This is a genomic window from Candidatus Chlorohelix sp., from assembly GCF_037138995.1.
Lineage (GTDB): Bacteria > Chloroflexota > Chloroflexia > Chloroheliales > Chloroheliaceae > Chlorohelix.
This window is the reverse complement of record NZ_JBAXHI010000034.1, coordinates 1-40,751: the sequence shown is the minus strand read 5'-3', so window position 1 is coordinate 40,751 and position 40,751 is coordinate 1. Positions and strand designations below refer to the sequence as shown.

Sequence of the window (40,751 nt, the reverse complement as noted above, 5' to 3'; positions counted from 1 at the left end):
ACAGGAGTCGCAGTGTTATCACCGCAAGCCGCTACCAGCACTGCAATGAAAATGCCTACCACTAAAAGATGCAATTTCCTCTTAAGTATCATTAATTCTCCTCCTGAGATAGGGTAACCAATTATGATATTTGGTTAAGGTCACGCTAATCCGAAAGGTTAATAGCCGAATCCTGTTTTACAACGGTATATCCGTGTCAAAAACCAGTTATCTTTAGGGCTTTCGCTTCAGATACATTTTTACTGTTCCAAGCGAAAGCTCTAATTTAAATGGGAAATCTTAGCCTATTTGCTCAAGCAATATTGTTTGGCAAATAAACCAAAATCAGGATTGATTTTTCCAAACTGAAAACAGAAAGCTTATAAGCCATTTGCACTAAAAGGAAGCTAGTCCTGTTGCTTTGCAAAAATACTAGGCATTACAAAATTGAATCTTAATGAGTATGAACGTGAGTGTGGTCAATCTTTGTAACTTCCTCAGCAGATGGGACATTTTTAAGTGCATAGGGAGAGATTATAAATGCGATGTAGGCTCACCGCAATCTCAATACAACTTGCCATTATAATAGCAAAAAGCTATCCAGTTTGCAAGCAGAAATGTGTTCCTTGTTCAAAAACAAGGATGAAACAATAAAACGGAGGGGGTAGTAGGAAGCCGTCGCTAATTTTTATTATTTTTAGAATAAATGCTCCGATTAAATACTTAACTTAAAGCGCTATTAATTTGAGTTGATTTATTAGTGACAAAAAAGTATTTCTTTAATATAATTATGGCATGATTAAAAAGAGTAAAGGGTCGGGCAACATTAGAGGAAACAAATTACCGACTCTCGAAATAACTTTGCCGCTGCCTCCGAGCATTAATGTTCAGTATGCAACGGTTGAAGGAAAACGTACTCTGACAGAAACTGCCAGAAAATGGAAACGGCAGGTCGAACGGCGAGTCGAACAATTGGAAGATGAAGAAGTTATCACCGATGAGATGCTTGCAGCCTTTGCTCAAACCTATTTATCGGTATTTATGCAATTCTTCTTTCCTTCCCCTCACCGTCGTGACTTGGATGGCGGTTTGAAAATTGCCCTTGATGCCCTATGTGAGGCTCTACATCTTAACGATAACCGGGTAGTTGAAATACACCTTCAAAAGCGGATTGATCCACTCGACCCGCGCGTTGAAATTTTCCTTGAAGGGGTAAACGACTGGGTCTTCGATGAACAATATGTGTTGTTGGAAGATAATCCCGCGCAGGTTAAGAAAATTGGGAACTGACTAAAAGCACAAGCCATCACAAAATGGTCAACTAAAGGAGAATAGCCCCGATGTCCGGCACAGTACCAACCAGCAGGTCTTATACAGCGCCCGCGAATGAGTCTATTATCATTTTTGATTTCGGCTCTCAATTTACCCGACTTATTGCGCGTCGAATACGTGAAGCACATGTCTATTGTGAAATTCTGCCTGCCGATGCACCAAAAGAGCAAATCGAAGCCCTTAACCCACGTGGGTTCATTCTAAGCGGAGGACCTGCCAGCGTTTATGAAGAGGGTTCGCCACAACTCGCCAGCTATATTCTGGATTATGGTGTACCTGTGCTAGGTATCTGCTATGGTATGGGCTTACTAGCGCGAGCGCTCGGAGGCAATGTGCAACCCGCCGAACTTCGCGAATATGGACAGGCTGATGTGCAAATCGAGCAGCGCAACCTAATATTTGCAGGCTTACCAAGTCCTCTTAGCGTTTGGATGAGTCACGGAGATCATATTGAGGCAGCCCCACCTAATTTTGAGGTTATTGCCCATACTGAAAACACCCATGTTGCGGCAATGTTTGGCAAGCTTCCCGCTACTGGCGCATTTGCAATCGGGCTGCAATTTCATCCTGAAGTGAACCACACCGCACATGGCGCAGAAATTATCCAGCATTTCCTGTTTCAGATTTGCAACTGTTCAGGAAACTGGACTCCCGACTCATTCATCCAAACTGCTATTACTCGTATTCAGGAAACTGTCGGACCTGAAGGGAAAGCAATTTGTGCGCTTAGCGGGGGAGTTGATTCGGCGGTTGCCGCCACGCTCATATCCAAAGCGTTGGGAGATCGTCTTACCTGTATTTTCGTAAACAACGGCTTATTAAGGCAGGGCGAACCGGAGAGCGTACTCAGCACTTTTGGTAATAAAATGGGCTTGAAACTGGATTATGTGGATGCTTCCGCTCGTTTTCTTGAGAAGTTGGCAGGAATAGAAGACCCCGAAGAAAAGCGTAAAATCATCGGCAACGAATTTATTCGCATCTTTGAAGAAGAAGCTCGTAAAATCGGACCGGTTGATTGGCTGGTGCAAGGCACGCTTTATCCCGATGTAATCGAAAGCGCCACGCCGGAAACCAAAAATGCCAGCCGCATAAAAACCCACCATAATGTAGGTGGATTACCGCCGGATATGCAATTCAAACTGATTGAACCGCTGCGGTATCTTTTCAAGGATGAGGTGCGCCAAGTCGGGCTGGAATTGGGATTATCGCCAGAGATAGTTTGGCGGCAACCCTTCCCCGGACCCGGTTTAGCAGTTCGGGTAATAGGCGCAGTAGATGAAAATCGCCTAATTATTTTAAGAGCGGCGGATGCAATTGTACGCGAAGAAATTATGAATGCAGGGCTAGATGGTGAAGGCGCAGTCTGGCAATATTTTGCGGTTCTCACCCCCTTGCAAAGCGTTGGCGTTATGGGGGATGGGCGAACCTATAACAATGTATTGGCTGTACGCGCTGTCAGTAGTAGCGATGGTATGACAGCGGACTGGGCGCGTTTGCCTCACGAGTTACTGGCGCGTATCAGTAACCGCATAGTCAATGAAGTAAAGGGCGTAAATAGAGTAGTGTACGACATTACGAGTAAACCGCCTGCCACCATCGAATGGGAGTAAAGGGGGTTAGCATGAACAGACCTATCATATTAGTGGTGGATGACGACCCAGATATTCTAAAGCTGGTACGGAACGCTCTGGAGGCTGAAAATCTTGATGTTAGTACCGCTATTACGGGACAGCAAGCCCTGAATAAAATAACCAAAGAATTGCCTAGTCTTGCAATTGTCGATCTCAATTTGCCGGATATGCACGGCTTTGAAGTTTGCCGTAGGTTGCAACAATATGCCATAATCCCAGTAATAATGCTTACCGGGGTTGCTGCTGAAGACACTATTGTAGAAGGCATTAACTCTTACGCCGAAGATTATATTACCAAGCCCTTCAACGCCCGTGAACTTGCAGCAAGAGTACGCCGTGTTTTGCGACGCTTTGGAGATGTACCCATCAATTCTTCAGCCGAAGTAGTGGTTGACCAAGAACTCAAAATCAATTTTGGGCAGCACTGGGCAGAAATACGAGGTAGCAAACAAGAACTTACCCCCACCGAATCCAAGTTGTTACACCTGCTCATACGGAATACCGGGCAGGTTTTAACTACTGACTCACTACTGTCAAGAGTATGGAGTTCGGATGAAGAAGTTTATGTTGAAGGGTTGCGCGTACATATCCGCCGTCTGCGGGAGAAAATAGAACCAGACCCCGGTAAGCCTAGCTATATACTTACCGAACGAGGGGTTGGATATCGCTTCAAAACTTTTAATAACAATCAGGAAAATGAAACAGATATAAAAGAAGAAAGCAGCGGCACAGATAAAAACGAGATTTCAGAGAGCGCAAATGACATATTAACGCTTCCCTAACCAAAATCCCAATACCCCATAAATCCTACTACATTCGCAGTTATGTTCAAAGCGCTTAAATTACCTTCACAATAAGAAAGATAAAAAGTATGAGCATCTCTGATGCTTACAACCACAAACTATCAAAGAACTATCAGAGGCGCGTTCAGAAAATTCTACAACGACTAATCGCTCCTCGACTAATTCAAAAAAAGGAGCAGATAGTTTGCTTGAGTCTGAGGTGATTTTGCTGAGAGAGCAACTTGCCGAATATGAGGCAGCGCTACGTTCATTGCACTTTCAGAATGAGCAATTGAGAGAGCGCCTAAGCAATAGCCACGTAAGTGAAAAAGAACGGGCTGAATTCATTTCAAATGTAGCACATGAACTTCGTAGCCCTCTCACCTCTATCAAAGGCTATGTGGATTTATTATTAGAGGGTGAAGCCGGAGACTTGAACGAATTACAAAATGAATTTTTATGCGTGGTAGGCGCTAATAGCGAAAAACTCGCCCGTATAATAAGCGACCTGCTAGATATTTCGCGCCTAGAATCGGGGCGATTAAGCTTTAACCCCGGTCCACGCAACTTCCGCGAGATTGCAGAACAGGCAATTGAAGCTACTAAAGCCCTATTTGAAGCAAAATCTATCAGTTTTGTGGTTGAATTACCGGCTTATTCCACCCGCCACGGGGTTCTGGAAATTAACGCTGACCCGGACAGATTGATGCAAGCCCTCAAGGTTTTGCTTAATAACGCGGCACGCTATACCCCAAACGAAGGTGTTGTAAGGTTTAGCGTTAGAGCTGATGAAGCCAACATGCAGGCTATAATCAACGTTACCAATCAAAGCCCCTCTATCAGCCAACACGAAATCCCGATTCTTTTCTCAAAATTCTGGCATTCCGAAAATCCGGCTTGGAGAGAAAACGGTAGTCCCGGACTGGGTTTGGCTCTGGTAAAATCAATCGCCGAAATGCACGATGGCAATGTTAGTGTCGTACCAAACCCTAATGGAACCAATACCTTCACTATAACATTGCCGCTCCTAATTACACCTCAGCCACACAAAGTTATAGAACTTGCGGAAAATAGTGAGGTGCAGCACGCTGTGCTGGTAATAACCCAAAACCCTATGTTTGCTAAATTTGCAGAAAATGTGCTGGCTGATGGTGGATTTCAGGTAGTTATAACAGAAGATTACTCGGTAATTTCATCTCCACTGCCTACTTGGATTCCTGATTTAATCCTTGCAGATGAAAATATCATGATTTCTGAGTATAAAAATCCGATTATTGGAAGTGTGCCGCTATTGCAGGTGGCACTTTCGGAATTGGAAATGATGGTATTGGCAGAAGGAGCGTTAGCTGTACTGCCCTATCCTACCGCAGATAACAGCGCCATCGAATATATTTTACAAATTATCGGCAGTGAAGTACCAGAAATTTTAGCGCAATCTTATCGAGCTACCGAAACTATTTTGTTAGTTAGCCAAGTTAGTACAAACCTCCGAAATCTTGACAAGTTATTACGAGATGCCGGATTTACTAAAGTATATCGTGCAACTATGGAATATGATGCGCTGGCGTTAGCGCGTAGATACCGCCCCTCATTCATGTTGATGGATTTAACTAATGAAAAGAAAGTAAGTGGGGCTTTATTTGAAGCGCTACACGAAGACCCCTTACTTAGGAAAACTCTCTCATTGATATTTGCGCCACCCGAATATATAATGCAAGCTACAGTTCCGGATTATCAACCCGGTATAGCTAATGTTGAAAAGTTTGACTCTAAGACTTATACCAATCATGTGCCTAAGCCTTTTTTACGTCGTCGCTTTTTAAGTCTTGCCAATAGATTAGTTGGTAAAAGTTGACAAACCTTTCCATTTTTCTTATGCGTCATTGGAGTATTCAATGAAGATTCTTATCGCAGAAGACGAAAAAGATATAAGACGCTTAATCAGTTTTACGTTGGAACGCGCCGGTTTTGAAATTGTGGAAGCCATAGATGGCAAGCAAGCACTTGAAATGGCAAAGCTACACAATCCTAACCTGATTCTTTTAGACGTTATGATGCCCTATCTAGACGGTTATGAAGTTTGCCGTTATTTGCGCTCCGAACCAGCCACTACCAATATTCCTGTGCTTTTCCTCTCTGCCAAAGGGCAACACCACGAAATCGGGGAGGGCTTAAGCGCGGGTGCGACTGATTATATTGTAAAACCTTTCACGCCCCGCGAGTTAGTAGCTAAAGTAAAAGAACTTACCGGGACTGGTTAGCTCTGAAAAAAGAAGTGCAGAAAAATTTTATCTTTCTCTTTCTGGATGGGGTGGGTCTTGGAAAAGATTCACCTGAAAATCCGTTTGCCCATACAGAAGCAACGCCCTTTTTAAATGATTTGTTAGGCAGCAAACCCTTAAGCGGTCATGAAGTTTATTCTCCCAATTTGTTGTTCAAATCAATTGATGCTCAATTGGGCATACCCGGCTTACCACAAAGCGCAACCGGACAGGCAGCTTTATACACCGGGCAGAATGCGCCAGCTTATCTTGGACGACATATGACCGGATTCGCCAATGGTTCATTACGGATTTTGATTGAAGAAAGCGGGATTTTTAAACAGGCGAAAGCAATTGGCGCAAAACCCACGCACGCCAACCTATACTCTCCGGGCTATTTTCGGGCAGTTGAACAACGCCGAATCCGTTATTCGGTAGGCACTTTGGTAGGACTTACTGCCGGAGTACCTTTCCGCATGCCTGAAGACTACGAAAGAGGCGAAGCAGTTTTCTGGGATATTACCGGAGAGCGAATGCCAAATCGAGAAGTATATTTAACCCCGATTGCAGCTACCGAAGCAGGGAAACGATTGGCTAATATCGGAAGCGCTCACAACATCACTCTTTTTGAATGTTATTTGCCAGATTTTGCCGGTCACAGCCAGAATATGGAGGTAGCGCTCTCCGTGTTGCAATTGATTGACCGATTTCTAAATAGTGTTATTCAAAATCTTTCCGATGATACTACATTAGTAATAACAAGTGATCACGGTAATGTTGAGGACTTAGCTACTAAAGGGCATACCTATAACCCTGTGCCGCTATTGGTAGTGGGACATGATGCAGGAAATTTCCGTGCCATAACTGATATTACTGGATTAACTCCTAAAATTATCGAATTATTGGGTGCAATGAACAAGTTTAAATCTCCAAATTAAGAGTTTCACCGCTTTTGAAAATCTGCCCCTCATCTTTGCCCCCCCGGAAAAGAGTGACATTCTGCTTGCCCATTACAGACCACTCCCAGCCATTATCCTTGCGACTACGTACTAAAGCGGTGTCTTCATCTATGCCAAATTGCAACACTCCGGGAGGAGCGCTGGAAATAATAGCTTTGAAAAGCTCAGGGCTTACAAAACTATGCATGTGGTCGAAATGAGGATATGTAACTATCGAGGGTTCTACGCTCAATGCAGTCATCCATGCCGGTGTTTGTCCTTTAAAAGCAGAGCGCATATTGAGAGTGAAACCTCCAAATGCCATTGCGCCCGCGCTACAACCTGCTAGCGCTGCCCCTTGCCGATGCCGGTTTAATATAATTTCCCAAGCAGGTGTATCTATCAGGGTTTCCACTAAATACATTGGGTTGCCGCCGGAAAAATAATAGAAATCGGCATCACGGAGTTTATGCAAAACTTCCGGTCGGGTGGTATCTTCGCGTTTGATAATCATAGCAGGCTCAACTTTAGCCCCAATCTTGACAAAATGTTCCACACCCAACTGAGACCAGCGTGCAGGCATTCCGGGTTCAAGACCACTGGCAGTAGGGATTAACACAACCTTTGCATTTTGGGGATTAGGCAGAGTATTAAGCAAAAATCGGTCAATTTCTTCCATTGCAGGTAAATATTCCCCAGACCCAACCAGCGCCACCGCACCTGAAGTCATACCAGTTCCATCTTTCTCTCTAGTTTTTAATCGGCTACATAAACGAATAGAATTACATAGTTCAAATCTTATATGCTATTATTGCAGGAATTATCATATATTCGCAACATGAAAAATTTTCCCGGTTTATTCTTGCCCAATGCTTTAACCTTAATGTAAATAAATAAATTGTAACAACTTTTCCAACGGCTGTAACTTAACTATAACTCTTGCATGCTAAAATCCAACTACGCTATAAGCAAATTCTATTTCAGGTCAAGGCATTAATTATTTGAACGCTCTATCTATGCAATATAATAACCACTATACAATTAAAACAACTATACACGAAACTGCTGAAGTTTCAGATGAGGCATTTATCGGTTTAGGAACCCAAATCTGGCACCAATGCCAGATAAATTCAGGGGTTGCCATTGGCAATAATTGCGTTATCGGTAAAGGCGTTTTTATCGATCATAAGGTGCGGATTGGCGATAATGTCAAAATTCAGAATCGCACTTCTATTTTTCTTGACGTTATTATCGAGAACAATGTAAATATCGAACCTCATGTTTGCTTCAGTAACAGCAAAAAAATTTTGCTGAATAAATATAATGGCAAAATACCACCAACTCTAGTAAAAGCGGGAGCAACCATCGGGGAAGGTACAGTTATTTTGCCCGGAGTGGTAATCGGGGCATATTCAATAGTTGGACAAGGCTCGATAGTAACTCAAGATATACCTGATTATTCCTATGTTCAGGGCAATCCAGCAGTAATAGCAGGCTATATTTGCGAATGCAACCAAAGACTGGTTCTTAAAGAAGAAACTGCTTGGTATTGCTCAGGTTGTGATAAGATATATAACTTCCAATAGCTCTTTATAAACAGCTAAGCTTTAATCATGCCCCAACGTTTAGCCAATTTCAATGCTCTTTTCTCGCCCACAATCGAAATAAAAAAAACAGGCAAGCAGGCTATCCACCAAAATATATATGCCACCAACGCTACGGTAGCGTGGAAGACCAACCAACTTTTGCGCTCTTGTATCCGTGAATACCAGCGCCTTGCTCCAAGTACCGTCAAGCCCATCGAAGCAGTTGGCACAATTCCAGTTATAGCAAAGAACCAAAACAGAGGACGAGGGGTATTCTTTACATCATAGGTTAAGCCACCCGCTTTGACCAGTTTTGGAGTTATAGCCCCAAAGTAAGCGGATATAGTTAAATCCATACCGAAAGCAATAGCAGATAGAGTAAAACGCCGCTTGTCGCTTAAACGTTTATGAGCAGTATTACGCCCGGCGCGTTTGCAATCAAGCAACACGTAGGTATAAATCGCCAACGCAAGCAAACTTAACAACGACATCAAGCGCATACTCCAATGAAATCCTTTTTCTTCTGCAATTTCCGATTCAGATTCATTATGTAAATCAACAGATGTAGAAACTTCCCATGGCTGTGCTGCCATCAGCAACCTCTTTTCTAGGACAGTGTTTTTATTGGTTGTAAAAAAGTATCTTTTCGTGTTTACTCACCAGAAAAAAATATTCAGTGGGCGAACAAGTGCTAGAATAACACATGAGTGTCAATATTATGGTAGCTTAGAACTCACTTTTTGCCCAATTAATTACAGTTCTAAAAGATAGGGGAAAGCATTGTCCGGCAAATATCCTGAAATTCAAGTGTTCGACAAAGTTCAAGTTATACTCGCAAGCGGCTCACCGCGTAGGCGTGAGCTTCTGAGCAGGTTGCTTCCAGCCGATAATTTCCACATTATAGTCTCTGAAGTAGATGAAGCCTTACACCAAGACGAAGAATATCTGAACTACGTAAGACGTTTGGCATTGTCAAAAGCAATTGCTGGCGGAAAACTCTGGCTTGAAAAAAATGAAAATGATGGCAAAGATATATTGGTTATAGGCGCAGACACTATCGTGGTATTAGACGATGTGGTTTTTGGCAAGCCACGCGATGAAGTACAAGCCGGAAATTTTCTGGAACGCTTAAGTGGACGAACCCATCTGGTAATTACCGGATTTGCCATAATCACTATAAGCCAACAGCATATGATAGTACGGCAAGAGGTAAGCTATACCGTGAGCGAAGTGGAATTTCGTAATATAAGCGCAGCAGAGATAAAGTGGTATGTAGCAACCGGGGAACCGGCAGATAAAGCGGGCGCATACGCCATACAAGGCTATGGAGGGGCGTTAATAGCAGCAGTACGCGGTGATTACTATAATGTAGTAGGATTGCCTTTAGGACCTCTTATAGAGCAACTCAGAAAGTTTTGAAATTAATCAAGAACTTTCGCTTAGAACAGTAGAAAAAAATATGTACCAAAACAAGGGGCTTAAGCCCCTTGCCTGAAAACCCTACTGAAACGGAAATCAATTTGGCACAAACCAAAAGACCTGCTCTACTGCGCGAGTTCCCAGAAACTGGCGCATAATTTGTCCGGTTGGGCTTGCCACCACCACCAAACCATCCGAACCACGCCGTGAGGTGGAAATAAATGAGCCATCCGCCGACCATGCCGGGCAACTCCCACCCGTCACCGTACCAAGCGTTGAGCCGTCCAACTTGATAATCATAGTATCGTTACTATCCCAATAAGCCAATTGCTGCCCGGTTGGCGATAGTGTGGCGCAATTCATTTTATCGCTGATAGCCGAACCGATTACGCCCGGAGCCGTCAGGACACCTGCTAATTCTCGTTCTTCTCCCGGTATGCTTTGCCAGATTAGCAGCAAAGCGTTATTTGCGCCCGGCAACCACAAGGTTCTCTCCAGAGCAAAACCGCGCGGCTGCCCGTATAGCATGCGGGGAATACCACCAGCAACGCTTGCTACGCCTACATAGGAAAACCTATCTGCGAAAGTCAGGCTGCGCCCATCGCTTGACCAGTTAATATACTGCACCGCACTACCACCAGTAGGATAAGCTGCGCCATCGTTTGCAGGGTAAGGCGGTAGCTGATTACTGTAGAACAATATGGTTTCGCGGCGGTCAGCAACACTCATAATAGCCAGAGCGTTATCATAAGGCACCAACACGCTAGGAGGGTTGTAATAGGGATTAGCGGTTGGTGGAGTGCGGGTTTCAGAGGTAGCTGAACGTTGAGGCTTGATAATTGGGAAAGGGGTGACGCTTACCGAAGGTATAACCTTGACCGAAGTGGCAATTACTCCCGGCGTTCCGGCTGTTAAGCCGGATTTGGCAGTAGCGCTATTTGGCAAGGTTGTAGCAGAATTTTGAGATGGGACATATTCAACCACCTCAAGGCGGCGAGCGTGAGTAGCATAGGCTAACTGCCGTCCATCCGGCGACCAAGCAAAACCAAAACCACTGGCAAGACGCTGCGGAGGAATCTGCTGGCTACTGCCATTGAGACGGGCGGAATTTACGCCGGACAGTTGGGTATCAATCAGATAAATTTCACCATTAGTAGCAAGTGATTGAGGCAAATTGCCGTTGGATTGGCGAGTTATCATATCAAAGGCAAGGTAACGCCCATCTGGCGACCATGCCGCAGTATTCAAGGTTTGAGATAGCGGGTCGGGGCGGTATAGCGATAGTTTTCGACCCATCAAGTCGAACAGTACCAAGCCATCGCGCAAATCCATCACCGCCACCGTATCACGCAAAGGCGACCAATAAACCTTATCGGCGGTAATAGCGCCGCTTTGGGTTAGCTGCCTTCGATTACCGCCTCGTTCATCTGAAACCCAAAGGTCGCCAGCTTGCAAATAGCCTACTTGCGTGTTAGCCAGCAACACTGGTTGGATTTGCCCAAATCCCTGACTATTTTCAGAAGAACCATTTGCCCGATTTTCAGCGGGTGTAGGATTCGCGGGCTTTGTCGCGCTTGAAGTGGTGGCTATTGTTAAGTCGGGTTGAACGGTAATCAGCGAGGGCTTAGTGGGGGGGATTATCGGTGAAACATTTGGCATCTGACGTTCTATTGGAGTAACCGGAGGTGGGGTTGGTATCTCGGAGCCGCAAGCTCCCAACGCAAAACCGGCTACAGTCGCCCATAGCACCGTCCAGATGGCAAGTTTGACTCTTTTCGGTGGTTTCACTATGATTAATCCTTAGTGAGGTTGTATAATTATGGTTTCTAGTTATGTCTATCTGACATTATACAATACTCTGTCTAGAGGTAGCAGGTTAGACCATTAAAACCTGCTAATAATCGGGAGAAACACTTGTTACTCTACCAAATAATAATCACAGCGCCTATAGTATATATGCTATTGGCGCTGCTGGTAAACAGCTTTACATTCCGTGCGTTAGGTTCTTACGGCTACAACAGGCGTTTTTCGGCGGCGGATACTTCTCTGGTTTCGGTGCTAGTTCCAGCGCGAAACGAAGCCGGGAATATTGCCCGTTGTGTACGCTCTTTGCTGAATCAAGATTATCCTAATCTTGAAATTATTGTGCTGGATGACAGCAGCGATGATGCTACCGTTGCAATCCTAGAGAGCCTTGCCCGTGAGGATTTTTCCCACCGCTTGCGCCTTGTTAGCGGACAGGAATTGCCGGAGGGGTGGCTTGGCAAAAATTGGGCGTGTTATCAGCTTTACCACTACGCCGAAGGGGATTACCTACTTTTCACCGATGCAGATACCGTTCATGGGGTGCGCTCAGTTTCCAGCGCAATTTCTGCGCTTGAAAAAAACGAGGCGGATTTCCTAAGCGTTTTCCCAAAACAGGAAACCGATTCATTTGCCGAGCGTCTGGCAATCCCATTGATGATGATGTACCTGATTGGGCTATTACCTATCTGGATGGTGAGCCGTAGCCCCCGCCCTTCAATCAGCGCAGCCAACGGTCAATATATGTTCTTTACTCGGAATGTTTATGAGCAAATCGGCGGGCATGCAGCGGTAAAAAATATCGTGCTGGAAGATGTAATTTTAGCCCAGCGAATAAAGCAAGCGGGATACAAGATTATACTACCGGATGGCACCGATTCCGTCTCTTGCCGGATGTATCGCAACATTTTTGAAGTGTGGCAGGGTTTCAGTAAAAATCTTTTCGCCTTCTTTAATTATAAAGTTTTATGGCTAGGGCTTTTTTTGATATTCAATCTTTTGGGATATGTAGGTTCATATTTCTGGCTGCTGGCAGGATGGATTACCGGGCAACCGGCATCGCCAGAGTGGTTATGGCTACCGCTGGCGCAAATAATAATATCTTGGATTATCCGATTTGGTGTGGCATTACGGTTTGGTTTCAGAGTATTTGATATTATTCTGCATCCTATCTCAATAATTTATATGGTTATTATCGGAATCAATTCGGTGCGCTGGAAGAAACGTGGAATTCAGTGGAAAGGCAGGGTTTATTCCCCTGAAATACATTAAAGGAGAGGTTTGATGTCTGAATCCAACGAAACCATAGAGTCTATCAAAACGGTTGAAACTCACATAGCTGAAGTGACGGTTTACACCTCCCAAGCTCTGGTAACACGACGTGGTAAAGTAAGCCTGAGCGGTAGCGAAAAAGAACTGGTGGTAAACGACCTACCCAGCACTATTCAAACCGAATCGTTCCGAGCAGGTGGAGTCGGTACGGTAGCAGTGCGCTTGCTAGGAGTACGCAGCGAATATGCCTATACCACCGAACCTGTCGGTGAAAAGCTTGCAGAATTAACCCGCCGCCTCGAAGAACTGGAAACCCTCAAGCAAGAGACCAAAAGCAAATTAGATACACTGAAAATGCAACGAAGCTTTGTTGAAAACCTTAGCCAGCACACAGTCGAAGAATTTTCCAAAGGATTAGCGCGTAATCGGGTTGGCTTGGAGGAAGTACGCAATTTGCTCGATTTCATAGGAGAGCAACGCATCGGCTATGAAGCTACCCTGCAAAAAGAAGAATTGGCTATTCGGGAACTAGATAAACAAATCGAAGTAGTACGGGCAGAAATAAAGAGGATAAGTATTCCGCGTGCGCGTGAAAGCTACAAGTTAGCGGTTTCAATAGAAGCAACTGGTGCTGGCGAATTTGAACTGGAAGTTTCTTATATGATTAGCCGCGCCGGATGGACACCGCTATACGATTTGCGAGTCAGGAATGCCGGAGACAAGGTAAATCTGAGCTACCTTGCCGAAGTACAACAGAGCAGCGGCGAAGAATGGCAAGGGGTACGCCTCACTCTATCCACTGCTAAGCCTGCGCTGGGAACACTCCCGCCTCGCCTCAACCCATGGTATCTCGATAGCTACCGCCCAAGCCCACCGCGCACTTTTCATGCAATGTCCCCCCAAGCGATGGTAATGGCTGCGCCTGCGCCAAGCCAATTTTCTGACGAGACGACAGGCGCATTTGCAGAGTTGGCAGAATCTTTGCCCGAATATAAGGCGGCAAGCGTATCCGCAGAAGTTTCCAGCGAAGGAGGCGTAGTGACCTTCCGACTCGAACGGGATAGCAACATCCCCTCAGATGGAGCGCCACACAAAACTACCATTTTCAACGAGGATTTCCCCGCTCGTGTCGAGTATATTACTATTCCCAAACTCGTAAGTTTCGCTTATATACAGGCAACCGTCACCAATCGGGCAGGGGGCGTTACGCTGCTACCCGGTAAAGCCAACATCTTTCGCGAAAATACTTTCGTTGGCACAACCATGCTGGAAAATATCGCGCCCGGTCAGGAATTCAAGCTCAATCTAGGAATTGACGAGGGCTTGAAAATTGAGCGCGAGTTGGTAGAGCGAGAGGTGGATAAGAAGTTCATCGGGGGGCAGCGGCGTACCACTTTTGGATACCGTATCACTGTAACCAGTTTGCGCGAGCAGGAAACGACTTTGCGCCTAACCGAGCAAATTCCGGTCAGCCGTAACGAGCAAATCAAGGTGCGCCTGATTAAAGCCACTCCACAAATCCAGCCCGGCGAAATGGGCGTGCTAGAGTGGGTTTTGGCACTTCAACCTCAAGCCAAACGCGAAGTGAGTTATCAGTTTACGGTGGAGCATCCAACAGATTTGAATGTTACAGGCTTGAGCGTTTAAAAACACGTCGGAAGCCATTACTAAGATAAAGTTAAAAAGTCTTTCATAATAAGCGTATAGTTAAACATTTCACAAGTTCTGTAAGCCAGTGATACCATTACGTAAGGTATCATAGAGCTTCCTTTTTTAACTTCTTTTTCTAGATGCTTAGCCTTCCCGGTCTGCTCTTCCACCGCTCCGTTAGCCGAATAACTGGCGGTCAGTTGGACAGTCAGGGGTATGGAATAGTCACTTAATATAAATCCTATTTGAATTTGTTTGAGCATCCAGTATCCATTCGAGGTGCGGTTCAACAATATCTATCCCCGAAAATGCTTCAATCGAGTAAAAGCCCGCTTCAGTAGTTTCATCACTCAAACCTAATTGTCCTCCGACAATCTCAGTTTCAAAGCATAAACCTACAAGTTGCCAACGACTATCTTCAGCATAAACCGTAACCCGGTGTGGAGTGGAATAAATGCCTACCAACCGTCTAATTTTCACTTGTAATCCGGTTTCCTCCCAAACCTCACGAATACAGGTTTCTTCTAGATTTTCACCCGGATTCATCGCACCGCTAGGCAAACACCATCGCCCATTATCACTTCTGCGGGTTAACAGAACTTTGCCCACATCATCATAAATGATAGCGGCACAACCGATTCGAATACGAGCGGTACGCCCAACTCGTTCACCATATTCAAAATAAGGTATGCTCATTTCACACTCGCTTAACACTAAAAATAGATTATTTTTAATCTCAAAGTGGCGCTAATTATATTTCGCCTTGCTTCCAAAGATGCTATACTTTGTAACATTCTACCAGAAAACAATTTCATTAATCGCTAATAACCCAAGCTTGCATCAAGGAGAATATTATGGCAAAGCAACTTAAGCATGCTAAAGTCGCGCCTATCGCTCCAAAAAAGAAACGTAGCCTAGGAAGAAAGATTCTGCGTTTCTCGCTATTTGGTTTATTCTTGATAGTTGTACTAAGCATATTAGTAATTGCCATTTTATTTTATTGGCTTTTAATTCGACCACAACCAGAAACTAGCGCTACTCTAAAAATTCCCGGCTTAACCGCTGAAGTAAAAATAGTGCGTGATAAGTCGGGCGTACCCCATATTTATGCCAACAACCTGAGCGATCTTTTTATAGCGCAGGGTTATGTCACAGCCCAAGACCGCCTATGGCAACTTGAATTTAACCGCAGAGTCGGCAGTGGACGACTTTCCGAAGTTTTGGGCAGCGCCGCCCTTGAAAACGATAAATTTCTTCGTACTATCGGCTTAAAACGTGCTGCCGAACAAGAACTGTCGTTACTTGCCCCCGAAGCTCGAACAATCATGGAAAGCTACTCACAGGGTATCAATGCCTTTATTGACACCCATAAAGACAACCTCCCGATTGAGTTTACCCTGTTGGGCTTTACCCCCGAACCTTGGACTTCGCTCGATTCTATTACTTGGGGTAAGGTGATGGCTTATGACTTGGGCGGGAATTACACTAATGAAATACTCAGAGCGGCTTTGGTGGAAAAGCTAGGCGAAAAAGACGCTGCTCTGTTATTGCCTTTGAACGGCGCGGAAGGCACTCCTTTGATTGTCCCTAACGGGGTAAGCTATGTTGATATGGAAAAGAGTCTTGCGCTAGTTGATTTAAATAGCGCAGCTTCTGTTATCAGCAATGGTGATATGTCTGGGCAGGGTAGCAACAACTGGGTGGTAGGCGGTTCTAAAACCAGTACCGGCAAGCCAATGTTAGCAAACGACCCGCATCTGGGCATCCGCAACCCTTCAATCTGGTACGAAATTTCGTTGCATGGGGCAGGCTTTAACGTGGCAGGCGTCACCTTCCCCGGCGTTCCGGGCGTTGTAATTGGGCATAATGACCGGGTGGCATGGGGTGTTACCAATATTGGCGGCGATACTCAAGACCTTTTTATGGAGAAAATTAACCCTGCCAATGTCAACCAATACGAGTTTCAGGGCAAATTTGAGGATATGAGTCTTATCAAGGAAGAAATAAAGGTAAAAGGCAAAGCCACCGAGACTATCACAGTACGCCAGACCCGACATGGCCCAATTATGAACGATGTGGTGGATTCGATTAAAAATAGCCAATACCCGATGGCATTGCAATGGGTCGCCTTGCAAAAAAGCCCACTGGTAGATGCAATTTTCAAATACAACAGAGCCACTAACTGGAACGAGTTCCGGGATGGGTTAAAAGACTTCAATATTGCCGGGCAAAACTTTGTGTTTGCCGATGTGGATGGCAACATCGGTTATCAGCTTACCGGGTTGTGGCCCACCCGCGCCAAAGGTAATGGTCTCTTGCCTGTGCCGGGCTGGAGCGGCGAATATGAGTGGACAGGCTTTGTGCCGTTTGAGCAATTGCCTTCGGTTTACAACCCGCCCAGCGGCTTTATTGTAACGGCTAACCAGCGTCCCGCCAATATGAAGCCGGGCTTGAGTATCGGCGAAGAATTTGACCCCGGTTGGCGAGCGCAACGCATTACCGAACTATTACAGGCTAAAGAGAAACTCTCTTTGCAGGATTTAGGTGCTATCCAGTTTGATACTGTAACTTTACCCGGTAAAGAGTTCGCTAAGGTGGCGGGTAGCTTGCAAAGCAACGACTCGAAGCTGACAGAGCCGCTAAAGCGGTTGCGGGAGTGGGATGGAAATCTTACCGCCGATTCTGCTCCCGGTGCGCTGTACAAAGTTGCCTATCAGTATATGCTTGAAAACATGTTCAAAAACAAGCTGGGTGAATCTTACGAGCGTTATATCAGCGCTCAGGCTTTCCATGTTCCTCTCGTAATCGCATTGCTTAAAGACCCGCAGAATGCGTGGTGGGGTAATGGCGGACGTGATGCGATGCTTCTAAAATCGTTAGGGCAGGCAGTTGATTATCTTAACGGCAAGCTTGGCAACAACATCAATGATTGGAAATGGGGCAAGCTGCATACTTTGAGCTTTACCGAAACGCCTATCGGGGATGCCGCGCCTTTCCCGATTAATGCCATCCTGAATCTGCGTACCCTAGAGCGTGGAGGTGATGGCAACACCGTAAATGCTGCCAGCTATCGCTATGTTGAGCCTTACAAGCAATCTAGCGGCGCATCTTTCCGAGAGTTGATAAACCTAGCAGCTTTTGACGACTCGCTAATTACCAACACTATCGGGCAATCAGGACAACCTTTTAACAGCCACTACGGGGATAATATTGACGATTGGCAAGGCGGTAAATACCATCCTTTCCTGTTTAGTTCTTCCGCAGTGGACAAAAATAAAGAGGCAGTGTTGACCCTGCAACCGCGTTAGGAATTTCAACAAAGCGAATCAGAAAGGGCTGCCGCATCGGTAGCCTTTTTTTTCCTGCAAGGCTTGGTTCTTTCTGATATAATTTTGAGCTTGAAGCAATAAAAAAGATATAAATGAGGAGAATCCTGTGGCTAAAATCTATAGCTGTGGAGCGTTGAGAGCCGAAAACGCCGGAGAGCAAGTAACGGTGCGAGGCTGGTTGAATCGGCGGCGCGACCATGGCGGGCTTATCTTTATTGATTTACGAGACCGCAGCGGTTTGGTGCAGCTTAATTTTGACCCGCATATATCGGGTGAAGCGCATACCTTAGCCGGAGAAAGCCGCAATGAGTTTGTACTTGCAGCAACAGGAACGGTAGCGTTGCGACCCTCCGGCACTGAAAATTTGAATATTCCTACCGGGCAAATTGAAATATCTGTAACTCATCTTGAAATATTAAACCCTGCCAAACCGCTACCTTTTGAAATCAACGACCGTATCGAAGTTTCAGAACAGTTGCGCCTTAAATATCGCTACCTTGATTTGCGCCGCCCGCGTATGCAACGCAATATGATTTTGCGGCACAAAGTGGTCAAATATATGCGGGATTTTCTGGATGCACGCGGCTTTATTGAAATTGAAACCCCGATTCTGATTAAAAGCACCCCCGAAGGAGCGCGTGATTATTTAGTGCCAAGCCGGGTTCATCCTGGCAAATTCTATGCGCTACCCCAATCTCCGCAGCAACTAAAGCAATTGCTGATGGTGAGCGGTATGGAAAAGTATTTCCAGATTGCCCGCTGCTTCCGAGATGAAGATTTACGCGCCGATCGACAGCCGGAATTTACTCAACTTGACCTTGAAATGAGCTTTATTGAGCGCGAAGACCTTTTGCAACTTATAGAGCAATTATTTATCGAAATCGTGGAAAATGTAACGCCCGAAAAGAAGCTTAAATTCAAACCATTCGTGCGTATGAGCTACGATGAAGCAATGGATAAGTACGGCAGCGATAAGCCTGATATACGCTTCGGGCTTGAGTTCGTCAATATTAGCGAGTTGGTTAAGGATAGCGAATTTAAGGTCTTTAGCGGGGCTATAGCAGCAGGTGGACAGGTTAAGGGTATTTGTCTGCCCGGATGCAGCAGCTATTCCCGGCGTGAATTAGACGGTTTGGTAGATTATGTCAAGCAGTTTGGGGCAAAGGGACTGGCTTACTTGCAGTTAGAGCAGAATGGTGACGTGCTTTCGAGTAAATCGCCCAGCGCAAAGTTCTTTTCTTCTGAATTATTGAATACAATAGCCTCTCTTTTCCAAGCTAAAGCGGGTGACCTCTTGGTATTCGTTGCCGACCAACCGGAGGTGGTAGCAAATGCGCTAGGTCGTTTACGCGCTGAAATGGGCAAACGCCTAAACCTGACTGACCCCGATGAATTAGCTTTCGCATGGGTGCTGGAATTTCCGTTGTTGGAATGGAGACCGGAAGAAAACCGCTGGGATGCTGTGCATCATCCCTTTACTGCGCCAATTCCAGAAGACTTGCATTTACTAGATACCGACCCCGGCAAAGCCCGCGCCAACGCTTACGATATAGTTTGCAACGGCTACGAGACTGGAGGAGGCTCCATCAGAATACACCGCCGGGATGTGCAAAGCAAACTCTTTAAATTGCTCAACTACAACGATGAGCAGCAGCAAGAACGGTTTGGTCACTTGCTAAACGCTTTCGAGTATGGCGCACCCCCGCATGGCGGTATTGCCCCCGGCATTGACCGCTTAGTTATGTTGTTGGCGGGTGAAGATAATATTCGGGATGTAATGGCATTCCCCAAGACTCAAAGCGCCACTGACGAAATGACCGATGCGCCGAGCGAAGTTGACCAGAAACAACTTGATGACCTGCATCTAAAGTTGGTTCCGATAGAGCAGCCTCAGAAATAAATGATTAAGCCCTTCCTGAATATGGAGGGGCCTTTTTTTATTACTCAAAAACGTACTCATAAATAGGAAGCTAATAATCCACCGGGCGCAAATAATAATCGTTTATTGAAGTGCTGCTGAGCATCGCGGTGGTGGGCAGATGGCGTTTCCAGTGAGTACCATCCAGTTTGCCCTTCACCAAATCAACCTCGTTTGCGGGAAAGCCTGATTCTATAATGCGCTCTCGGTTGTAGCCGCGCAACAGCAAAGCTAGAATCTTATCGGCTTTGTGGTAGCTAATTCCGAAATCGCCCTCATCCGTTTGACCTTGTATCAGGTCAGCGCTGGCGGGTTTATCCACGATAACCGAAGGCACACCCATAAAACGGGCAAGCTCCCATACCTGCGTTTTGTAGAGGTCGCCAATCGGGTTGATAGGCGGCGAATCATCGGCATGCCACGTATAATAGCCGAACAACCGCTCGCTTTTGTTACCTGTACCTACCGGAAGGGCGCGATACCTTTCTGATTGGTCGAAGATGATAATCATACGCTGACGCGCCATTACGTTACCACGCCTACGCCCGCTGGCATCCGGTTCAAACGCGCCTAGATACCCGTCCACTGCCCCGGTTATCTCAATAGTGCGGGTTTCAATGTCGAGCGCATCAATCACCAGTTGGGCGTGTTCAAGGCTTTCGGGGTTGCTGGTACGGTAGGGCATACGAATTGCCACCACGTTTTTAGGTCCCAACGCCGCCGCGCAAAGGTAAGCCACCAACGCGCTATCCACCCCCCCTGAAAGCCCAATAATTGCCTTTTTGAAGTTGCGCCTACGAATAATCTCATCGCGGAGAAACGCTACCAGCCAATCGCGTATCAGTGCAGGGTTTACCTGAAGCAACCGCGAAGCTATTTCGTCTCCGATAGAAACGGGATGTTTGATAAGGCGAAATCTTTTGGTTTCTGGGCTAAATTTCTGGCTCATGGGTTATGTTCCTCTTAGTGACGCTCAATGGCGTTTAGTTCTGCAATCAAATCAGGCAAGCTGTTGAGTAAATCAGCCAGCAAGGGATTTTCCGCCCGCGCTACTACCATATCTCGTACATCTAGTTCTACCGATAGCAGGCATTCTTCGGCAACGGGTCCGTTCAAAATCACTTCACCAAAGGGGTTGGTTACGATAGAACCCCCGATAAAACCCTTGCCCCCTTCAAAACCCACTAGATTCGTCAAAACGGTATAAAGATTATGCTCCTCAGAAATATTTTTTACCAGTTCACGCCAACGTGTCAGGTTGCCGGGTTCATGCGTTTCAAAGTGACGCGCCGGGCTGGCATTGCCGACAAAAATTACCTGTGCGCCTTGTAAAGCCAGAATTGTGCTGGTGATGCTATGCCATACATCCTCACAAATCAAGATACCAAACTTGCCAAAGCGGGTATCAAAAGCTGCCACACGCCTGCCCCTGCTCACAAAACGCTCCTCGTCAAATACGCCATAGGTGGGCAAAAAAAACTTGCGGTGGTTGTGGATGATACCGGGCTTCCAAATGCCTTTTGATTGCCGTTCTGCGCCAAGCGTTAGATAAAGGGCGGAGTTAAAAAAAACGCCGTTTAATTCCTCATAATAGCCCAACGTAATATCTAGCAAGGGCGCATCCAACCCGCACCGCTTGATATATTCGCGTTGTAGGTCTTCAAATACCTGTTGCTGCTTTCGGGCAGATTCGCGCACGCCACCTTCCAGAAAATAGCCGTTCAAGGCAGTTTCAGGCATGGAAATTATATCCACTTCCAGATTATCAGCTTCAATTTGCGCGAAGATGTCGCCAATCCGGCTCAAGTTGTGATTATAATCTCCCTTTTTGGGATGGAACTGTGCTAACAGTGCTTTGAGCTTATCGGACATGGCGTAACCTTTCAAGATTCTAGTTAATGTCAAATATACATTAACTAGCATTATATGAGAAGAATCTGGTAATTTCAAGTCATTTGCGATGCTGTAATAGCGAGTGTAATGTAAAACTATTACACTTTTATTAGGTCAGTTTTATTCTTGGGTAGCAGTGGCGCAATCAATTTTATTATCATACTGTTTTCGGCTCAAATATAATGTTATAGGTTGGTGAATCTATACATTGTCACGCGGTAATATTCCATTGCTTCAACCAAATAGTCAGAGCTAACAGATTCCAGATAGAAATAAATGGCTCGTTTTCTTCATAATGGGATTTTTCCCCTCTTAGAAAAGGATATGCAAAAGACTCTACAGCCCGTCCATCAAACAGACCTAACCCGTTAAACGAAGACCGATTCAACTGAGACAAAGCATATTCATTGAGAATCCCCTCTAACCAAGCTTTACCGGGCGCAGCAAAAGGACGTTTGGGACGGTTTAGGACAAAATCGGGCAAAATATCTTTATAAGCTTCTCTTAAAAGAGCCTTTTGTTCTGTGCCTTTGAACTTACGGCTAACCCTTATAGTCAAAGCCATATCTACTATAGAATTATCCTGAAAAGGCACGCGCCCCTCTACTGAGGAAAGCATAGTCATGCGATCAATGCGTTGGTTAAAATGCTCTCGTACCCATAGTAATAAATCGGCAAAGGCAAACTGGTCGGCAGTGGAGGCTTCTTTTACAGGTTTAAGGGTTAAATCTAAAAACTCCTGTACGACACTATCTCGTTTTGAGGCTCCGGGAATGAGTTTTGCCAGACTGCTGGGCTTAAAATGGCTGTAATTTTGAAGGTATTTAATATAGTTGGGTTGCCGATACTTAAGATATAAATCTGTAACCTTTTTATGGAAAATGCTTGGAGGAAGCACAGAGCTTGCCAAGCGTAAGGGTTGGCGCAGAAAGGGTATTCGCTCGTATTTTTCTAAGGTGGTAGCTCCTAGATACCAAGGATAGCCTCCAAAAAGCTCATCGCTACCATCCCCGCTCAACAATACTTTAACTCCTTCTTCTTTTGCCAGTTTCGACATTGCATAAATTGACAGATAGGAAGGTTCCCAAACAGGCTCATCCAACGCAAATAGCAATTTTTCTAACAGTGGAATTAAAGTGGAATCATCTTTGATTAATACCTCGTGGTGTTGGGTTTTTAGTTTCAGCGCTACTTTTCTGGCGTAGAAGGAATCCCAGTTGTACATTTCCTCCATACGAGATTTACCGGTATCAAATCCTACAGAAAAGGTATGCAATGAATTCAGCTGCTTCCTTGAAGCAATGGCAGCAATTATGGTGGAATCCAATCCTCCGCTTAGCATAATACCCACCGGAACATCACTCATTAATTGAGCCTCTACTGCTCCATCAAGAGTTACCCGAATCTGTTCCGAAAGTTGCCGGTCATCTCGCAAATCTGGATTGGGAATAGAAAGAGTCGGCGACCAAAAAGAAATATCTTTCAGGGTACCCTCTTGAAGCGCCAAATAATGCCCCGGTAGGAGCTTTTTCACACCAGCAATTAGGCAGTAAGGAGAAGGCACATAACCGAGAGTTAGGTATAAATCGAGGGCTTCTTGATTAAGTTTGCGGATTATGTCTGGATGAGTCATCAGAGACTTTAATTCAGAAGAGAATATTAGCCTTTTTCCGTTCCAAAAATAATACAGCGGCTTTATACCCATACGGTCTCGCGCCAGCACCACCCTAGCATTGCGCCGGTCGTATATTGCCACAGCAAACATGCCATTCAAGTTCTTAAAGCAATCTAAGCCAAATTCCTCATAGGCATATAACAGAGTTTCAGTATCAGTGCGAGAGTGATACTGATAGGCTCGCTTTTCCAAATCAACTTTTAGCTCATTATGGTTATAAATTTCACCGTTATAGACCAGTACAATATCTCCGGTTCTGTTTTTCATCGGCATATGCCCTGCCAAACTAAGGTCAAGAATACTAAGACGCAGGGAACCCAATCCTATGGAAAGTTTGGAGGCATTTTCCAGAAAGATGCCGGCATCGTCCGGACCACGATGTGAAATCAACTGGCACATTTTTAATAGTATATCTTGATTAACCGATTTTTCCAGATCAATGATTCCGGCAATACCACACATATTTTAACCTTGATTATAAATTTTATAGGTTTTTGACTCTGCATATAATGTGTCAACATTTGAATAAAGCAAGGTTTTTTATGCTCCTATAAAAATTTCGTGATAACGTATGGAAGTCTAAGGATTGGAAAAAGGAAGGCTGAATACTCTGTGATAAAGTTAGGTTGGTGAACAAAACGAAACCGAAATGAGTATTCAGGATGAATAGTGTAACATTGTTAAGAGGAAAAATAAATGTGTAGATAATTGAGGGTGTGCCTATCTTGGAAGAGGTGAATTTTAATTTTGCCAAACATCTGAGGCTGCTTAACAATAGCAAAAATCTATTATAGCATGCTACCTCTGCATTACTAGGCACTCCCTAAATTCGTATCAGGGCTTTTTAGCATTTAACAATTTGAACTTGCACTTATCCCCGAAATTTTACTCTTTGCCTAGGGGTTGAATTCACCTATTGTCAAAAATATTATTCTCTGAAAAGCCCTGTATAAGCCGGTCATTCACTTGCGCTAATCCACTAAAAAGGTTATGCTAGTTTTTGCGTAACTGGGAATTTAGTGTAACTCTTAAGGCTTATGGATATTTTTGGCATCAATTTTCCAGAACTTTTTGTCATATTGATAGTTGCTACCATCATTTTCGGACCCGATAAACTGCCCGTAATTCTACGTACTATTGGCCAGTGGGTTGCACAATTACGAAAATTGTCCGAAGATGTACGCACCGAAGTATCCCGCGAATTGGATATTTCAGATTTCAAGGAAATTAAAAAAGACCTTAAAGAGGCGATGGATAACACCGCCAAAGAGTTAAGCGCGGCTACCAACACTCTTAAGGAAACCGCCCTAGAAGCCCGTGAGCAATATACCTCCTCGGTAGAAACTATTGCCACTGTCGCTAAATCCGCCACTTCTAACACTCCCCTAATAGAAGCGCAAGCCGCCGAACCGGGAAATTCTGAGCTAATCAAGCAAGTGGTGGAAGAAAGCCCTAGCCAGCCTGAACCTGTAATCGAGGTAAATTACAACTACCCTGAACCTGTGGTCATTAGTAGCGCCCCTATCGGGGTTTACGAGTTTGACGAAGCTAATTATAGCTGGCAAGACGCTCTTATGAATAACACGCCCGCCAAACCGCTTTGGCGTGGTCCTGAACATCTGAAACCGGAAACTGAAACCGCCCGTTCCGCAATCCATCAGGAAGCCTGAAATATATGCTGATGAACATTGTACAAACCGTTCGCAAATTGCGTTTACCGGGTCGAAAAGATAAATCAAAAAAGCCCAAAGTCCAAGCCGGGCAAATGACCTTTCTGGAGCATCTCGCCGAACTGCGGTCACGCCTGATTTGGGTCACTCTATCTGTAATGCTCGGAACGGGCGCAACCCTTTCCTTTTCGCACGACATAGTAGGTCTATTCATTGAGCTTGGCAAAGAAGCCAACCCCAAAATCAACTTTATCAATACCGAACTGGTGCATGGCTTCAGCGTTTATTTCTATGTTTCAATCTACGCCGGAATTTTGCTTTCCAGCCCGATAATTGTCTATCACCTGATAGCTTTCCTTGCCCCTGCCCTTGAACCCGAAACCGAACCCGGACAAATAGGTTACGAAAACGAAGTAAAGATGCTGAGAGGCATCAAAAGAGCTTTGATTGTTTCAATCCCGATGGTAGCGATTTTCTTCGTATCCGGCGTAGTTTTCTGCTACTATTTTGTTCTTCCACCTGCCATCAAATTTTTAACCACCTTCGGGGCAGACCAATTCACCCCTACCCTAACCGCTATGAGCTATATCACTACTGTAACTAAGGTGATGTTCTGGACGGGCGTGGTATTTGAAATCCCGATTGTGATGTACGCGCTGGCAAAAGCCCAAATCGTGAAGTGGAAATCATTCGTGAAATGGTGGAAATTTGCTATCGTCTTTTCGCTGGTTATCTCAGCCTTCATTAATCCTAGCCCCGACCCGGTTATGCAACTAATGATAGCAGGTCCTATTATGGGTCTATACCTGCTGGGAATTCTATTCGCCCGCTTCGCCTAAAGGAGTAATAGAGCGTGAATGACCTCATAGATGGGGCGCGAGCAGTGAGAGAGCATGCCTACGCTCCATATTCCGGCTTCAAAGTTGGAGCCGCCTTGCGTACCCGTAGCGGCAAAATCTTTTACGGGGTTAATGTGGAAAATATCTCGTATGGGCTGACCATTTGCGCCGAACGCAGCGCGGCGGTAGCTGCCGTCCTTGCAGGGGAATTAGAATGGGATAGCATCGCGGTGGTTGCCGATACCAAATTGCCTACAACCCCCTGTGGCGCATGCCGTCAGTTTCTAGCAGAATTTAACCATAACCTGAGCGTAATAGTTGCCAATTTGGATAAAGTTCATTACACTATCAGCCTGACGGAATTGCTCCCTCATGCCTTCAACACTGAAACAATAGACAGTTAAAAGCGTATAAATTTATGAATAATAAAATATTACTGGTAGCGGTAGGCTCCAGCAACCCTATCAAAATACGCGCAGTAGAAGAAACACTGGCACGCGCCATCGAAGACAAGCTCTTACCGGGAATTGATAATTTTATGGTGCGGAGCGTAGAAGTAGAAAGCGGCGTATCCGCGCAGCCTGTAGGGGACGAAGAAACTATGCAAGGCGCAATGACTCGTGCAGCCTCCGCGCTAGAAGCATGGCAAGACGCGCATTGGGGTATCGGGCTTGAGGGCGGCATTGTCCATCATAAGGTCGCCGGACTCGATAACGTGCTGACCAACGCATGGTGCGCCATACGTACCCGCGAAGGTGGCTTATCCTACGGAGGCGGGCTATTATTGCCGCTACCGCCCGCAATTATAAAAGACCTCGAAGCAGGTTTAGAATTGGGCGATGCCACCGACCGCCTTTTTAGCGTCAAAGATAGCAAACGCGCCGGTGGAGTGGTGGGCTACCTTAGCAAGGGGTTGGAAACACGCCAACAGTCTTATGAAAGTATCTTTACCTACGCGATGGTCAAGTTTTTAAATCCGGAATTATACGAATTACAGGGGTGAATCATGTCAGTCGTTTTTGGAATTGGGTTGGTGTTCTTATATTTTATCTGGGTTATGATGTTTGTCGCAATGATAATGTCTTGGATTGACCCAACCCGGCGTTTTGCCATTACACGCTTTGCCTACGATATAGTTGACCCGCTGGTAACGCCCATTCGCAAGATTATTCCGCCTATTGGAATGCTGGATATTTCTTTTATAATCGCCTTTATTCTGCTACGCATAGTCATCAACTTTGTGGCAAAAGCCGGAAACATAGTCAATTTGCCCTTCTAAAAATAAAAAAACAAGGGGCTTTATGTAGATTAACAATTAAAACCGTAAAACGAGGATTGGGATAAATCCACCAGATTTCACCATCCAACGCGGGCGCTTCGCGATGCGCCCCTACAAATCGGTTCTCATGAGATTTGGTTCGTAGGGGTGGTTCGCGAACCGCCCTTCGGAAATTTCACATATTTACGGATTAATTTCTTAAAGTTCATAAGCCCTTTGCTGACACTCCGAAATACCAATCACTCTTTGAAGATTTAGCCGGCAGGGGTGTTCTGGGAACGGGAAACGGCGTACCCCCCCGAATTATAGCCATCCATATCGCCCACATTCACGCCGGGCGGCGGCGGCGCAACTCTGCCGGATTGCCGAATAGCCTCGATATATCGCCATGTCAGATAATCGCTAACATTGGTCAAACCGAGCGTATCGCGGATAAGCCGCTCGTTTTGCGCCTCAATCTCGCGAATACGGCTATCGCTGGCAGCCTTAATCAAGCGAATCTGGGCTTCGGCGCGGGCTTGCCGTTCCGCATCCCACAATTGCAAGGCTTTCTCGTCCGGGCGCACATTTGAAATAGTCAGACTGGTAAGTTCCACGCCATACCCCCTGAAACGCGGGTCTTCCGGGCGAATACCGCGCTTTTTTCTATCATCTTCGCTCAAACCGCGCGTCTTTTCATTTACCAAAGAGGTAAGCGCTTGTGAAATGCGAGGCAACGGCGCAGGTACGGAAGGGTCGCGGGCGCGTTCTTGCTCAGAGCGATAAATCTCTTCGCGATAATTGATAGTATTAAAATAGTCCTGTAGAGTCGTCACCGCATCACGCTTGGCACGTTCTTTCCAGTTATCCACCGAAACTGCCGCTTTGTAAACATCATCTTCTGCAATCAGAATCTTATTCCAGAGGATAACGCGACGAGGGCGGCGAACCTCTGCTTCATCGCGCTTTATCATACGAGGGCGGTAGTGCGCCAACCGAAAAGTGATACTGATGTCAAGGTCAATCAGGGTCATATCACCGGTAAGCACATTATCAATCTGAAGAGTCTCTTCAAACTCTTTAAGCTCTACCATTTTGCTGATGCGGTCTAGCAAGGGAAAGAGGAAATGGCGACCCGGCGCAAGCACGCGGTTAAACTCGCCGTTGCGCTCGACAATCGCCACGCTGCCGTCTGGAACAATTCTAATGCCGCGAGAAAAAATGGTGTAAACTATCCCGCCGATTAACCCAATAAATAAAACAAAAAATAGAACCGGTAAGATCGTATCCATAAAAAGGGACTTCCTTCAAGCTTAAAGCATTGAGTCGGGTTGGCGTAATTATTAGTTACGTAAAGTTATATAATTCATTATAACAAATCAATGCAATAGCGCAATAATATTAATATACATATACCAAAATCAGGTATAATTATATTGAGGAAATAATCCTGCTATTGGAAGGAGTCCAGCCAGTATGAGCGAAAACAACACGCGCAATAACCTGAACCGGAAGCCTAATATTGAGCATGAATTGAGCGAGGAAGATTTAGACAAAGTGACGGGTGGGGTTTATATCGGTTTATTACAGCCCGGCATCTTCAAGAAATTTCCCGGCAGCCAAAATAACGCGGCGCAAGCTACAAAATCGGAAAATGACGGATATTCGCGCCAAAACAATAGCCTTTAAAACTGGAAATAGCTGACAATTGTGGTACTTTCAAATATTTTAAACTCTGCCAAAGGAGGCAATAATGAGACTTCAAGGAAAAGTTGCGGTAGTAACTGGAGCCGCTTCGGGTATGGGGTTAGCTATAGCAACCCTATTTGCGAGTGAAGGAGCTTCAGTTGTAGGAGGCGATTGGAACGAGCAACGGCTTAATGAGGCAGTCAAAAATATTCAAAGTACCGGAGGCGTTATTACAGGATTACATGGCAATATCGCGGATAAGGATTCGGCAGAAGGTCTGGTGGATTTGGCAATCAGCGCCTACGGTCGCCTTGACATACTGGTAAACAATGCCGGTGTAATGGATTATATGCAAGGCGTAGGCGAGCTATCAGATGACATCTGGCGGCGGGTTTTAAGCATTAATTTGGACGGTCCGATGTTTACTAGCCGCCGCGCTGTACAGCAAATGCTCAAACAGGGCGGTGGCTCTATCGTAAATGTTTCCTCAACAGCAGGTATTAGCGGAGGCGCAGCGGGTGCAGCCTATACAACTTCCAAGCATGGGTTGGTGGGGCTGACCCGCAGCACCGCATGGATGTATGCCACTAAGGGGATTCGCTGTAATGCCATTCTGCCGGGCGGTACCAAAACCAACATTGGCGAAACAATGCCGCAAGACCGGATAGACCCAACTGGAGCGCAGCGGGCTGGCGCGTTCGCGGCTCTGATACCAGCTTTTCTTGACCCGATTGACATAGCGAATCTGGCGCTTTTCCTTGCTTCGGATGAGTCGCGCTACATAAATGGCACAGTTATAACCGCTGACGGTGGCTGGAAAGCCGTCTAGAGGGTTTAATAAAATAAAGGGAAAAGGGGCGTGCAATGCGCCCCTCTTTTTGAAAATCACTCAACACTGTTCAAAGCAATAATTTCTTTGTACAGCAGTCCGCTATCCTTGACAATGCGCTTTTGGGTGTCATAATCCACGTAAACCAACCCGAACCGCTTGGTATAACCCCATGCCCATTCAAAGTTATCCATCAAGCTCCAGTAAAAATAGCCTTTAACCGGAACGCCCTGCTCAATCACCTTGCCAACCTCCGCTAAATAACCGCGCAAGTATTCCACTCGTTCGGTATCATGTACCCGGTCTTCCTCAAGTGTATCGGCGAAGGCAGCCCCGTTTTCGGTAATGTAGATTTTCGTGGGCTTATACTCCTTGCTAACTTCCAGCAAAAGTTCGCGGATGCCCTGCGGATACACCTCCCAATCCATATCGGTGTACTTAGCCTCTGGATTCTTGACAAATTGCAGATTCACAGGCGGAAATTCATCCCCATCTTTCACCAGATGCCGAATATAATAATTTACTCCCAGAAAATCAATCGGTGCAGCAATAACGGCGGCATCTTCCGGCTCGCGTTTGAGTTGCATCATGCCTAGAATAGGCTCCATTTCTTCCGGGTACGAACCCTTGAAAAGCGGGTGCAAAAACCAACGATTCATAAAAAGGTCGTGGCGGTTAGTAGCCTCACGCGCCGCGCTGCTATCATCGGCAGGCGTTCCTAGCGACAGGCTCAGGCTAATACCCACTTCCGCCTCCGGTTCGCTTCTTTCGCGCAAAACCGGAACCGCTAGACCATGCGCCAGCAACAAATTGTGTCCAACCTGAATCGCCTCCCCCAAATTCTTATGACCGGGCGCATGCTCGCCCAAGCCATAACCCAGTACCGCCGCCACCCACGGCTCGTTGAGCGTAATCCAATGCCTAACCCTGTCACCTAAACGGTCGGCAATAATTCCGGCATAATCCACAAAAGCCTGTACCGTATCGCGGTTCACCCAACCGCCCTTATCCTGCAAAGCTTGCGGCAAATCCCAGTGATAGAGAGTCACATAAGGGTCAATATCGTGGTCTAGCAACCAATCCACCAGCCTATCGTAGAAATCCAGCCCATCCTGATTAACTTTGCCTAGCCCGTCCGGCAAAATACGCGCCCATGCTATCGAAAAGCGGTATCCATGTAAACCTATTTTCTTCATAAGGCTTACATCTTCGCGCCACTTGAAGTAGTGATTGCAAGCAATATCTCCGGTTGAACCGTCTTTAATCTTGCCGGGAGCATGCGCGAAGGTATCCCAAATGCTCAACCCCTTGCCATCTACATCCCACGCGCCCTCAATCTGGTAGCTGGCAGTGGCAGCACCCCACACAAAATCATCGGGGAATTTAACCTGTTTTGTAGCCATAAATGACATCCTTCCTCAAAATTGACTGGTAGGTAAATTAAAGTATAACACTTTGAAAATGCCGATAGCAACCGGAATAGAAAATCTAGAAACTATTTGCCATGCTGAAAGGTAATAGCTATACTACCCTTGCTATAGTGGAGGAATGTTTAATTACAGGTACAACCTGTCGTTACAAAATCGAGGATTAGCAGCTTATGGCGAAAGAAATTATTCTATCAGTCAACAGTGACCCTAAAAGCCCCAAATACCTAATGTGGGCGTTGGATGAGATTGAGTGCGAGACAATGCGTCTTGCAATCGGTTCAGACGATGATTATTTTCCCCTGCTTACCACTCTTTCAGATTATAACGAAGATTTCGAGTGCTTGGGGGAACGCTTGCTCGGCTTGTGTCAAGAAACAATTGACCTTACGATAAAGCTGGAAGAACAGCATCGCGACCAGCCTTTTATCATCAAATTGTTAACAATGGTGGGTGGATTGGGCGCGTTGGCGCACGATTTTCACATGAATGTGTATGGATACGCAAATTAAAAGCCTTTAGCTAGGAAAAGCCAAAAAGGGCAGACAGTATGTTCAGCGCAGAGCATCAGAAAATGCGCTCAGTAAACAGGTAACTGGAAAGATAAATTAGCAGTGGCAACCGTAGTAGTAGCAATGAGCGGGGGAGTAGATAGCTCGCTCACCGCTGCCTTGCTGATAGAGCAAGGACATGAAGTTATCGGCATTAATATGAGGCTACACGGCAGTAGCAACGCTGAAGAAGAACAGAACTATTCTCTAAACAAGAGTTGTTGTTCCATCGTGGAATTGGAAGATGCTCGCCGGGTTTGCCAACAAATTGACGTACCTTTCTACGCTATGAATTTTGAGAAAGAGTTTCGTCAATCGGTTATAGAATATTTTGTAAAAGAATACCAGCGTGGGCGCACCCCCAACCCCTGTATCGCCTGTAATGCCTTCCTAAAGTTTCGCTTCCTGCTGGATAAAGCGTTGGCGTTGGGCGCGGATTATCTCGCTACCGGGCATTACGCCCGCAACGTTTTTGACCCTAATACCCAGCAATACAAGTTGTTGCGAGCGGTAGATGCCAGCAAGGATCAGAGCTACGTTTTATACATGCTCACCCAGAAGCAGTTAAGCCGCATCTTGTTTCCATTAGGCGAATATACCAAAACGCAAACCCGCCAAATGGCAGCACAGCGAGGGCTTGCTACTGCCGCAAAGCCGGAGAGTCAGGATATTTGCTTCGTGGCAGGCGGTGATTATCGCGATTACATAAAAAGTAGGCTGAGCGAGGGTGCAACTACCCCCGGTCCGATTATTAATCTGAGCGGGGAAGTAATCGGTCAGCATAACGGGCTACCCAATTACACCATCGGTCAACGCAAGGGCATCGGCATTTACGCCTCGAAACCCACGTATGTTTTAAAGGTTGTGAAAGAATCCAACACGCTGGTAGTTGGTGACGACCGCGACTTGTTTCAACGCGAGTTTGAGGTGGAAAATGTTAACTGGATTAACGGCGAGTGGAGCGAACAACCCGTTCCTGCCACCGTTAAGATTCGCTACAAGGCGCGGGAAGCCTCCGGTACGGTACAATTGCTGGATTCGGTAACGAGAAAAGCTCGCCTCATGCTAGATAGCCCCCAACGCGCCATTACTCCCGGTCAGGCAGCAGTGTTTTATCAAGGCGATGAGGTATTGGGCGGGGGCGTTATCTGCTAAACAATGGGGTTTTGGAAGGCTCTTTCTGTATAGGAAAACTTTCAGACAAAGAACTTAAACCCCTTGTTTTTATTCCAAGCGTAATATGTTCTTTACATTCCTAATAACAAGATGCGGGCGCGGACTAACTCTGCAAGGCGCGATTCAGCCTCAGTCCTCAGTTGCGGACTATAAGCTGTACGCAACCGGTCTTCCCAGAAGCGGCGCATAACTTCACTCTGCGACTCTATTTGCTGGGGCGTTATAGTAAAAGCCGGATTCAAACCGAGAACATTAAGCGCCCAAAAACGTTCTTGCGGGGAAATGGCGGGTCGCCATTGTGGCGCTGTCACCACCGGACGAGCCACCTGCTGCGGGTTGATATAGGTAATATCCACGTCACCCAGCTTTACCAAATCGCCATTATATAAATCAACCTGTTCGCCGGGAGCAAGTCGCCTACTGTTCAGTAATGTGCCATTCGCGCTACCCATATCCAACAGCTTACTAACACCACTCTGGGTTATGATACGGGCGTGGTGGCGTGACACCTTCCCGTTCAAAATCATTATGGTGTTATCTTCTTGCCTACCGATGGAAATTAGCTGCTCCTTGATTTCATAATCCGTTACTGGTACGCCCTCGCCTTTCAAAAGCAGCCTAGAATTAAAGATTCTTTTTAATACCTTAGTAGGCACATCCTCTTCATTAACCGGGTTGTGACCACCTCCGGGCGCAGAACCCAAAGTGGGAATTGCTCCGGCAAGGTTGCCGCGTTTGGTAGGAGCTTCCTCAAGCATATTAACTGGGGAGGTAGGTTGAAGTAAGCGTTTCTTGAAGCGGTCACTAATATCATCATAGTACAACTTAGCCAGCAAATGCTGAGGTTCAAGCCGCACCACCTCGCCGAAATCGTTGCACGCTTGTTCAAGCTCATCCAACAACATGTGCAAAACCCCCTTGTGAAAAAATACTTCCACGCATTGAGGGTTTATCCGCAAAGCCGCTTCCCATTCTTGTATTGCATCGTCCGCTTGACCGCGCCGCGCTAGGTTATACCCCCGATTTACGAAATCATATAGCTTGGCATTCGAACTACCAAAGGGAGGTGCAGGCAAATCGAGGAAGAAAATCGGGATAGAACCGGAGGGCAATTTTCCGCCTAGCGCAAGGCTCAAGGTTATCAAAAGCTGCCTTAACGTTAATTGCCCCAAACCGACATCGGTTACGCCTGCGGTAGAGGCTTCCGCCTTTACTACACACTTGTTTTCACCGGAAGACTCAAGGTTAAACTTGAAGCGAAACTGGCTTGGCGTGCTGACAGGGACAGCGGTTGTTTGAGCGGTATTGACGGGCATGGTTTTGACTTTGATTTCGCCCTTATCGGCGTTATGCTCTTCCAACGACAGCCCAACCGAAAGCAAAGGCTCAACCCGTACATGTAAAATGGGTAAGAGACCTAGCAGGGTGTTATAACACTCTGAACGGGAATAGCTATATATTTTTTGGTCTCGCGATATAGCCATTTCTACATTTCTTTCAAGTTCGCTAATTAATACATCGAGATTGTAAATTTAGCAAACGTTCTAGTACAACTATTATACACTGTAAATTTTATTTGCAGAAATTAGCTGGAAAGCACAGGGCTGTTGCAAATTCGGAAATGGGGAGTCGCAAGGTTAGCGGAAGCAATACGCCCTAAAAACGTTTCTTGCAACCGCCCTAGGAAATCTTAAGACAAATGATTGGCAATTATAAAAAAAGTGGGAGTGACGCAATTTAATTAGCTAAGCCTTTCAGGGCTACAGGAAGAACAACAAGCGAGAACGCATAGAACGGGTGGCTTTACGCTTAATATTCACGCATTTCTGAAAGTGAAATTCTTCTACCAGAGTGGCAATGTTACAATCGTTTGCCCATTCTTGTAACACGTTCGATAGGTACTCTTCGGTAGGTTTACCGCTGGCTTTTTCTATAACCGCTAAGTGTGGCGCGATTTTCGGATATTCGGAAGTGCAAGACACCTTTAACAAATAATCCGGGCAATCACGCGGTTCTATCTCGAAATTAACCGCTTTTTGATAGACCTCAAGCTTGGTTATTTTATGCCCGCCATCCCCCAACGCATTTATCTCAAAATAAATAAACTGCTCATCATCTCTAAAATCGGCGGAAGCGCTTCTATACCGTTTATAGTCTTTAAAAGAACCATTTCTATCAACACACCCTATCATAATTTTTACCCCAGTTTTTTACCCAACTCTATTTTGGTAGCACAATATACCGACCATTCTATATGGCAGAGCAGTTGCAAAGTTGGGAATGGGTGGAAGGATGCCCTAGTTATAACCCCAAAACGCCTCTTGCAATTGACCTAGCTTGAATGGTTATATAAAGATTAACGCTTAGATTAAATAAGAGCGATTTGCCTATTGCAAAGGGATAAAGCCATTTATCGAGAATAATATCTGCTGTTTTTTCCTATTTACCCTTTTACAAAGTCTTAAAAGCTCTCAAGTTAATACCCTGTATCTAAATGCCAAATGTAGAATCTAAATATATTTATTAATATTATAGCCAGTATCTAATTATTTGTTTATTACAGTTTTGTAGGGTGGAAAATATCATACATTCTCTGAATATTCACAAGATTAAATCTCGTAGAGTGGTATAATATTTGTCTAAGTATTTGGTGGAAAAATGCAAAATATGGAATAAAACACAATGTACTATAGATTTGGCAAATTTATATACAGAAATCGCTGGTGGTTTGTGGGGTTTTGGTTGGTGGTAGTTGCCGCCTCTTTACCCTTTACCGCTAGAGTTATCGAACCTCTTAAAATTGGCGGGTTTTCAGACCCTACCACCGAAAGCGCCCGCAGCGCACAATTGCTGGCAGACAAGTTAAATTACAGCGCCAGCAGCATCATTCTGATGTTTGAAAGCGACACTCTCAACGCCAAAGACCCACGCTTCATCCAAGAAGCGCAGTTCGCTGTTTCCGAGCTTAAACAGAAATTCAGCCTACCAATTGACCTAATAGATTTCGTATCCAATCCGCGCCAAATTTCCAATGATGGCAAAACTGCTTATATTTTGGTGCAGGTGAGTTCGGATGGAGAAGCCGCCGCCAAAGCACTACCCGAATTTATGAATGTGCTTAAGCAACCGCCGACCCTGAAAATGCAGATTGGCGGCGGACCTGCCTATTATGCCGATGTTGAAAAGGTGAGCCAGAGCGACCTCTATCGCGCCGAAGTTGTGGCTATCCCCATAGCAATACTGGCGTTGCTCTTTGTTTTCGGGTCGGTAGTAGCTGCCGCGCTGCCGGTTCTAGTTGGGGGTATGGGCGTAGTGGTGATTCTGGCATCGCTGTTCGGGTTGGCGAACCTCACCGAGCTTTCAATCTTTACCCTAAATCTGGCAACCCTTTTAGGGTTAGGCTTAGGGTTGGATTACGCCCTATTCCTGACCAGTCGTTTCCGAGAAGAGATTTTTCGGGGCAGAAGCGCCGAAGAAGCAGTTGCTATTGCCCTTGCTACCGCCGGGCAAGCGGTTACTTATAGCGGTTTGACCGTTCTAATCGGCTTGTGCGCCCTGTTCGTGTTTCGCATCAACCTGTTGGTTTCGGTGGCTATCGGTGGGATAGTGGTGGTATTTGTCTCGGTTATGGCGGCAATCACGCTGCTCCCCGCAATCCTCGCCATCATTGGAACGCGCATAAATGCCCTTCCGGTATCAGGACTGGCGAAACGAGGGCGAAATCTAGATGAACGCTCCGGTTTCTGGGCTAAGTTATCGCGGTTGGTAATGCGCCGCCCTATCCTAATTTTTGTAGCAACCCTTAGCGGTTTGCTGATACTGGGCATACCGTTCTTGAGCGTAATTTTTAACAGCCCTGACCCTTCTATTTTGCCTGATAGCGTTCAAAGCCGCCAAGTATTTGATACGTTACGAAAGGATTTTAACGAGAACGAGGCGAACCCAATTCTGATTACTGTGCAAACGCCAAAGGGCAATATTCTTGAGCCGGGTAATATTTACTACCTTTACGAGTTTGCCAACTTGATAAAGCAAGACCTTCGCGTTGACCGAGTGGATAGCATTGTCACAATTGAACCGCGCCTGAATCGCGACCAATACCAGATTATCTACGCCAATGTGAACGCAATTCGCGATACCTTTCTGCGAGATTATGCCGCCCAATTTGCAAAGGGCGATACCACGCTGATTTTGGTTTACAGCAAATTCTCTTCCAATTCGCCGGAAAGCCGCGCCTTAGTCGAGAAAATTCGCAATAGCCAAATCGGTAACGGGATGAGCGTCATGGTGTCCGGCTCTACGGCGGGTGTAATTGACGTGGTAAACAGCTTGTACGGGGCTTTTCCTTACGCCGCTCTATTCATTGTATTTGCCACCTATACGGCGTTGGTAATACTTTTCCGCTCGGTGTTACTACCGCTCAAAGCTATCGTTATGAACGCGCTGAGCATTGTCGCCAGCTACGGGATGTTGGTGTTTGTCTTTCAAGAAGGGAATTTTAGCAATATCCTGAATTTCAAGCCTCTCAACTTCATCGAGCCGACTATCCCCATAATCATGTTCTGCGTTCTGTTCGGGCTTTCAATGGACTACGAAGTATTTTTGCTTAGTCGCATCAAAGAAAGCTGGGAAAACACCGGAGATAACGCTGCCAGTGTTGCGCTTGGGATGCAACGCAGCGGGAAGATTATAACCAGCGCCGCCCTGATTGTGGTATTGGTATCACTTTCCTTTGTCACCGCGGATATGGTTTTGGTGAAGATGTTGGGGTTGGGAGTTGCCATAGCGGTTGGCGTAGATGCTACAATAGTAAGAGCGTTATTGGTTCCGGCTACAATGCAATTGCTGGGAAAATGGAACTGGTACGCCCCAAAATGGCTACTAAAATTCCTACCACAGGCAAAACTCGAATCGGTAGATTTCGAGCCTGTTCCCGGCAACACGACACAGCAAGAGAAATTGCCATTGGTTAAGTAGTAGATTATTCAAACGGATATATAATGAAAACCCTAAAATATAAAATCGCTCTATTCTTAGTTCTAGTTATGTCAAGTTTATTGCTGGTAGCGTGTGGAGATAACGCCCCTACCAAAGAAGCCTTCCCAAGCCCTTCCACCAATGCCAAAGCCTCCGAGATTCCGGTTGGTACGCCCGGACCCGTTCCCGGTACGGTGGTAAAGTTCCCCGAAGATGAAGCCCCCCACAATGTGCTGACCGAATGGTGGTACTACACCGGACGTATTAAAACCGCCGATGGGCAGCAATACGGGGTGGAGTTCGTAATCTTTCAGGGGCTGCGCTCCAACTTTCCGGCAGCTTACGCTTCTCACTTTGCTATTACAAATGTGCAATCCGGCGCATTCAAATATGAGCAGCGCATCAGCATTTCAGACTCCTTTAAGGCGGGTGGTAGCGAAGGCTTCAACCTTAAAGTTAATGCCGCGCAAAAAGCCGATTGGACGATGCAAGGGATAGGCGGGAAAGACAGCCTGAAAGCCGCGATGGATGATGGCAGCTACGCTATAGACCTGACCGTAAACGATACGAAGGGAATAGCGTTACACGGCGGGGGGCAATTTTCTTACGGACCGGCGGGCGCATCCTACTATTATTCGCGCCCCCGCATGTCAGTAAGCGGCACAATCAGCGTGGGCGGTACGGCAAAGCAAATTTCAAGCGGGCAAATGTGGTTTGATAAGCAGTGGGGTAATTTTTTGCCGTTGGCGGGAGGTTGGGATTGGTTTAGCGCACAACTAAACGATGGCAGCGAGCTTATGTTCTACAATCTACGCGACAAGAATAATAATCTGATTCAAGTATTTGGAACTTATGTCCCGCCTTGCAAGGACGCATGCACGCCCAACCAACCGCACAAAATTTACGACCTTGAAACCAGCGACCTGACCATTAAAGCTAATGGAGAATGGGTAAGCAATGCTACGGGAGTAAAATGGCCCAGCGGTTGGGCTATCACCGTGAAGGAAAAGCCCGGTATCCCCGCTATGACTCTTAATTACAAGCCGGTTCTCCCGAATCAGGAACTTGACACCCGCAAAACTACTGCGGTAGTCTATTGGGAAGGCGACACCGATATAAGCGGTACGAAGGACGGCAAACCCATTACCGGTTCTGGCTATGTTGAACTTACCGGCTACGATATAGGCGCAAACAATAAATAATTAATAACGAGGTATTATTTTGCTGAAGTATATTTATTACCACAGACACGGACAAACTAGCATTTCGGCAGTTAACGGCTCTTACGGCAATAATCAATATCGGGTTATGCTGACCGAGCGCGGAATACAGGAGTCGCTGATGTTGGGGCAAGGGTTGGCGCAACATGCCCCGTTCGGGCTTTACCTTACCTCTCCTCTGCCGCGTGCGGTTCAAACTGCCACGCTGGTAAGCCGCCAAATTGGGCAAGTTGAAATTAAAGGCGAACCGTCTCTGAGCGAGCCTATCAATGAGCAACCGCGTGAGGTTTGGAAGCGCGTAACCAAGTTGGCAGAAGAATTATTAAAAAGCCCTTACCAGAAAGCGCTGCTTTCCACGCATGGCTATATCTTCTATTGCCTTACTACCTATTTCAAGGGCATGGATTTGGGAGAACTAAAGCATTTCGTCAATCCCCCTACGGGGGCTTTTGCGTGGGTAGCGCTGGAAAACGGCAAAGTGGTAGAAGCTAACTGGGAGTGCAAAGAGCATCTGGAAATGCGCGAACGCTTGCCCATACTATAATATAAAAGCAAAAGAAGCGTGGTTTCCCACGCCTCTTGCCATATTTAAATGGAATGTTCTTAAAATCCCGCAACTGCTTTCAACACCAGCCTAGCTAGCACGAATTAGGTTAACTGGGTTTGCCTCGAAGGTAGGGATACGCTGACCGCCTGAGGACCTTTGCCGGAGTTCTCAATATCAAACTCGACTTCCTGACCCTCAGTTAAGGTCTTAAACCCTTCCATTTGGATAGCGGAAAAGTGAACAAACACGTCTTCGAGACCGGGGCGTTCAATAAATCCATAACCCTTGGCATCATTAAACCACTTAACCTTACCTGTTGTTCTCACCGGAGACTTCCTCCCTTTCTTACATCTGTGTACTACGTGCTAGATCTGGTACAGCACGATCGGGTACAGCAACTACTATTAACGCATAGATGTTTGTAGCCGGAAGCTAAAGCCCTACCCATGTCAAGTTTCTAGGCAAACAAAAACCAATACCAACCTCTTTTTCGTGCTAATATTGCCACGATAATGGAGGGAATTCGTAGTGAATTTTTGCGGTTTGTAAACTTGCAGACGTGGTAGCCCTTAAGGGTGTTGCCTTAACTCATAGCTCATGCATCTATAGATGATATTATCATATTTTGAGTTCGATTGTCAAATATTTATCAAACTTATTTTAAACATGTACAATATTTTACCTTTATTAATCTTTATTTACCAACTTGAGTTACGATATAATTATTCCTAAATTTCGCTGTTCCTTTTATTTATTTTATATAGATTTCACATCGGTTGTATAGTATGGATAATTGCGTGAAAGAACTTTGTCGTATGGATAATATGGTAAGAGAACTTCTAAATCTCTCGCTGCTGAAATATGGGTTGGATCTTTCGATAGTGTGTATGATAGCGGAGTTTCATGTAACATCGCCAGCACACCCAGCGGATCCGTTGCTTCTTTAAAACGGTTCTCAAAGGGGCGCAAGGTGATTTTGTATGGGCGCATCGCGCAAATCTCATGGGGTTGAGGCAACGGAGGAAGGGCGACTCAAGCGTCGCCTCATAAGCATCAAGCTAAGGGAAAAGAGAGGGAAACAAAGAAGTTAGCGAAAAATG

General features: G+C 45.8%; 36 protein-coding genes. 24 read left to right on the top strand and 12 right to left on the bottom strand.

Going from position 1 to position 40,751, the window contains the following annotated elements; genetic code table 11:
• Window positions 1-774 precede the first annotated feature (774 nt).
• From WCK19_RS14175 to WCK19_RS14150, 6 genes are all read left to right on the top strand, one after another.
• Window positions 775-1,269, top strand: a complete 495-nt coding sequence (locus WCK19_RS14175) for a RusA family crossover junction endodeoxyribonuclease (protein ID WP_342398044.1) — start codon at window positions 775-777, stop codon at window positions 1,267-1,269.
• Window positions 1,270-1,319: 50 nt separating this feature from the next.
• A complete protein-coding gene (gene guaA / locus WCK19_RS14170; protein ID WP_342398043.1) occupies window positions 1,320-2,921 on the top strand; it encodes a glutamine-hydrolyzing GMP synthase in 1,602 nt (533 codons plus the stop codon).
• A gap of 11 nt (window positions 2,922-2,932) precedes the next feature.
• The gene (locus WCK19_RS14165) at window positions 2,933-3,724 is read left to right on the top strand and encodes a response regulator transcription factor (protein WP_342398042.1); all 792 of its coding nucleotides are present in this window, start codon (window positions 2,933-2,935) and stop codon (window positions 3,722-3,724) included.
• 205 nt (window positions 3,725-3,929) lie between these two features.
• The gene (locus WCK19_RS14160; protein WP_342398041.1) at window positions 3,930-5,579 is read left to right on the top strand and encodes a hybrid sensor histidine kinase/response regulator; all 1,650 of its coding nucleotides are present in this window, start codon (window positions 3,930-3,932) and stop codon (window positions 5,577-5,579) included.
• Between the two features lie 40 nt (window positions 5,580-5,619).
• On the top strand, window positions 5,620-5,985 hold the full coding sequence (locus WCK19_RS14155; protein WP_342398040.1) for a response regulator: 366 nt from the start codon (window positions 5,620-5,622) through the stop codon (window positions 5,983-5,985).
• Window positions 5,986-5,999: 14 nt separating this feature from the next.
• Window positions 6,000-6,923: a hypothetical protein gene (locus WCK19_RS14150; protein ID WP_342398039.1), complete on the top strand. Its 924-nt coding sequence runs from the start codon at window positions 6,000-6,002 to the stop codon at window positions 6,921-6,923.
• Here the strand turns inward: WCK19_RS14150 and WCK19_RS14145 are convergent.
• Window positions 6,907-7,653, bottom strand: coding sequence for a Type 1 glutamine amidotransferase-like domain-containing protein (locus tag WCK19_RS14145; protein WP_342398038.1), 747 nt, complete (start codon window positions 7,651-7,653; stop codon window positions 6,907-6,909). The two genes, WCK19_RS14150 and WCK19_RS14145, sit on opposite strands and share 17 nt — an antisense overlap.
• A gap of 271 nt (window positions 7,654-7,924) precedes the next feature.
• Here WCK19_RS14145 and WCK19_RS14140 point away from each other — a divergent pair, with 271 nt between their 5' ends.
• The gene (locus WCK19_RS14140) at window positions 7,925-8,509 is read left to right on the top strand and encodes an acyltransferase (RefSeq protein ID WP_342398037.1); all 585 of its coding nucleotides are present in this window, start codon (window positions 7,925-7,927) and stop codon (window positions 8,507-8,509) included.
• A gap of 14 nt (window positions 8,510-8,523) precedes the next feature.
• Here WCK19_RS14140 and WCK19_RS14135 read toward each other — a convergent pair whose 3' ends face one another.
• A complete protein-coding gene (locus tag WCK19_RS14135) occupies window positions 8,524-9,102 on the bottom strand; it encodes a hypothetical protein (RefSeq protein ID WP_342398036.1) in 579 nt (192 codons plus the stop codon).
• Window positions 9,103-9,289: 187 nt separating this feature from the next.
• Between WCK19_RS14135 and WCK19_RS14130 the strand changes: the two genes are divergently transcribed.
• Window positions 9,290-9,928 carry a Maf family protein gene (locus WCK19_RS14130; protein WP_342398035.1) on the top strand — a complete coding sequence of 213 codons (639 nt, stop codon included), beginning with the start codon at window positions 9,290-9,292 and terminating at the stop codon, window positions 9,926-9,928.
• A 96-nt stretch (window positions 9,929-10,024) separates the two neighbouring features.
• On the opposite strand, the gene WCK19_RS14125 is transcribed toward WCK19_RS14130, so the two are convergent.
• Entirely contained in the window at window positions 10,025-11,716 is a 1,692-nt protein-coding gene (locus WCK19_RS14125) for a hypothetical protein (RefSeq protein WP_342398034.1), read from the bottom strand.
• A 126-nt stretch (window positions 11,717-11,842) separates the two neighbouring features.
• On the opposite strand from WCK19_RS14125, the gene WCK19_RS14120 reads away from it, so the two are divergent.
• Window positions 11,843-13,003, top strand: a complete 1,161-nt coding sequence (locus WCK19_RS14120) for a glycosyltransferase (protein ID WP_342398033.1) — start codon at window positions 11,843-11,845, stop codon at window positions 13,001-13,003.
• A 12-nt stretch (window positions 13,004-13,015) separates the two neighbouring features.
• Window positions 13,016-14,650 (top strand): mucoidy inhibitor MuiA family protein, encoded by a 1,635-nt coding sequence (locus WCK19_RS14115; protein WP_342398032.1) that lies wholly within the window; start codon window positions 13,016-13,018, stop codon window positions 14,648-14,650.
• Between the two features lie 228 nt (window positions 14,651-14,878).
• Here WCK19_RS14115 and WCK19_RS14110 read toward each other — a convergent pair whose 3' ends face one another.
• Complete coding sequence (locus WCK19_RS14110) at window positions 14,879-15,349, bottom strand: NUDIX domain-containing protein (RefSeq protein ID WP_342398031.1); 471 nt, start codon at window positions 15,347-15,349, stop codon at window positions 14,879-14,881.
• A gap of 158 nt (window positions 15,350-15,507) precedes the next feature.
• Here WCK19_RS14110 and WCK19_RS14105 point away from each other — a divergent pair, with 158 nt between their 5' ends.
• Window positions 15,508-17,961, top strand: coding sequence for a penicillin acylase family protein (locus tag WCK19_RS14105; RefSeq protein ID WP_342398030.1), 2,454 nt, complete (start codon window positions 15,508-15,510; stop codon window positions 17,959-17,961).
• 127 nt (window positions 17,962-18,088) lie between these two features.
• Complete coding sequence (gene aspS / locus WCK19_RS14100) at window positions 18,089-19,882, top strand: aspartate--tRNA ligase (protein WP_342398029.1); 1,794 nt, start codon at window positions 18,089-18,091, stop codon at window positions 19,880-19,882.
• Between the two features lie 70 nt (window positions 19,883-19,952).
• Here the strand turns inward: aspS and WCK19_RS14095 are convergent, their stop codons facing one another.
• The 3 genes from WCK19_RS14095 to asnB form a co-directional block, all read right to left on the bottom strand.
• On the bottom strand, window positions 19,953-20,849 hold the full coding sequence (locus WCK19_RS14095) for an NAD+ synthase (RefSeq protein ID WP_342398028.1): 897 nt from the start codon (window positions 20,847-20,849) through the stop codon (window positions 19,953-19,955).
• Between the two features lie 14 nt (window positions 20,850-20,863).
• Window positions 20,864-21,772: a nitrilase-related carbon-nitrogen hydrolase gene (locus WCK19_RS14090; protein ID WP_342398027.1), complete on the bottom strand. Its 909-nt coding sequence runs from the start codon at window positions 21,770-21,772 to the stop codon at window positions 20,864-20,866.
• A gap of 232 nt (window positions 21,773-22,004) precedes the next feature.
• Window positions 22,005-23,930, bottom strand: a complete 1,926-nt coding sequence (gene asnB, locus WCK19_RS14085) for an asparagine synthase (glutamine-hydrolyzing) (protein ID WP_342398026.1) — start codon at window positions 23,928-23,930, stop codon at window positions 22,005-22,007.
• A gap of 575 nt (window positions 23,931-24,505) precedes the next feature.
• On the opposite strand from asnB, the gene tatB reads away from it, so the two are divergent.
• The 5 genes from tatB to WCK19_RS14060 are packed head-to-tail and all read left to right on the top strand — an operon-like array spanning window position 24,506 to window position 27,256.
• The gene (gene tatB / locus WCK19_RS14080; RefSeq protein WP_342398025.1) at window positions 24,506-25,138 is read left to right on the top strand and encodes a Sec-independent protein translocase protein TatB; all 633 of its coding nucleotides are present in this window, start codon (window positions 24,506-24,508) and stop codon (window positions 25,136-25,138) included.
• 5 nt (window positions 25,139-25,143) lie between these two features.
• Window positions 25,144-25,977: a twin-arginine translocase subunit TatC gene (gene tatC / locus WCK19_RS14075; protein WP_342398024.1), complete on the top strand. Its 834-nt coding sequence runs from the start codon at window positions 25,144-25,146 to the stop codon at window positions 25,975-25,977.
• A gap of 14 nt (window positions 25,978-25,991) precedes the next feature.
• A complete protein-coding gene (gene cdd / locus WCK19_RS14070; RefSeq protein WP_342398023.1) occupies window positions 25,992-26,381 on the top strand; it encodes a cytidine deaminase in 390 nt (129 codons plus the stop codon).
• A gap of 14 nt (window positions 26,382-26,395) precedes the next feature.
• Window positions 26,396-26,980 carry an inosine/xanthosine triphosphatase gene (locus WCK19_RS14065; RefSeq protein WP_342398022.1) on the top strand — a complete coding sequence of 195 codons (585 nt, stop codon included), beginning with the start codon at window positions 26,396-26,398 and terminating at the stop codon, window positions 26,978-26,980.
• A gap of 3 nt (window positions 26,981-26,983) precedes the next feature.
• The gene (locus tag WCK19_RS14060; protein ID WP_342398021.1) at window positions 26,984-27,256 is read left to right on the top strand and encodes a YggT family protein; all 273 of its coding nucleotides are present in this window, start codon (window positions 26,984-26,986) and stop codon (window positions 27,254-27,256) included.
• A gap of 254 nt (window positions 27,257-27,510) precedes the next feature.
• Here WCK19_RS14060 and WCK19_RS14055 read toward each other — a convergent pair whose 3' ends face one another.
• On the bottom strand, window positions 27,511-28,527 hold the full coding sequence (locus WCK19_RS14055; RefSeq protein ID WP_342398020.1) for an SPFH domain-containing protein: 1,017 nt from the start codon (window positions 28,525-28,527) through the stop codon (window positions 27,511-27,513).
• A 184-nt stretch (window positions 28,528-28,711) separates the two neighbouring features.
• Between WCK19_RS14055 and WCK19_RS14050 the strand changes: the two genes are divergently transcribed.
• Both WCK19_RS14050 and WCK19_RS14045 read left to right on the top strand, forming a co-directional pair.
• On the top strand, window positions 28,712-28,924 hold the full coding sequence (locus WCK19_RS14050) for a hypothetical protein (RefSeq protein WP_342398019.1): 213 nt from the start codon (window positions 28,712-28,714) through the stop codon (window positions 28,922-28,924).
• Window positions 28,925-28,988: 64 nt separating this feature from the next.
• A complete protein-coding gene (locus WCK19_RS14045) occupies window positions 28,989-29,753 on the top strand; it encodes a glucose 1-dehydrogenase (RefSeq protein WP_342398018.1) in 765 nt (254 codons plus the stop codon).
• Window positions 29,754-29,809: 56 nt separating this feature from the next.
• Here WCK19_RS14045 and WCK19_RS14040 read toward each other — a convergent pair whose 3' ends face one another.
• Entirely contained in the window at window positions 29,810-31,156 is a 1,347-nt protein-coding gene (locus WCK19_RS14040) for a GH1 family beta-glucosidase (protein WP_342398017.1), read from the bottom strand.
• 197 nt (window positions 31,157-31,353) lie between these two features.
• Between WCK19_RS14040 and WCK19_RS14035 the strand changes: the two genes are divergently transcribed.
• Both WCK19_RS14035 and mnmA read left to right on the top strand, forming a co-directional pair.
• Complete coding sequence (locus tag WCK19_RS14035) at window positions 31,354-31,692, top strand: hypothetical protein (protein ID WP_342398016.1); 339 nt, start codon at window positions 31,354-31,356, stop codon at window positions 31,690-31,692.
• 102 nt (window positions 31,693-31,794) lie between these two features.
• Window positions 31,795-32,886 carry a tRNA 2-thiouridine(34) synthase MnmA gene (gene mnmA / locus WCK19_RS14030; protein WP_342398015.1) on the top strand — a complete coding sequence of 364 codons (1,092 nt, stop codon included), beginning with the start codon at window positions 31,795-31,797 and terminating at the stop codon, window positions 32,884-32,886.
• 92 nt (window positions 32,887-32,978) lie between these two features.
• On the opposite strand, the gene WCK19_RS14025 is transcribed toward mnmA, so the two are convergent.
• The gene (locus WCK19_RS14025) at window positions 32,979-34,391 is read right to left on the bottom strand and encodes an FHA domain-containing protein (RefSeq protein WP_342398014.1); all 1,413 of its coding nucleotides are present in this window, start codon (window positions 34,389-34,391) and stop codon (window positions 32,979-32,981) included.
• A 276-nt stretch (window positions 34,392-34,667) separates the two neighbouring features.
• On the bottom strand, window positions 34,668-35,099 hold the full coding sequence (locus WCK19_RS14020) for a hypothetical protein (RefSeq protein WP_342398013.1): 432 nt from the start codon (window positions 35,097-35,099) through the stop codon (window positions 34,668-34,670).
• A gap of 490 nt (window positions 35,100-35,589) precedes the next feature.
• Between WCK19_RS14020 and WCK19_RS14015 the strand changes: the two genes are divergently transcribed.
• From WCK19_RS14015 to WCK19_RS14005, 3 genes are read left to right on the top strand one after another with little or no spacing between them, the layout of a single operon-like run.
• Window positions 35,590-37,884 carry an MMPL family transporter gene (locus tag WCK19_RS14015; RefSeq protein WP_342398012.1) on the top strand — a complete coding sequence of 765 codons (2,295 nt, stop codon included), beginning with the start codon at window positions 35,590-35,592 and terminating at the stop codon, window positions 37,882-37,884.
• A gap of 23 nt (window positions 37,885-37,907) precedes the next feature.
• Window positions 37,908-39,086, top strand: a complete 1,179-nt coding sequence (locus WCK19_RS14010) for a lipocalin-like domain-containing protein (RefSeq protein ID WP_342398011.1) — start codon at window positions 37,908-37,910, stop codon at window positions 39,084-39,086.
• Between the two features lie 19 nt (window positions 39,087-39,105).
• Window positions 39,106-39,648, top strand: a complete 543-nt coding sequence (locus tag WCK19_RS14005) for a phosphoglycerate mutase family protein (RefSeq protein ID WP_342398010.1) — start codon at window positions 39,106-39,108, stop codon at window positions 39,646-39,648.
• Window positions 39,649-39,752: 104 nt separating this feature from the next.
• On the opposite strand, the gene WCK19_RS14000 is transcribed toward WCK19_RS14005, so the two are convergent.
• On the bottom strand, window positions 39,753-39,977 hold the full coding sequence (locus tag WCK19_RS14000) for a cold shock domain-containing protein (protein ID WP_341469600.1): 225 nt from the start codon (window positions 39,975-39,977) through the stop codon (window positions 39,753-39,755).
• Window positions 39,978-40,751 lie beyond the last annotated feature (774 nt).

Bases quoted from the DNA above. Each gene is read 5' to 3' on its own strand.
- WCK19_RS14175 (WP_342398044.1), top strand. From the start codon at position 775: ATGATTAAAAAGAGTAAAGGGTCGGGCAACATTAGAGGAAACAAATTA.
- guaA (WP_342398043.1), top strand. From the start codon at position 1,320: ATGTCCGGCACAGTACCAACCAGCAGGTCTTATACAGCGCCCGCGAAT.
- WCK19_RS14165 (WP_342398042.1), top strand. From the start codon at position 2,933: ATGAACAGACCTATCATATTAGTGGTGGATGACGACCCAGATATTCTA.
- WCK19_RS14155 (WP_342398040.1), top strand. From the start codon at position 5,620: ATGAAGATTCTTATCGCAGAAGACGAAAAAGATATAAGACGCTTAATC.
- WCK19_RS14145 (WP_342398038.1), bottom strand. From the start codon at position 7,653: ATGACTTCAGGTGCGGTGGCGCTGGTTGGGTCTGGGGAATATTTACCT.
- WCK19_RS14135 (WP_342398036.1), bottom strand. From the start codon at position 9,102: ATGGCAGCACAGCCATGGGAAGTTTCTACATCTGTTGATTTACATAAT.
- WCK19_RS14115 (WP_342398032.1), top strand. From the start codon at position 13,016: ATGTCTGAATCCAACGAAACCATAGAGTCTATCAAAACGGTTGAAACT.
- WCK19_RS14110 (WP_342398031.1), bottom strand. From the start codon at position 15,349: ATGAGCATACCTTATTTTGAATATGGTGAACGAGTTGGGCGTACCGCT.
- WCK19_RS14105 (WP_342398030.1), top strand. From the start codon at position 15,508: ATGGCAAAGCAACTTAAGCATGCTAAAGTCGCGCCTATCGCTCCAAAA.
- WCK19_RS14095 (WP_342398028.1), bottom strand. From the start codon at position 20,849: ATGAGCCAGAAATTTAGCCCAGAAACCAAAAGATTTCGCCTTATCAAA.
- WCK19_RS14090 (WP_342398027.1), bottom strand. From the start codon at position 21,772: ATGTCCGATAAGCTCAAAGCACTGTTAGCACAGTTCCATCCCAAAAAG.
- asnB (WP_342398026.1), bottom strand. From the start codon at position 23,930: ATGTGTGGTATTGCCGGAATCATTGATCTGGAAAAATCGGTTAATCAA.
- tatB (WP_342398025.1), top strand. From the start codon at position 24,506: ATGGATATTTTTGGCATCAATTTTCCAGAACTTTTTGTCATATTGATA.
- tatC (WP_342398024.1), top strand. From the start codon at position 25,144: ATGCTGATGAACATTGTACAAACCGTTCGCAAATTGCGTTTACCGGGT.
- WCK19_RS14065 (WP_342398022.1), top strand. From the start codon at position 26,396: ATGAATAATAAAATATTACTGGTAGCGGTAGGCTCCAGCAACCCTATC.
- WCK19_RS14060 (WP_342398021.1), top strand. From the start codon at position 26,984: ATGTCAGTCGTTTTTGGAATTGGGTTGGTGTTCTTATATTTTATCTGG.
- WCK19_RS14055 (WP_342398020.1), bottom strand. From the start codon at position 28,527: ATGGATACGATCTTACCGGTTCTATTTTTTGTTTTATTTATTGGGTTA.
- WCK19_RS14050 (WP_342398019.1), top strand. From the start codon at position 28,712: ATGAGCGAAAACAACACGCGCAATAACCTGAACCGGAAGCCTAATATT.
- WCK19_RS14045 (WP_342398018.1), top strand. From the start codon at position 28,989: ATGAGACTTCAAGGAAAAGTTGCGGTAGTAACTGGAGCCGCTTCGGGT.
- WCK19_RS14040 (WP_342398017.1), bottom strand. From the start codon at position 31,156: ATGGCTACAAAACAGGTTAAATTCCCCGATGATTTTGTGTGGGGTGCT.
- WCK19_RS14035 (WP_342398016.1), top strand. From the start codon at position 31,354: ATGGCGAAAGAAATTATTCTATCAGTCAACAGTGACCCTAAAAGCCCC.
- WCK19_RS14025 (WP_342398014.1), bottom strand. From the start codon at position 34,391: ATGGCTATATCGCGAGACCAAAAAATATATAGCTATTCCCGTTCAGAG.
- WCK19_RS14020 (WP_342398013.1), bottom strand. From the start codon at position 35,099: ATGATAGGGTGTGTTGATAGAAATGGTTCTTTTAAAGACTATAAACGG.
- WCK19_RS14015 (WP_342398012.1), top strand. From the start codon at position 35,590: ATGTACTATAGATTTGGCAAATTTATATACAGAAATCGCTGGTGGTTT.
- WCK19_RS14010 (WP_342398011.1), top strand. From the start codon at position 37,908: ATGAAAACCCTAAAATATAAAATCGCTCTATTCTTAGTTCTAGTTATG.